54 protein-coding genes and 1 riboswitch (1 of these 55 only partly in view) are annotated in these 56,550 nt (G+C 70.6%); of the genes, 30 read left to right on the top strand and 24 right to left on the bottom strand.

What is annotated here, in order from left to right; genetic code table 11:
• Window positions 1-2,307, bottom strand: partial view of a sacsin N-terminal ATP-binding-like domain-containing protein gene (locus ACWEVS_RS23660; RefSeq protein ID WP_452553424.1) — the 5' portion only. The gene continues 651 nt to the left of window position 1, outside the view; 2,307 of the gene's 2,958 nt are visible here — the first part of the coding sequence; the start codon lies at window positions 2,305-2,307; its stop codon lies off the left edge, out of view.
• Window positions 2,308-2,396: 89 nt separating this feature from the next.
• Entirely contained in the window at window positions 2,397-3,197 is an 801-nt protein-coding gene (locus ACWEVS_RS23655; RefSeq protein WP_449918532.1) for a DUF3027 domain-containing protein, read from the bottom strand.
• 94 nt (window positions 3,198-3,291) lie between these two features.
• Between ACWEVS_RS23655 and ACWEVS_RS23650 the strand changes: the two genes are divergently transcribed.
• Complete coding sequence (locus ACWEVS_RS23650; protein ID WP_452553298.1) at window positions 3,292-4,887, top strand: MFS transporter; 1,596 nt, start codon at window positions 3,292-3,294, stop codon at window positions 4,885-4,887.
• 125 nt (window positions 4,888-5,012) lie between these two features.
• Here the strand turns inward: ACWEVS_RS23650 and ACWEVS_RS23645 are convergent, their stop codons facing one another.
• Both ACWEVS_RS23645 and ACWEVS_RS23640 read right to left on the bottom strand, forming a co-directional pair.
• A complete protein-coding gene (locus ACWEVS_RS23645) occupies window positions 5,013-5,405 on the bottom strand; it encodes a cold-shock protein (RefSeq protein ID WP_354914504.1) in 393 nt (130 codons plus the stop codon).
• Window positions 5,406-5,492: 87 nt separating this feature from the next.
• Window positions 5,493-6,083, bottom strand: a complete 591-nt coding sequence (locus ACWEVS_RS23640) for an HAD family hydrolase (protein ID WP_452418459.1) — start codon at window positions 6,081-6,083, stop codon at window positions 5,493-5,495.
• Window positions 6,084-6,247: 164 nt separating this feature from the next.
• Here ACWEVS_RS23640 and ACWEVS_RS23635 point away from each other — a divergent pair, with 164 nt between their 5' ends.
• Both ACWEVS_RS23635 and ACWEVS_RS23630 read left to right on the top strand, forming a co-directional pair.
• Window positions 6,248-6,526, top strand: coding sequence for a hypothetical protein (locus ACWEVS_RS23635; protein ID WP_449918542.1), 279 nt, complete (start codon window positions 6,248-6,250; stop codon window positions 6,524-6,526).
• A gap of 100 nt (window positions 6,527-6,626) precedes the next feature.
• Window positions 6,627-7,244, top strand: coding sequence for a TetR/AcrR family transcriptional regulator (locus ACWEVS_RS23630; protein WP_354914284.1), 618 nt, complete (start codon window positions 6,627-6,629; stop codon window positions 7,242-7,244).
• On the opposite strand, the gene ACWEVS_RS23625 is transcribed toward ACWEVS_RS23630, so the two are convergent.
• On the bottom strand, window positions 7,237-8,109 hold the full coding sequence (locus ACWEVS_RS23625) for a hypothetical protein (RefSeq protein WP_452553296.1): 873 nt from the start codon (window positions 8,107-8,109) through the stop codon (window positions 7,237-7,239). The genes ACWEVS_RS23630 and ACWEVS_RS23625 overlap by 8 nt on opposite strands.
• A 44-nt stretch (window positions 8,110-8,153) precedes the next feature.
• Here ACWEVS_RS23625 and ACWEVS_RS23620 point away from each other — a divergent pair, with 44 nt between their 5' ends.
• The 4 genes from ACWEVS_RS23620 to ACWEVS_RS23605 all read left to right on the top strand — a co-directional run bounded on the left by ACWEVS_RS23620 (window position 8,154) and on the right by ACWEVS_RS23605 (window position 14,163).
• On the top strand, window positions 8,154-10,466 hold the full coding sequence (locus ACWEVS_RS23620; protein WP_452553422.1) for a helicase-associated domain-containing protein: 2,313 nt from the start codon (window positions 8,154-8,156) through the stop codon (window positions 10,464-10,466).
• A gap of 61 nt (window positions 10,467-10,527) precedes the next feature.
• Complete coding sequence (locus ACWEVS_RS23615) at window positions 10,528-11,991, top strand: AMP-binding protein (RefSeq protein ID WP_452418352.1); 1,464 nt, start codon at window positions 10,528-10,530, stop codon at window positions 11,989-11,991.
• Between the two features lie 57 nt (window positions 11,992-12,048).
• Window positions 12,049-12,465, top strand: a complete 417-nt coding sequence (locus tag ACWEVS_RS23610) for a hypothetical protein (protein WP_449918549.1) — start codon at window positions 12,049-12,051, stop codon at window positions 12,463-12,465.
• A gap of 51 nt (window positions 12,466-12,516) precedes the next feature.
• Window positions 12,517-14,163 carry a DNA repair helicase XPB gene (locus ACWEVS_RS23605; protein ID WP_452553294.1) on the top strand — a complete coding sequence of 549 codons (1,647 nt, stop codon included), beginning with the start codon at window positions 12,517-12,519 and terminating at the stop codon, window positions 14,161-14,163.
• Between the two features lie 196 nt (window positions 14,164-14,359).
• Here ACWEVS_RS23605 and ACWEVS_RS23600 read toward each other — a convergent pair whose 3' ends face one another.
• Window positions 14,360-14,662 (bottom strand): hypothetical protein, encoded by a 303-nt coding sequence (locus ACWEVS_RS23600; protein WP_354914272.1) that lies wholly within the window; start codon window positions 14,660-14,662, stop codon window positions 14,360-14,362.
• 105 nt (window positions 14,663-14,767) lie between these two features.
• On the opposite strand from ACWEVS_RS23600, the gene ACWEVS_RS23595 reads away from it, so the two are divergent.
• Window positions 14,768-16,771 (top strand): HelD family protein, encoded by a 2,004-nt coding sequence (locus ACWEVS_RS23595; protein WP_452553292.1) that lies wholly within the window; start codon window positions 14,768-14,770, stop codon window positions 16,769-16,771.
• A 28-nt stretch (window positions 16,772-16,799) separates the two neighbouring features.
• Here the strand turns inward: ACWEVS_RS23595 and ACWEVS_RS23590 are convergent, their stop codons facing one another.
• The 6 genes from ACWEVS_RS23590 to ACWEVS_RS23565 form a co-directional block, all read right to left on the bottom strand.
• Entirely contained in the window at window positions 16,800-17,012 is a 213-nt protein-coding gene (locus ACWEVS_RS23590; protein WP_452418456.1) for a hypothetical protein, read from the bottom strand.
• Between the two features lie 99 nt (window positions 17,013-17,111).
• The gene (groL, locus tag ACWEVS_RS23585; protein ID WP_354914264.1) at window positions 17,112-18,740 is read right to left on the bottom strand and encodes a chaperonin GroEL; all 1,629 of its coding nucleotides are present in this window, start codon (window positions 18,738-18,740) and stop codon (window positions 17,112-17,114) included.
• Between the two features lie 415 nt (window positions 18,741-19,155).
• Window positions 19,156-19,356 carry a cold-shock protein gene (locus tag ACWEVS_RS23580; RefSeq protein ID WP_055507665.1) on the bottom strand — a complete coding sequence of 67 codons (201 nt, stop codon included), beginning with the start codon at window positions 19,354-19,356 and terminating at the stop codon, window positions 19,156-19,158.
• 412 nt (window positions 19,357-19,768) lie between these two features.
• Window positions 19,769-20,044, bottom strand: a complete 276-nt coding sequence (locus ACWEVS_RS23575) for a MoaD/ThiS family protein (RefSeq protein WP_354914261.1) — start codon at window positions 20,042-20,044, stop codon at window positions 19,769-19,771.
• Window positions 20,045-20,110: 66 nt separating this feature from the next.
• Window positions 20,111-21,343, bottom strand: a complete 1,233-nt coding sequence (gene thrC, locus ACWEVS_RS23570) for a threonine synthase (protein WP_452553290.1) — start codon at window positions 21,341-21,343, stop codon at window positions 20,111-20,113.
• 13 nt (window positions 21,344-21,356) lie between these two features.
• Window positions 21,357-21,496, bottom strand: a riboswitch (SAM riboswitch).
• A gap of 59 nt (window positions 21,497-21,555) precedes the next feature.
• A complete protein-coding gene (locus tag ACWEVS_RS23565; protein WP_354914257.1) occupies window positions 21,556-22,116 on the bottom strand; it encodes an RNA polymerase sigma factor in 561 nt (186 codons plus the stop codon).
• Between the two features lie 23 nt (window positions 22,117-22,139).
• Here ACWEVS_RS23565 and ACWEVS_RS23560 point away from each other — a divergent pair, with 23 nt between their 5' ends.
• Together ACWEVS_RS23560 and ACWEVS_RS23555 are read left to right on the top strand one after the other, a co-directional pair.
• Window positions 22,140-23,567: an alpha,alpha-trehalose-phosphate synthase (UDP-forming) gene (locus ACWEVS_RS23560; protein WP_452553289.1), complete on the top strand. Its 1,428-nt coding sequence runs from the start codon at window positions 22,140-22,142 to the stop codon at window positions 23,565-23,567.
• 4 nt (window positions 23,568-23,571) lie between these two features.
• Complete coding sequence (locus tag ACWEVS_RS23555) at window positions 23,572-24,699, top strand: MFS transporter (protein WP_452553287.1); 1,128 nt, start codon at window positions 23,572-23,574, stop codon at window positions 24,697-24,699.
• On the opposite strand, the gene ACWEVS_RS23550 is transcribed toward ACWEVS_RS23555, so the two are convergent.
• Genes ACWEVS_RS23550 through ACWEVS_RS23540 form a run of 3 tightly spaced genes read right to left on the bottom strand, consistent with a single transcriptional unit; the run spans window position 24,677 to window position 26,397 of the window.
• Window positions 24,677-25,264: a hypothetical protein gene (locus ACWEVS_RS23550; protein ID WP_449918571.1), complete on the bottom strand. Its 588-nt coding sequence runs from the start codon at window positions 25,262-25,264 to the stop codon at window positions 24,677-24,679. The genes ACWEVS_RS23555 and ACWEVS_RS23550 overlap by 23 nt on opposite strands.
• Before the next feature lie 10 nt (window positions 25,265-25,274).
• Window positions 25,275-26,072, bottom strand: coding sequence for a trehalose-phosphatase (gene otsB, locus ACWEVS_RS23545; RefSeq protein ID WP_452418347.1), 798 nt, complete (start codon window positions 26,070-26,072; stop codon window positions 25,275-25,277).
• 25 nt (window positions 26,073-26,097) lie between these two features.
• Complete coding sequence (locus ACWEVS_RS23540) at window positions 26,098-26,397, bottom strand: DUF3263 domain-containing protein (protein WP_452418345.1); 300 nt, start codon at window positions 26,395-26,397, stop codon at window positions 26,098-26,100.
• A gap of 92 nt (window positions 26,398-26,489) precedes the next feature.
• On the opposite strand from ACWEVS_RS23540, the gene ACWEVS_RS23535 reads away from it, so the two are divergent.
• From ACWEVS_RS23535 to ACWEVS_RS23510, 6 genes are all read left to right on the top strand, one after another.
• A complete protein-coding gene (locus tag ACWEVS_RS23535) occupies window positions 26,490-27,296 on the top strand; it encodes an SAM hydrolase/SAM-dependent halogenase family protein (RefSeq protein WP_354914245.1) in 807 nt (268 codons plus the stop codon).
• A gap of 110 nt (window positions 27,297-27,406) precedes the next feature.
• On the top strand, window positions 27,407-28,021 hold the full coding sequence (locus tag ACWEVS_RS23530) for a hypothetical protein (protein WP_452553285.1): 615 nt from the start codon (window positions 27,407-27,409) through the stop codon (window positions 28,019-28,021).
• Complete coding sequence (locus ACWEVS_RS23525) at window positions 28,018-29,154, top strand: S8 family serine peptidase (RefSeq protein WP_452418342.1); 1,137 nt, start codon at window positions 28,018-28,020, stop codon at window positions 29,152-29,154. The genes ACWEVS_RS23530 and ACWEVS_RS23525 overlap by 4 nt, the downstream gene beginning before the upstream one ends.
• Window positions 29,155-29,187: 33 nt before the next feature.
• Window positions 29,188-29,565, top strand: a complete 378-nt coding sequence (locus ACWEVS_RS23520) for a Zn-ribbon domain-containing OB-fold protein (RefSeq protein WP_354914239.1) — start codon at window positions 29,188-29,190, stop codon at window positions 29,563-29,565.
• Complete coding sequence (locus tag ACWEVS_RS23515; RefSeq protein WP_452553284.1) at window positions 29,562-30,737, top strand: lipid-transfer protein; 1,176 nt, start codon at window positions 29,562-29,564, stop codon at window positions 30,735-30,737. The genes ACWEVS_RS23520 and ACWEVS_RS23515 overlap by 4 nt, the downstream gene beginning before the upstream one ends.
• Before the next feature lie 94 nt (window positions 30,738-30,831).
• Window positions 30,832-31,326, top strand: a complete 495-nt coding sequence (locus tag ACWEVS_RS23510) for a hypothetical protein (protein ID WP_452553282.1) — start codon at window positions 30,832-30,834, stop codon at window positions 31,324-31,326.
• Window positions 31,327-31,422: 96 nt separating this feature from the next.
• Here ACWEVS_RS23510 and ACWEVS_RS23505 read toward each other — a convergent pair whose 3' ends face one another.
• The 5 genes from ACWEVS_RS23505 to ACWEVS_RS23485 all read right to left on the bottom strand — a co-directional run bounded on the left by ACWEVS_RS23505 (window position 31,423) and on the right by ACWEVS_RS23485 (window position 37,111).
• Window positions 31,423-32,439 carry an ABC transporter ATP-binding protein gene (locus ACWEVS_RS23505; protein WP_449918590.1) on the bottom strand — a complete coding sequence of 339 codons (1,017 nt, stop codon included), beginning with the start codon at window positions 32,437-32,439 and terminating at the stop codon, window positions 31,423-31,425.
• The gene (locus ACWEVS_RS23500) at window positions 32,423-33,463 is read right to left on the bottom strand and encodes an ABC transporter ATP-binding protein (protein WP_354914231.1); all 1,041 of its coding nucleotides are present in this window, start codon (window positions 33,461-33,463) and stop codon (window positions 32,423-32,425) included. Before ACWEVS_RS23500 ends, ACWEVS_RS23505 begins: the two co-directional genes overlap by 17 nt.
• Window positions 33,464-33,479: 16 nt before the next feature.
• A complete protein-coding gene (locus tag ACWEVS_RS23495; RefSeq protein ID WP_449918594.1) occupies window positions 33,480-34,394 on the bottom strand; it encodes an ABC transporter permease in 915 nt (304 codons plus the stop codon).
• Entirely contained in the window at window positions 34,387-35,328 is a 942-nt protein-coding gene (locus tag ACWEVS_RS23490) for an ABC transporter permease (protein ID WP_449918596.1), read from the bottom strand. The genes ACWEVS_RS23495 and ACWEVS_RS23490 overlap by 8 nt, the downstream gene beginning before the upstream one ends.
• A gap of 115 nt (window positions 35,329-35,443) precedes the next feature.
• Entirely contained in the window at window positions 35,444-37,111 is a 1,668-nt protein-coding gene (locus ACWEVS_RS23485; protein WP_449918597.1) for a peptide ABC transporter substrate-binding protein, read from the bottom strand.
• A 480-nt stretch (window positions 37,112-37,591) separates the two neighbouring features.
• Here ACWEVS_RS23485 and ACWEVS_RS23480 point away from each other — a divergent pair, with 480 nt between their 5' ends.
• From ACWEVS_RS23480 to ACWEVS_RS23465, 4 genes are all read left to right on the top strand, one after another.
• Entirely contained in the window at window positions 37,592-38,512 is a 921-nt protein-coding gene (locus ACWEVS_RS23480) for an ABC transporter permease (protein WP_449918600.1), read from the top strand.
• A complete protein-coding gene (locus ACWEVS_RS23475; protein WP_452418335.1) occupies window positions 38,505-39,356 on the top strand; it encodes an ABC transporter ATP-binding protein in 852 nt (283 codons plus the stop codon). The genes ACWEVS_RS23480 and ACWEVS_RS23475 overlap by 8 nt, the downstream gene beginning before the upstream one ends.
• Window positions 39,357-39,468: 112 nt before the next feature.
• Complete coding sequence (locus ACWEVS_RS23470; RefSeq protein WP_354914219.1) at window positions 39,469-39,990, top strand: YbhB/YbcL family Raf kinase inhibitor-like protein; 522 nt, start codon at window positions 39,469-39,471, stop codon at window positions 39,988-39,990.
• 96 nt (window positions 39,991-40,086) lie between these two features.
• Window positions 40,087-40,242 carry a hypothetical protein gene (locus ACWEVS_RS23465; protein WP_192781480.1) on the top strand — a complete coding sequence of 52 codons (156 nt, stop codon included), beginning with the start codon at window positions 40,087-40,089 and terminating at the stop codon, window positions 40,240-40,242.
• Window positions 40,243-41,385: 1,143 nt separating this feature from the next.
• On the opposite strand, the gene ACWEVS_RS23460 is transcribed toward ACWEVS_RS23465, so the two are convergent.
• Together ACWEVS_RS23460 and ACWEVS_RS23455 are read right to left on the bottom strand one after the other, a co-directional pair.
• Window positions 41,386-42,132 carry a hypothetical protein gene (locus tag ACWEVS_RS23460; RefSeq protein ID WP_449918604.1) on the bottom strand — a complete coding sequence of 249 codons (747 nt, stop codon included), beginning with the start codon at window positions 42,130-42,132 and terminating at the stop codon, window positions 41,386-41,388.
• Between the two features lie 377 nt (window positions 42,133-42,509).
• Entirely contained in the window at window positions 42,510-43,832 is a 1,323-nt protein-coding gene (locus ACWEVS_RS23455) for a KamA family radical SAM protein (RefSeq protein WP_449918606.1), read from the bottom strand.
• A gap of 176 nt (window positions 43,833-44,008) precedes the next feature.
• On the opposite strand from ACWEVS_RS23455, the gene ACWEVS_RS23450 reads away from it, so the two are divergent.
• The 7 genes from ACWEVS_RS23450 to ACWEVS_RS23420 all read left to right on the top strand — a co-directional run bounded on the left by ACWEVS_RS23450 (window position 44,009) and on the right by ACWEVS_RS23420 (window position 51,671).
• Entirely contained in the window at window positions 44,009-44,566 is a 558-nt protein-coding gene (locus tag ACWEVS_RS23450; RefSeq protein ID WP_449918608.1) for a DUF1707 SHOCT-like domain-containing protein, read from the top strand.
• The gene (plsX, locus tag ACWEVS_RS23445; protein ID WP_449918668.1) at window positions 44,547-45,608 is read left to right on the top strand and encodes a phosphate acyltransferase PlsX; all 1,062 of its coding nucleotides are present in this window, start codon (window positions 44,547-44,549) and stop codon (window positions 45,606-45,608) included. Before ACWEVS_RS23450 ends, plsX begins: the two co-directional genes overlap by 20 nt.
• A gap of 61 nt (window positions 45,609-45,669) precedes the next feature.
• On the top strand, window positions 45,670-47,874 hold the full coding sequence (locus ACWEVS_RS23440; RefSeq protein ID WP_452553279.1) for an HAD-IC family P-type ATPase: 2,205 nt from the start codon (window positions 45,670-45,672) through the stop codon (window positions 47,872-47,874).
• Complete coding sequence (gene argS / locus ACWEVS_RS23435; protein ID WP_449918612.1) at window positions 47,871-49,598, top strand: arginine--tRNA ligase; 1,728 nt, start codon at window positions 47,871-47,873, stop codon at window positions 49,596-49,598. The genes ACWEVS_RS23440 and argS overlap by 4 nt, the downstream gene beginning before the upstream one ends.
• A 91-nt stretch (window positions 49,599-49,689) precedes the next feature.
• On the top strand, window positions 49,690-51,021 hold the full coding sequence (locus ACWEVS_RS23430; RefSeq protein WP_452553278.1) for a hypothetical protein: 1,332 nt from the start codon (window positions 49,690-49,692) through the stop codon (window positions 51,019-51,021).
• A 270-nt stretch (window positions 51,022-51,291) separates the two neighbouring features.
• Window positions 51,292-51,477, top strand: a complete 186-nt coding sequence (locus ACWEVS_RS23425; RefSeq protein ID WP_449918617.1) for a sigma factor-like helix-turn-helix DNA-binding protein — start codon at window positions 51,292-51,294, stop codon at window positions 51,475-51,477.
• On the top strand, window positions 51,474-51,671 hold the full coding sequence (locus tag ACWEVS_RS23420; protein ID WP_452553276.1) for a hypothetical protein: 198 nt from the start codon (window positions 51,474-51,476) through the stop codon (window positions 51,669-51,671). The genes ACWEVS_RS23425 and ACWEVS_RS23420 overlap by 4 nt, the downstream gene beginning before the upstream one ends.
• Before the next feature lie 277 nt (window positions 51,672-51,948).
• Here the strand turns inward: ACWEVS_RS23420 and ACWEVS_RS23415 are convergent, their stop codons facing one another.
• Entirely contained in the window at window positions 51,949-52,329 is a 381-nt protein-coding gene (locus tag ACWEVS_RS23415) for a cell division protein SepF (protein ID WP_354914201.1), read from the bottom strand.
• Window positions 52,330-52,495: 166 nt separating this feature from the next.
• Here ACWEVS_RS23415 and ACWEVS_RS23410 point away from each other — a divergent pair, with 166 nt between their 5' ends.
• On the top strand, window positions 52,496-53,329 hold the full coding sequence (locus tag ACWEVS_RS23410; protein ID WP_452553274.1) for a PhzF family phenazine biosynthesis protein: 834 nt from the start codon (window positions 52,496-52,498) through the stop codon (window positions 53,327-53,329).
• A gap of 364 nt (window positions 53,330-53,693) precedes the next feature.
• On the opposite strand, the gene ACWEVS_RS23405 is transcribed toward ACWEVS_RS23410, so the two are convergent.
• The gene (locus ACWEVS_RS23405; RefSeq protein WP_452553272.1) at window positions 53,694-54,377 is read right to left on the bottom strand and encodes a maleylpyruvate isomerase family mycothiol-dependent enzyme; all 684 of its coding nucleotides are present in this window, start codon (window positions 54,375-54,377) and stop codon (window positions 53,694-53,696) included.
• 134 nt (window positions 54,378-54,511) lie between these two features.
• Between ACWEVS_RS23405 and ACWEVS_RS23400 the strand changes: the two genes are divergently transcribed.
• Both ACWEVS_RS23400 and ACWEVS_RS23395 read left to right on the top strand, forming a co-directional pair.
• The gene (locus ACWEVS_RS23400; protein ID WP_452553270.1) at window positions 54,512-54,973 is read left to right on the top strand and encodes a helix-turn-helix domain-containing protein; all 462 of its coding nucleotides are present in this window, start codon (window positions 54,512-54,514) and stop codon (window positions 54,971-54,973) included.
• A gap of 186 nt (window positions 54,974-55,159) precedes the next feature.
• On the top strand, window positions 55,160-55,810 hold the full coding sequence (locus ACWEVS_RS23395) for a formylglycine-generating enzyme family protein (RefSeq protein ID WP_452553420.1): 651 nt from the start codon (window positions 55,160-55,162) through the stop codon (window positions 55,808-55,810).
• Window positions 55,811-56,550 lie beyond the last annotated feature (740 nt).

The raw sequence follows: 56,550 nt of genomic DNA, 5'->3' as shown, positions 1-56,550 counted from the left end.
GAGCCCTGAGGGGGCCTCGTCGTACAGCCCGGTGAGCAGCGGGTCGGCTCCCGGCAGGCGCAGCTCGACCGGCCGCCGCCCGTCGAGGACCCGGTGGGTGGACAGCCACCAGGCGGTGTAGGACGGCACCTCGACGCCCTCGATCCGCAGCGGCATCAGCGCCCCCCGCAGCGGCGGCCTGGTGAGCAGCGCCAGCGCGGCCGGCCATTCGGCCACCAGCTCCAGGTCGCGGATCGCGGTGAACTCCGGCACCACCGGCGGCACGTCGAGCGAGGGCAGCAGGTCGAGCACGTGGTCGAGCCAGGCGTCCTCCTCGTCGAGGTCGTGGTCGCACGAGTCGACGTCGAGCAGCACGTCGGCGTCGTTGACGACGGCGAACCCGTCGAGCACGCCGACGGCGGTGAGCACCCGCGCGTCGTAGGTGTCGGCGGCCACGCCGAAGCCGGCGTCCTCGACCAGCAGCCCCGCCAGCGCTCCTGACGACAGGAGCAGCTCCCCCGCCGGGTACAGCGAGCCGTCGGCACCGCGCAGGGCCAGCTCCGACAGCCACGGCTCCTCGCCGGCCGTCACCCCCGCCGCGTCGACCAGCGACAGGACGGCCCTGGCCACCGCGTCGGGGTCGTCGCTCTCGAGCGACTGCGCCACCGCCGTCCTGGTCAGCGGGTCGTCGAGGACCGTGCGCGGCGTGGCCTCGAAGGCGCCCAGGCGCAGCAGCAGCGGATGCGCCGCGTCGGAGTGCACGATGCGCAGGCCGAGCGGCGCGAGGTCGAGCGGCGTGCTGAGGATGAGCGTGCCGCGCGGACCGCGCACCAGGCGGCCGTCGGCCAGCGGCACGGGCAGCGCCCCGAGGGCCTCGGGGTCGTCGCCCGGCAGCACGTCGTACAGGGAACGCCACCACGACGGGTCGCGCCCCTCGATCGCCTCACCCGACAGCTGGTCGACCACGTCGGCCAGCTCCACCCTGCGCACCCCGAGCGCCGACAGCGCCGGATGCCGCGCGGGCCAGCCGGCCGGCAGCAGGCCGGGCACGATCTCGGCGAGCACCTCCAGCAGCTCCCCCGGACCGTGGACGGCGGACGCCTCCCTGCCGGAGACCACCCACCCGTCACCGGACGGCTCGCGCACCGGGTGCTCGACCTGCCAGGTGGCGTCGGGGTCGTAGAGCGCGGCGTCGTCGAAGGAGGGCGAGGTCACCACCGGCGCGGGCGCCGACAGCGCGGGCAGCAGCGGCACGTCGGGCAGCAGGCGCAGGATCGCGCGCCTGATGCGGGCGTCGAGCTCGCCCTTGCCCATCAGCGCGGGCACCAGGTCGAGCAGCCGGGGCGTGCGCGGCAGCTGTTCGAGCAGCTTGACGTAGGTCTCGGCGACGCGCTCGACCAGGAAGTCGGTCAGCGGCCCTGGGGCGACGTGGCGCCGGTCGGTGGCCATCGGGAAGGAGGCGATGAGCAGCGCGGGCAGGTCGAGCGGCTCGTCGGAAGGCGTCGGCGCGTGGACGACCTGCGGCACGGGCAGCGGGCCCGCCTCCAGCGGCACGGCCCAGCGCACCGACCAGTAAGGCCTGGCCCGCTCCTCCGTCGGCCGGTCGGCGAAGTAGGTCGCGACCTCCTCGGGGGCGAACTCGCCCGAGGCCGACACGACGTGCCAGCCGGACGGCTCCACCGTGCGGGTGACCCCGTCGACGGTGATCTCGATCGCGGTCAGCGCCGGCATGCCGAGCAGCAGGGCGGGGCTCGTCTCGTCGAGCATCTGGCGCACCGCCGCCTCGGCCGAGGGGCGCAGCGGCAGCCGTACGGACGTCTCGAACCCGTCGGGCACCTCGACGGTGGCCGGGAACGGCAGCCGCAGCAGCGGCACGTGGCCCTCGCGGGAGGTCAGCTCGGCGGCCAGCGCCGGCTCGGCCGCCACCAGCGCGGCCGTCTCCTCGCGCGACCAGCGGACCGCGCCCGTCGACCGTGAGCCGATCGACGGCTCGTCGCAGACGGACACGATCGCGGCGAAGCCGACGCCGAAGCGCCCCGCCGCGCCCACGTGGTCACGCTTGGCCGACACCCGCAGCGTCGAAAGGCCCTCGACCCCGTCCGCGTCGAGCGGCGCGCCCGTGTTGGCGGCGGTGAGCACGCCGTCGCGCAGCTCCAGCCGCAGCACGCCGGGCACGCCGTCGCGCAGGGCGGCGTCGGCCGCGTTCTGCGCCAGCTCGACGATCAGGCGGTCGCGGTAGCCGCCGAGGGCGAAGTCCTCCTCGGCGTTGGCGTCCTCCCGGAACCGCGCGGGCGAGGCCCGCCAGGCCGTGAGGACGGCGGCGCGCATCCGATCAGTGCCGAAGGTGTCCACGGGGCTAACTCCTAAGGATCAGAGAGGGGCCACCGAAGGCTAGCGGTCGGCGCCGACAAAGCCGATCAGGAGTGACCGAGCTCCTCTGAGGCGGCCTCGTCGACGGAGCCCGACTCGACCTCGATCAGGTCGTAGCCCAGGTCGTCGAGGATCGGCGAGCTCTGCTCGACCGGCGGCGGCACGACCGCGGCCTCGGAGTGGGCACCGCAGCCGTGGTCGGCGGCGACGACCTTTCCGTCGTCGGGCGCGTACTCGTTGGCGCACACCCCGAACTCGCCCCGCAGACCGCCCGCGAGCGGCCAGAAGAAGCCGCAGGTGGAGCACTGCGCGGGCGCGGCGTGGGCGATCGGTGTGTGCGGCCCGGGGGCGCCGGAGTGCCAGCGCTTGGCGGCGCGGTCCCTGCCGATGGCCGACAGGACCCTGGCCCTGCCGAGGCCGTACTCGAAGATCATCTGGTGGTCGAGCTCTTCGTCGTCGCCGGTGAAGCCCGGCACGAGCCTGTCGTCGTCCTCCGCGGTGGGCAGCAGGTCGCCGACGCCGAGATCGCCGGGCAGCAGCCGCTCACTCCACGGCAGCCACGGGGGCGCCAGCAGCGCGCCCGTGCCGGGCGTCAGCACGGCCTCGCTGACCGTGACCTTCTTCGCGCGGGAGGCGCGCGTCACGGTGATGGCCCATCGCCAGCCCCGGTACGCCCGGTCGAGGCAGGCGAAGTAATGCGTAACGATCCGGTCGCCCTCGCCCTCGTAGCCAAGGTGCTCGCCCGGCTCTCCTGGTCCGGCGAGCTCCCGCGCTGCCTCAAGCGCGAGCTCGACGGCGGCGACACAGGCCTGATCAGGCGGGGAAACGCGGGTCCTGGTCCTGGTCAACGGCCCGCTCCCGCCGCAAGGTGCTGTTCGCTCACACTCCATTCTCACCCATGGACGGACGTGCGAGCACCCACGTCGGGTAAGACTGGTAAACGTGGATCGCGTGCTGTCGTGGGTGAAACGGGTGACTCTCGCGCTGGCGCGGGCCGGCCGGTCGACCGCCAGCGGCACCAAGCGGGCGGGAATGGCCACCGCGCGCGGCGGCAAACGGTTCGGGCTGGCCACCGCGAGCGGCGCCCAGCGGGTCGGCCACGCGACACGGCGGCTGACGCACGCCCAGGGCGCGGGCCGTACCGGCCTCGGCCGCCTCATCGAGCTGACGGCGGTCAACAGCGTCGGCGACTCGCTCATCACGCTGGCCCTCGCCGGCACCATCTTCTTCGGCCTGCCCGTCAACGAGGCGCGCGGCCAGGTGGCGCTCTACCTGATGATCACGATGATCCCGTTCGCGGTGGTCGCGCCGTTCGTCGGGCCGGTGCTCGACCGGTTCAGGTCGGGCCGCCGCTACGTGATGGCGGGCACGCTGTTCGCCCGCGGCCTGCTCTGCTTCGCCATGGCCGCCGCCGTGGGCCCCGGTGACGTGCTGACGCTGTTCGCCGGCGCGCTCGGGGTGCTGGTGCTGTCCAAGGCGTACCACGTCTCCCGCGCCGCGATCATGCCAAGCGTGCTGCCCGCCGACATCACGCTGGTCAGCGCCAACGCGAGGGTCGCGCTGTTCTCGCTGGTGGCCGCCGGCGTCGCGGTGCCGATCGCCGCGGGCCTCACCGCCTGGCTGGGAGCCGCCTGGGTGCTGCGCATCGCGATGGTCGTCTTCCTGCTGCTGGGGGTCGTCGCCGTACGGCTGCCGCGCCACGTCGACTCCCCCGACCTGGAGGAGGAGGAACAGGAGCGACCCGGCCGGCGGGCGCGATGGCGGACCCTGCTCGACGTCGGCCCCGCCGTGACCGAGGCCGTACGGGCCAACGCCGCCATCCGCTTCTTCTCCGGCTTCCTGCTGTTCTTCCTGCTCTTCCTGGTGCAGGACGGGCACCTGAAGGACCTGCCCGCGACCACCACGATCGCCGTGCTGGCCGCGGCGGCCGGTCTCGGCGGCCTGGTGGGCGCCGCGACCGCCAACTGGGCGCGCAACCACTCGCCCCAGCTCATCGTGCTGCTCACGCTGGCCGTGACGCTGGTGACGGCGGGCGTCACCGCCTACCTGTTCGGCCTGTGGGCCGCCGTCGCCGTGGCGCTGGTCGCCGCGTTCGCGCAGGAGCTGGGCAAGCTGGCCCTCGACGCGATCGTGCAGCGCGAGATCGGCGAGAAGGTGCGCTCGTCCACGTTCGGCGTGGTCGAGGCCCTGCTCCAGCTCGCCTGGGTGTTCGGCGGGCTGGTCGGGCTGCTGGTGTCGGACTGGTCGGTGGGCCCCGGCGGGCTCGCGTCGGTGGCCGTCGTGCTCGCCGTCACCCTCGGCTGGCTCCTGGTACTCCGGAGGGCGAGGGTGAAGGCCCGCGACGCCAAGCTCCACGCCGCCCAGGCGAGCCGGCCTGAGGAACCGCAGGACCCGCAGGACCCGCAGGACATGCGGCAGGACCCGCACCAGGACTCGCGGCACGACCAGGCGAGCCGGCCGCGCAAGCCGCACGAGCCGCAGCAGGCCCAGCCGCCCGCGCCGGCCACCACCAAGCCGCTGACCAACCCGCACGGCTGAGCAACCCGCGCAGCGGAGCGGCCCGCACGGCTGAGCGGCCCGAGCACGGACCGGCCGGGAAACCGTCAGCCGGGCTCGTCCATGACCCCGGCCCCCGCGGGGCGGTCAGTCGCGGTCAGTCGCGGTCAGTCGAGGTCGTCGGCGACCGCGCGCAGCACCGTGGCGACCTTCTTGGCGTGGGCCGCGTCGGGGTGCTTGCCCCGCTGGTAGGACTCGGAGACGGCGTCGAGCAGCTTGATCAGGTCTTCCACGATCACGACCATCTCGTCCGGCTTCTTCCGCTTGCCCTTCGGCTTCGACTTGGCCAGCGTCGGCGGCTGCTCGAGGATCCGCACCGACAGCGCCTGCTGCCCCCTGCGTCCCTCGGCCACGCCGAACTCGACCTTCTGACCGGGCTTGAGCGGCTCCCCGCCGGCCGGCAGCGCGGAGGAATGCACGAAGACCTCACCGCCGTCGTCGCGGGTGAGGAAGCCGAAACCCTTGTCGGCGTCATACCACTTGACCTTGCCAGTCGGCACAGGGGGGACCTCGTTCATGCTGTCGGAAAAGATGAATGGAAGTAGGTTATGCCCAGCTGGGCCGGAGAGCGACCGGGTAAATTCGCATCAGTTCCAGGCACCGAACCAGGCGGAGAACTCCGTCAGGTCCGCCAGCGCCACATCGGCTCCGTGATCACGCAGCTCTCCCACCGTGTAAGGGCCAGTGGCGACCGTCACGCTGACGGCGCCGCCCGCTCGCGCCGCCTCGATGTCCGCGACGTGATCTCCAACATAGGCGGCCGCGCCGAAACGCGCGAGAGCCGATCCCTTTTCCGCGCCGAACACCGATCCGACGATCTCGTCCACCTCGAAGCCGAGCAGTTCGACCGTGCTCGTGGCGTCGCGCAGGTTCTTGCCGGTGACCACGATCACCCGCCCGCCCGCCTCCCTGACGGCCCGCACGGCGTCGTACGCGCCGGTCATGGCGGTGTGCACCGGGACGGCGACCTCCGGGTAGAGCTGCCTGAACAGCGTGGCCGCCGCGGGCACGTCGTGCGGCGGCAGCCAGTTGGCCAGTTCGTGCTCCAGCGGCGGGCCGAGGCGGGTGATGACGGTCGCGCTGTCGATGGCGACGCCGAGCCGTTCGGCGAGCTGGTCGTAGACGGCCGCGATTCCCGAACGCGTGTCCGCCAGAGTCATATCGAGGTCGAATCCCACTGATTTCCCCACCCGTGCAGGGTAACGGGCGCCGGTATGGGACCGTTGAAGTGGGCAGAAAGGAATTACTTATCGAAGGAGCGGCCATGGCGGAAAGTCAGGAGACCAGGCCCCATCGCCCGGCGCGCCCGACCGTCCGGAAATCGGTGAGCGTTGGGCGCCGCATGGCCGACATCGCCGTGTGGACGGTGAGGGTGGTCTCGCGGACGGCCGCCCTCATTTGTGTTCTCGCGATCGTTTTCGCGATCTTTCCCGCCAATCCCGCCAACGCGCTCGTCCGGTTCGTCGAGTCCTTCGCCACGTCGCTGTCGCTCGGCCTGCACGACCTGTTCAGGCTGCCGGACGCGCACTGGCAGGTCCTGGTCAACTACGGCCTGGCCGCTCTGGTCTGGCTGGTCATCGGGTCGGCCGCGGCGAGCCTGATCCGGCGCGTCACGCCGTAGCGACGCCGATCGGACCACCACAGGGTCCCTAGACTGGCACGAAGGTGGTGCGACGGTCTGATGAGGACGTTTCTCATTGGGTGGAGGTACTAGGAACGACATGACCAGATCGACGCGCGAGCGGATCGTCGACGAGGCCCTGCGGCTGTTCGCCGAGCGGGGCTACTCCGCCACCTCGGTGGCCGAGATCGAGGCCGCCGCCGGGCTCTCCCCTGGCGCGGGAGGCCTCTACCGCCACTTCAAGTCCAAGTACGAGGTGCTCGCCGCCGCGATGCACGAGCACGCCGCGCGCACGCGCACCCAGGTGGCCGACAGCCTGGCCACGCTCAACAGCATGGAGTCCTCGGCCGACCTGGAGCAGCGCCTGTCCCACCTGTGCCGGGCGGGCCTGGCGAAGGTGCGCGAGGAGAGCGAGCTGACCAGGGTGTTCTTCCGCGACCTGAGCCAGTTCCCCGAGCTGGTCGCGGTCGTGCGCGAGGGGCTGCTGCAGCCGATGTTCGACGCGATCACCTCGTGGTTCCGCGCGCAGCCGGAGTACGCGGAGGTCGAGGTCGACTGGACCGGCATCGGCGCGGTGCTCGGCGGCGCGGTCGTCCACTACCGGCTCTTCCAGGAGACGGTGGGCGAGTCGCCGGGTCACGCGGAGAAGGACCAGTTCGTCGCCGCCTGGGTACGGCTGGCCGTGGGCCTGCTGCCCGCGCCCGCACCGGTCAGCTGACGCCCAACAGCCGGACGGCGAGCCACACCACGCCCAGCCCCGCGAAGATCATGAACATGGTCCCGCTGACCGCGAAGAACTGCTCGAGGAAGGCGTTGAAGCCGCCGGCGCCGTCGGCCCGCAGGGCGCCGATCACCACTCCGCCCACCGCGTAACCGAAGATCGGCGCGCCGAGCCCGATCATCCGATCCTTGAAGGAGAGCTTGTCGCTCGCCAGCACCGCCACCGCGCCCGCCGCCCACACGATCGCGGGCACCTGGAAGATCGCGATCGCGGGCAGGCCGAACGGCACGAGCAGCGCGGCGAGCACGAGCAGTCCCATGCCGAGCAGCTCGCGCGGGTGCTCCTTGACGAGGGTCCCGGCGTCCCCGCCGCCGGCCCCGGTCGCCCTCCGCGACCCGGCGAACGGCAGGCCGCGTCCGGCCTTCCCGGCCGGCCGTCGCCGCGCCTGCCGCCGGAAGCGCGCGACGCCAGGCGGCACGTCGTCCACGATCCGGGGGAAGACGGCCGTGTCCTTCCCGGCGGGCCGTACCTCTGGTCCGGCCTGGCCCGCAGCGCGCTCCCAAGATCCGGCCTGGCCCTGGAGCCCGGCCGGCCGTACCTGGGGTGCGGCCTGGATCCGGGGGGCGTCGGCCGCGCCGCTGAGGCGGCGCGCCTCCCGCTCGACGAGCGCGACCGGGTCACCGAACCTGGCCAGCACCCTGGCCACCGCCTTCGGGTCGGCGCTGCCGCCGCGCTCGGCCTCGATACGGGCCCTGAGCCGCTTGACGAAGTCGAGCCGCTGATCCTGGCGCAACACGCCGTGAGCGGCGTCGGCCGCCTTGCTGACGTAGTCCAGGACGAGCTGGTCGGCCCGTTCGATCACGCAAGCCATGCTGCCCCAAACCGCCGGAACATACCATTGCCATGATGGAGTTCACCCAGTGGATCAGGGAGCGCACCGACGAGCAGCTGGGTGCGCTCGTCGCGGCGCGCCCTGAGCTGATCACCCCGGTCCCCGCCCACCTGGAGGGGCTCGCCACGCGCGCGGGCAGCCCCTCGGCGATCGGGCGCGCGCTCGACCGGCTCGACAGGTTCGCGCTGGCGGTCGTCGAGACGCTGGCCGTGACCGACTCCGCGGACCGGGCGGCGCTGCGCCGCCTGCTGGAGCGGGCCGCGGGCGGCGAGGTCCCGTTCGACGACGCGCTCGAGCGGCTGCGCACGCTCGCCCTGGTCTACGGGCCGGACGAGGCGCCGCGGCTGGCCCCCGGCGTCCGCAAGGTGCTGGACGACCCCGCGGGCCTCGGCCCGCCCGTCGTCGAGGTGTTCCGGCACCACCCGCCCGAGCAGCTGGAGGAGATCGCCGACGACATCGCCCCCGGCACCGAGGGCACGGGCAAGGAACGTCTGGCCGCGGCGCTGGCCGAGCCGGGCAAGCTGGTCGAGGAGGTCTCCCCGCCGGCCAGGCAGGCGCTCGACGAGCTGGCGTGGGGCCCGCCCAGCGGCCGGGTGCCCAACGCCCGCCGCGCCGTCCGCGTCGCCACTGCCCGCTCCCCGATCGAGGAGCTGCTGGCCCGCGGCCTGCTGGCGGCCACCGGCGAGGAGAGCGTGTCCCTGCCCCGCGAGGTCGGCCTGTACCTGCGCGAGGGACGGGTGCACCGCGACCTGTCCCCCGTGCCGCCGCCGCTGGAGGGCGCCGAGCGCTCCCGGCAGCTCGCCGACAGGACCGCCGCCGGCCAGGCGTTCACGTTCGTCAGGGCGGTGGAGGAGCTGTGCGAGCGCTGGAGCCTCGACGCTCCCGGCGTGCTGCGCACCGGCGGCCTCGGCGTACGCGACCTCAAGCGCACCGCGACCCAGCTCGACCTGCCCGAGTGGGCCGCCGCGCTGGTGATCGAGGTCGCCCACGCCGCCGGGCTGCTGGGCGCGGGCGGCAGCGTCGACGGCGAGTGGCTGCCCACCCCCTCCTACGACACCTGGCGCGTCAAGTCCACCGAGGACCGCTGGGCGTCGCTGGCGGCCACCTGGCTGCACACCGACCGCGTGCCCGGCATCGTGGGCGAGCGCGACGAGCGCGACCGGCTGCTCAACGCCCTCCACCCCGACCTGCGCCGCTCCTCGGCTCCCGAGGTACGGCAGGCCACGCTGCGCGTGCTCGGCGCCGCCCCCGGCCTCGCGCCGTCCCGCGAGTCCGTGCTGCGGCGCCTGGCATGGGAGCAGCCAAGGCGCCGGGGGCCGCTGCGGGAGCAGCTGACCGACTTCACGCTGCGCGAGGCCGAGCAGATCGGCTTCACCGGTCTCGGCGCCCTGTCCACGCACGGCCGGGCCGTGCTCACGGGCTCGCCGGAGGCGGCCGCCCTCCTCGCCCCGCTGCTGCCCGAACCGGTCGACCACGTCCTGCTCCAGGCCGACCTGACGGCCGTCGCCCCCGGCCCGCTCACCAGCGAGCTGGCGCGCTGGCTGACGCTCGCCGCCGACGTGGAGTCGACGGGCGGGGCGACCGTCTACCGGTTCGGCGAGTCGTCCATCAGGCGCGCGCTCGACGCGGGGCAGGGGGCCGACGAGCTGCTGTCCATGCTGACCCGCCACTCGGCCACGCCCGTGCCGCAGCCGCTGACCTACCTGGTGACCGACGTGGCGCGGCGGCACGGCCGGATGCGCGTCGGCACGGCCAGCGCCTACATCCGCAGCGACGACCCGTCCATGCTCGACCAGCTCATCGCCGACCGGCGGTCGGCGCCGCTGCGGCTGCGGCGGCTGGCGCCCACGGTCATCGCCTCGCGCACCTCGAGGGCCGCGCTGGTCGACTCGCTGCGGGCGATGGGGTTCGCGCCCGTCGCCGAGTCCCTGGAGGGCGACGTCATCGTCACCCAGCTCGAGGCCAGGCGCACCGAGGGGCTGCCGGTCGCCAGGGCGCACTCGTCGTTCAACGGGCTCGACCCCGACGTGGTGGCGGCCGCCGTCCGCGCCATGCGGGCCGGTGACGCCCGCCGCGCCCCGCTCGACGCGCCCGACGGCGCGATCCCCCGCGGGCCGGCCACCGCCACCATCTCGACGCTGCAGGACGCCATCCGCCAGGGCGTGCGGGTGTGGATCGGCTACCTCGATTCCCAGGGCAACGCGACCAGCCGCATCCTGGAGCCGGCGCGGATGGAGGGCGGGTACCTGACGGCCTACGACGAGACGCGGGCGGCGGTGCACCGCTTCGCCCTGCACCGCATCACCGGCGTCGCCCCCGTCACCTGAGGCCCGCCAGGCGTCCACCGGCCGCTTGACTCCGCCTGGAGGGCGGATCACCGTGTTAGGCGTGACCAACCACACGCTGGGCCGCCTGGCGGAGGACTCGTGGGCCCGCTTCGACGACCACGACGCCGTCTTCTACGAGGGGTTCTGGCATCGCAGTCACACGCTCGCCGCGCGCGCCAGGCGCGTCACCGGCGGCCTGGTCGAGGCGGGCGTCCGTCCCGGTGACCGCGTGGTCGTGATGATGGCGACCAGCCCCGACGTCCCTGTCGTCTACCAGGCCGTGTGGGCGGCGGGCGCGGTGGTGACCCCCGTGGTGTTCCTGGTCGGCGCGCAGGAGCTGCGGCACATCGTCACCGACAGCGGCGCCGTGGCGATCGTGACCTCGCCCGAGCTGCTGGACACGGTGGAGGCGGCCGAGCCAGCGGTGCCGGTGTTCGTGGACGCCGAGATGCTGGCCGGCGGCGCCGAGCACGGGCCGCTCGCCAGGGATCCGGGCGACCTGGCCGCCGTGATGTACACGGGCGGCACCACCGGCAGGGCCAAGGGCGTGATGCTCAGCCACGGCGGCCTGTGGCAGGTCGCGAAGGACGCCTTCGACCTGGCCTACCAGCCGGGCCTCACCCGGGCGATCGTGCCGGTCCCGCTGTCCCACGCCTACGGCCTGATCGTCTCGATCGCGGGCATGCACGCCAGGGAGCCGCAGCAGACGGTTCTCATGCGATGGTTCGACCCCAAGGTGTTCCTGCGGCTGGCGGCCGAGCAGCGCGTGCAGTACGGCACCGTCGTCCCCTCGATGCTGCAGATGCTGCTCGCCGAGCCGCTCGAGGACACCGCGCTGCCCGATCTGCGCCATCTCACCTGTGGCGCGGCCCCGCTGAGCCGCGCGGTGCTGGAGGAGTTCGAGCGCCGGGTGCCCCGCGTGCGGATCCTGGAGGGGTACGGCCTGACGGAGACGAGCGCCGTCACCACCTTCAACCCGCCGGGCAGGCGCAAGCCGGGCAGCGTCGGCCTGCCTCTCCCCGGCTACACGATCAGGATCAGGGACGACGACGGGGAGGAGGTGGAGGCGGGCGACATCGGCGAGATCTGCGTCGCCGGCGAGTCGCTGATGCTCGGCTACTGGGGCGGCCTCGACTCCCCGGTCGTCGACGGCGAGCTGCGCACGGGCGACGTCGGCTGCCTCGACGACGACGGCTACCTGTACGTCGTGGACCGGAAGAAGGACCTCGTCATCAGGGGCGGCTTCAACGTCTTCCCCCGCGACGTGGAGGACGCGCTGAACGCCCATCCGTCGGTCGCGATATCGGGTGTGGTGGGCCGTCCCGACCCCGTGCACGGCGAGGAGGTCGTGGCCTTCGTCCAGCTGGTGCCGGGCGCCACGGCCACCGCGGAGGAGCTGATCGCGTGGGCGAGGGAGCGCGTCGGCAGGGTGAAGTACCCCCGCGAGATCCATTTCACCGACCACGTTCCCATGACCAGTGTGCTGAAACTTGACCGGAAAGCCTTGCGTGCCCGTCTACCCTGAATGTCACTACATTTCGTGATATCTGTTGACCTTGCCGGTGAGCGAGAAGGTGACACAGTGAGCAGCGGTTACGACAGTTCGGGCGAGCAGGGTCCCTACGGCCAGGAGCAGCCCTACGGCCAGCAGCAGCCGTACGGCTCGCCCTACAACAGCCAGCAGAACCCCTACGGCCCGCCGTACGGCCAGCAGCCCGGCTACGGTTACGGCTACCCGCCGCCCCAGCAGGGCCCGCGCACGCACGCGATCGTGGCGCTCGTCATCAGCATCGTGCTCGCGCTCAGCTGCTACATCACCCCCGGCGGCATCGCCGGCGCGATCATGTCGGGCATCGCGCTCGGACAGGTCGACACCATGCCCGACAAGGCACGCAACCTGCTCAAATGGACATGGATCAGCATTGGCATCAACGTCGCGCTGGTCGTCGTGGGATTCGGCGTGATCATCGCGCTGGGAGTATCCGGGAACCTGGACTAACCGCCGGTCTCCGGGTGTTGGATATGCGGTAGCCGTACCGACCCCGGAGAGATGCCTGTGAACGACGGCCCACTGATCGTGCAATCCGACAAGACCCTGCTGCTCGAGGTCGACCACGAGCGGGCCGACGAGTGTCGCAAGGCCATCGCGCCGTTCGCCGAGTTGGAGCGCGCGCCCGAGCACGTCCACACCTACCGCGTCACCCCGCTGGCCCTGTGGAACGCGCGGGCCGCCGGCCACGACGCCGAGCAGGTCATCGACGCCCTCATCGGGTTCAGCCGCTATCCGGTGCCCCACGCGCTGCTGGTCGACGTGGCCGAGACGATGGCCCGCTACGGCAGGCTGCGCCTGGAGAAGGACCCCGCTCACGGCCTGGTGCTGGCCTCGACCGACCGCGCGGTCCTCGAGGAGGTGCTGCGCTCGAAGAAGATCCAGCCGATGCTGGGCGAGCGCATCGGCCAGGACTCGGTCGCCGTCCACCCGAGCGAGCGCGGCAACATCAAGCAGGCGCTGCTCAAGCTCGGCTGGCCGGCCGAGGACCTGGCCGGCTACGTCGACGGCGAGAGCCACCCGATCAAGCTGCGGCAGGACGGCTGGGCGCTGCGCCCCTACCAGCAGGAGGCCGCCGACGCGTTCTGGCACGGCGGCTCGGGCGTGGTCGTGCTGCCCTGCGGCGCCGGCAAGACGATCGTCGGCGCGGCCGCGATGGCCCACGCCGAGGCCACGACGCTGATCCTGGTCACCAACACCGTCTCGGCCCACCAGTGGAAGCAGGAGCTGCTGCGGCGCACCTCGCTGACCGAGGACGAGATCGGCGAGTACTCCGGCAGCAAGAAGGAGATCCGCCCGGTCACCATCGCCACCTACCAGGTGATGACAACCAGGCGGAAGGGCGTCTACGCCCACCTGGAGCTGTTCGACGCGCGCGACTGGGGCCTGATCGTCTACGACGAGGTGCACCTGCTGCCGGCGCCGATCTTCAGGATGACCGCCGACCTTCAGGCCCGGCGCCGCGTCGGGCTCACCGCGACGCTGGTGCGCGAGGACGGCAGGGAGGGCGACGTGTTCTCCCTCATCGGTCCCAAGCGCTACGACGCGCCGTGGAAGGAGATGGAGAACCAGGGCTGGATCGCGCCCGCCGACTGCGTCGAGGTCCGGGTCACGCTGTCGGACGAGGAACGCCTGGCCTACGCGATGGCGGAGGCCGAGGAGCGTTACCGGTTCGCCGCGACCACGCCGTCCAAGACGCGGGTGACCGAGGCGCTGGTCCGCCGCCACCTCGGCGAGCAGGTGCTGGTCATCGGGCAATACATCGACCAGCTCGACGAGCTCGCCGAGCACCTCGGCGCGCCGGTCATCAAGGGCGAGACGCCGATCAAGGAGCGGGAGCGGCTGTTCCAGGCCTTCCGCGACAAGGAGCTCCAGGTGCTGGTGGTCTCCAAGGTGGCCAACTTCTCCATCGACCTGCCGGAGGCGGCCGTCGCCATCCAGGTGTCGGGCACCTTCGGGTCACGGCAGGAGGAGGCGCAGCGGCTCGGCAGGGTGCTGCGGCCGAAGGCCGACGGCGGCGGCGCGCGCTTTTACACGGTGGTCAGCCGCGACACGGTCGACCAGGAGTTCGCCGCGCATCGCCAGCGCTTCCTGGCCGAGCAGGGCTACGCCTACCAGATCATCGACGCCGACGACGTCCACCAGTAAAGGTCTCCACCAGTGAAAAGGCTCGCGCGATGACCGTCGCGCGAGCCGTCCACACCTGGAGCTAGGTCCACGAAACCCCGCGGGCCTTCAACATCGGGCCACCCCCTCACCGGCGACTGCTATCGCGATGCGACATACCCCCATGATCCGTCGAATCCACCGCAGATGCCCGGATTTTTCGGTTTTTGGGGAGGGATTACCGGGCCAGCATCCCGCCGACGAAGAGCACACCCTCGGCGACCACCCAGGCGAGCAGCGCGCCGCCGATCAGTACGGCGAAACGCGCGGGGAACAGCCACGCGCCGACGGTCATGACCGCCGCGACCACCGCGAACAGCCCCGACAGCATCGAGGCGCTGTCGAGACGGTCGGCACACGCCGCGGAGGTCTCACCGTCGGTGCAGAACGCCTCCAGCCCCCACCCGGCATACACCGACAATCCCCACAACGCCGCCAGCAGGAGGCTGGCGACCGTCGGAATGACTGGGGAGATCCTCACGCTGCCTCCTGATTAATCGATTGGAAGCTCCCGAGCCCGGGGGTAAGCTCAACGGTTCGCTGCCTTGTCTACCACCTCCGTTATCGAATGGGGAGGCGCTTTCGCATGCCCGGAAACCAGTTGGCTCCCGACATACCCACCGACGTGCTCGCCGCCGAGCGCGCCCATCTGGCCGAGTCCCGCGCGGCGCTGCGGGCGATGCGCGAGCACGCCCAGTCGCTGTCCGCCGACGCGGCGGGCGACTGGGTCTCGCAGCAGATCCTGCAGTCCCTGCTCGACCAGCGCGTCGCGGCGCTCGCCGACCATCCGGACACCCCCCTGTTCTTCGGCAGGCTCGACCGGGAGGACCACGACGACCTTCCCGGCGTCATCTACGTCGGCCGCCGCCACGTCCACGACGGCACCAGCCGCCCCCTGGTGATCGACTGGCGCGCCCCCGTCTCGGGCGCCTTCTACCAGGCCAGCCCCGCCGACCCGATGGGCGTCGTACGGCGCCGCCGCTTCGGCTACCACGGCGGCGACCTGACCGCCTTCGAGGACGAGCACCTCGAAGACGGCGCCGAGCTCGGCACCTCGAAGATCCTCACCGAGGAGATCGAGCGCCCGCGCACCGGCCCCATGCGCGACATCGTGGCCACCATCCAGCCCGACCAGGACGAGATCGTCCGCGCCGCGCTGACCCAGACCGTCTGCGTCCAGGGCGCCCCCGGCACCGGCAAGACCGCCGTCGGCCTGCACCGCGCCGCCTACCTGCTGTTCACCCACCGCGAGAAGCTCGGCAGGGCCGGCGTCATGATCGTCGGCCCGAACAAGGCCTTCCTGTCCTACATCTCCTCGGTGCTGCCCGCCCTCGGCGAGGTCAAGGTCGACCAGACCACGGTCGCCGAGCTCCTCGGCGACCACGACACCCCCGAAGACCCGCTCGTGGCCGCAGTCAAGGGCGACGCCCGCATGGCCAAGGTGCTCGAGCGCGCGCTCTGGCTGCACATCGTCAAGCCCACCGAGGGCCTCGTCTACACCAGGGGCGCCTACCGCTTCCGCGTCGCCGACCACGAGGTGCGCGAGATGGTGGCCTCGCTGCGCGGCACCACCAGGTACGGCCCCGGCCGCGCCGCCCTCGCCCAGCGGCTGGCACACCAGGTGCTGGTGCGCATGGAGCAGCGCGGCGACTCCCCCGACGACAGGGTCCAGGACGCGGTGGCCCGCTCCAAGCCGGTCAGGCAGCTGGTCGAGGCAGTATGGCCCAAGGTGACGCCCGCCCAGGTGCTCTTCCGCCTGCTGTCCGACGCCGACTTCCTGGCCGCCGCCGCGCGCTCCGACCTGACGGCCGAGGAGCAGCGGACGCTGCTGTGGGGCAAGCCGTACCGGTCGTGGAAGTCGGCCAGGTGGTCGGCCGCCGACGCCGCGCTGCTCGACGAGCTCGCCGACCTCGTCGAACGCACCCCCTCCCTCGGCCATCTGGTCGTCGACGAGGCGCAGGACCTGTCGGAGATGCAGCTGCGGGCGCTCGGGCGGCGCTGCCGTACGGGATCGGCCACGGTCCTCGGCGACCTCGCCCAGGGCACCACGCCGTGGTCGACCCGTTCGTGGAGCAGCGTGCTGCGACACCTCGGCCAGGACTCCGGCGAGGTCACCGAGCTCACCCTCGGCTTCCGCGTGCCCCGCGAGGTGCTCGACTACGCCGCCCGGTTGCTGCCCTCCATCGCCCCCGACCTGGCCGCCCCCCGCTCCCTCCGCCCCGGCCAGGGCTCGCTGACGGTACGGCAGAGCGGCGAGGTGGTCGAAGCCGTCCGTGACGCGCTCGCCAAGGAGGGCTCGATCGGCGTCATCGTCCCGGACGCCATGGCCGAGGCGGTGTCGCGCTCCCTCGACGGCGTCCCGCACGCCCTGCTCGGGCCCGACTCGACCGAGGAGCACCGGCTCCTGGTCATCCCCGCCACGCTGGCCAAGGGCCTGGAGTACGACCACGTCATCGTCGTGGAGCCGGCGGACATCGTCGAGGCCGAGCCACGCGGCCTGGCCCGGCTGTACGTGGTGCTCACCCGCGCGGTCACCTCGCTGACGGTGCTGCACGCCAAGCCGCTCCCGGCGCAGCTCGCCACCGCCTGACGCGCCACCCGACCAGCCCCGGCCGCCCTCACGCCCTCTCCGCCACGTCCCGGAGAGGGCACCCTGAGGACCCGCGGAACGCCTCAGCAGGCGATGAGCCGCACCCGGTCACCACACAGGCGTCGACATGATCGGGCATCTGGCGGGCCACCGCTTCGGCCACATAGCCGGAGACGTTGTCGGTGAGCTTCTTCAGTTCGGCCATCTGCTCCGACGGCAGGGTGACGGTGATACGAGTCATGTCGTCCACGTAGTCAGCATGCTGAAAAGCATGCGGCTACGCATGCGAAAAGGGGCGCCACCCGCGAACGGGTGCCGCCCCTTTCAGCTTGGGCAGGACTTAGAAGTCCATGTCCCCGCCGCCGGGCATGCCCGCCGGAGCAGCCGGGGTCTTCTCCGGCTTCTCGGCGATGACCGCCTCGGTGGTCAGGAACAGCGCCGCGATGGAAGCGGCGTTCTGCAGCGCCGACCGCGTCACCTTGGCCGGGTCGAGGATGCCCGCCTCGAACATGTTGACGTACTCGCCGGACGCGGCGTTGAGGCCCTCACCCGGGGTGAGGTTGCGCACGCGCTCGACCACGACGCCGCCCTCGAGGCCGGCGTTGACCGCGATCTGCTTCAGCGGCTCCTCCAGCGCCTTGCGGACGATCGCCGCACCGGTGGCCTCGTCACCCTGGAGCTCGAGCTTGTCGAACGCCTTGGTGCCGGCCTGCAGCAGGGCCACGCCACCGCCGGGGACGATGCCCTCCTCGACGGCCGCCTTCGCGTTGCGGACGGCGTCCTCGATGCGGTGCTTGCGCTCCTTGAGCTCGACCTCGGTCGCGGCACCGGCCTTGATGACGGCGACACCACCGGCGAGCTTGGCCAGGCGCTCCTGGAGCTTCTCGCGGTCGTAGTCGGAGTCGGTGCGCTCGATCTCGGCGCGGATCTCGTTGACCCGGCCGGCGATCTGCTCGGGGTCACCGGCGCCGTCGACGATGGTGGTCTCGTCCTTGGTGACGACGACCTTGCGGGCGCGGCCGAGCAGGTCGAGGGTGGCGGACTCGAGCTTGAGGCCGACCTCCTCGGAGACGACCTGGCCACCGGTCAGGGTGGCGATGTCGCCCAGCATGGCCTTGCGGCGGTCACCGAAGCCGGGAGCCTTGACGGCGACCGACTTGAACAGGCCGCGGATCTTGTTGACGACCAGGGTGGCCAGAGCCTCGCCCTCGATGTCCTCAGCGATGATCAGCAGCGGCTTGCCGGCCTGCACGACCTTGTCGAGCAGCGGCAGCAGGTCCTTGTTGGCCGAGACCTTGGAGTTGACGATGAGGATGTAGGGGTCCTCGAGGACCGCCTCCATGCGCTCGGGGTCGGTCACGAAGTAACCGGAGACGTAGCCCTTGTCGAAGCGCATACCCTCGGTGAGCTCGAGCTCGAGGCCGAAGGTGTTGCTCTCCTCGACGGTGATGACGCCTTCCTTGCCGACCTTGTCCATCGCCTCGGCGATGAGGTTGCCGATCTCGGCGTCGCCGGCGGAGATGGAGGCGGTGGAGGCGATCTGCTCCTTGGTCTCCACGTCCTTGGCCAGCTTGGAGAGCTCCTCGCTGACGCGCTCGACGGCGGCCTCGATGCCCTTCTTCAGGGACATCGGGTTGGCGCCGGCGGCGACGTTGCGCAGGCCCTCGCGTACCAGCGCCTGGGCGAGCACGGTGGCGGTGGTGGTGCCGTCACCCGCGACGTCGTCCGTCTTCTTGGCGACTTCCTTGACCAGCTCGGCGCCGATCTTCTCCCACGGGTCCTCGAGCTCGATCTCCTTGGCGATGGAGACACCATCGTTGGTGATCGTGGGAGCGCCCCACTTCTTCTCCAGCACGACGTTGCGGCCCTTGGGGCCGAGGGTCACCTTGACGGCGTCGGCGAGCTGGTTCATACCGCGCTCGAGACCGCGCCGGGCGTCCTCGTCAAACGCGATCATCTTGGCTGCCATAAGGCTAGACCTCCCAGATGCAGGGTGGCTTGCAGCGGACCGAGCCGACGCCCGCGACGGCATGGGCCCGACTCCATTCGGCGGACCCCATCGTCTCGATCCCAGTGTCTGGCACTCTCATAACCAGAGTGCCAACGAACTGTTTAGCACTCTACCCTGCCGAGTGCAAGCGAGGCGCGCTTTCGCCCAGGTCAACCCCGCACGCGGGTCGTCGCGGAGAACGCTTCGCGATCATCGCCGCTTTCGTCACGCGGCCACGCGGAGCCGTCCGCCCCCTGCCCCATGGCTCCAGAGTACGACGGGCAGGCCCGATCGGCTGACGCGGACCGGACCTGCCCGGATCGACGAAAAGGACATGACAGATCCGCACGGACTGCGCCGCCGTGTGAGCTGCCGGTGCCTTGATGGTTCTGGTTCAGACAGTCCTGACGGATTCCGCCTGGGGACCCTTCTGGCCCTGGGTTATCTCGAACTCGACCCGCTGGCCCTGCTCGAGTGCCCGATAGCCGTCCATCAAGATCGCTGAGTAATGGACGAATACATCCTTACCACCGTCTACCGCGATGAAGCCGTAGCCCTTGTCCGCGTTGAACCACTTGACGGTGCCCTGCGCCACTTCCGACTCCTCTTACTGGGCTCCGGACCCCGCCCATTCACTCGCGGGATCCGCGATCGCCACGACTTATGGGGAAATCAGCCGGACGATCGCCCTCGACCATACCTGTGGCATGCCGTAGAACAACAGAGTCAATCGCCAAACTCGTTCTCGGTGTTCGTGACGGGCATTCTTGTAGTGGCCTAAAGGTTAGTCAAATATTCCATCTTCCGATGAAGAAACCCTCTCACCTGGCATGGACAACCTGCGACTTTCGGCCAGGACACCGCCACGGAAGGGTGTCCGCGCCGCCACACCGGGCCACTCCCGAGTCAGGGCCCGCGATTGCCGCCACACCACTCAGAAAACGGTCAAAAGTCACGAAAACGCCCGCGAGGCAATCCTCGCGGGCGTCCGTGAAGCCGGAATACGGTCAGCCGCCGGCCACGGCCGGGATGATGGAGATCTGCACTCCCTCGGGAGTGGCGCTCTCGAGGCCGTCGACAAAACGGACGTCCTCTTCGCCGACATAAACGTTGACAAAACGGCGAATCTTGCCCGATTCATCCAAAATGCGCGCGCCGATACCCGGGTAGTCGGCGTCGAGCTTCTGCAGCACCTCGCGAAGGGTGGCGCCCTCGCCGCTCACCTCGGAGCTACCGCCGGTGTACGTGCGCAGAATGGTGGGGATCCGCACCGAAACGCTCATGACTAGTACCTTTCCTTTCAGACAGCCCAGACAGCCCAGACAGCCCAGACAGCCCAGACAGACAGCTCAGACAGCCGCGCGGAACGCGTCGAGGGACGGCCTGATCACGGCCGTGGGCGTGGCGTCGTCCGCGATCGCGTCGAGCGTCTTGAGCCCGTCACCGGTGTTGAGCACCACGGTGGTCAGCGAGGGGTCGAGCTGGCCCGTCTCGACGAGCTTCTTCAGCACGCCCACCGTCACGCCGCCCGCGGTCTCGGCGAAGACGCCCTCCGTGGAGGCCAGCAGCTTGATGGCCGACACCACCTCGGCGTCGGTGACGTCCTCGACCGCCCCGCCGGTACGGCGCGCGATGTCGAGCACGTACGGCCCGTCGGCCGGGTTGCCGATGGCCAGCGACTTGGCGATGGTGTCCGGCTTGACCGGCTGGACCACGTCGTGGCCCGCCTTGAAGGCCGTGGACACCGGCGAGCAGCCGAGCGCCTGGGCCCCGAAGATCTTGTAAGGGGTGTCCTCGACCAGGCCGAGCGCGATCAGCTCCTTGAAGCCCTTGTCGATCTTGGTGAGCTGCGACCCGGAGGCCACCGGGATGACGATCTGGTCGGGCAGCCGCCACCCGAGCTGCTCGGCGATCTCGTAGGCCAGGGTCTTGGAGCCCTCGGCGTAGTAGGGCCGCAGGTTGACGTTGACGAAGCCCCACTTGTCGCCGAGCGGGTCGCCGATGAGCTCGGAGCAGAAGCGGTTGACCTCGTCGTAGGTGCCCTGGATGCCGACCAGCTTGCCGCCGAAGACCCGGGCCATGGCGATCTTCGCCTGCTCCAGGTCCGCGGGGATGAAGACGCACGCCTCGAACCCGGCCCTGGCGGCGGCCGCGGTCACCGCGCCCGCCAGGTTGCCGGTGGAGGAGCACGACAGCGTGTGGAAGCCGAAGTTGCGCGCCGCCTCGACGGCGATGGCGACCACCCGGTCCTTGAAGGAGTGGGTGGGGTTGCCCGAGTCGTCCTTCACGTACAGGTCGCGCAGGCCCAGGACCTTGCCGAGGTTGGTGGCCTGGACGAGCTTCGTCCAGCCGGGGTTCATGTTCTGCTTGCCGGCCACGTCGACGGGGACCGGCAGCAGCGAGCGGTAGCGCCAGATGTTCGCGGGTCCTGCCTCGATGTCGGCGCGGGAGACCGACCCGAAGGAGTAGGCCACCTCGAGCGGGCCGAAACACTCCAGACACGCGAAGCTGGGGCCGAGGTCGTAGCGTGCGCCGCACTCGCGGCAGGACAGAGCGACAGCAGGACCGAAGTCAAGCGACATGAAGCGAGGCCTTCCCTCATCTTCGTCTGCGACCACCTTGGCCACAGACCGGAATTGGCACCTGTCCCGGCCGGCCTCGTCACTTCACGAGCTCAGTCCGGGAGGGTTGCCGGGGCTTCGCAGGGCCGGTCCCTCCACCCCTCTGGATGAGCAATATGGAGTTATGCGAATCACCATACCCGGCCATGCTCACGACATGACCGACCGTCTCACTAACTGAGACGATACGTATCACCCAGGGCGGCCTGGACGTACTTGCGCGCCTGGTGGATCCGCGACTTGGCGGTGCCGAGCGGGATGCCGAGCTGCTCGGCCACCTCGTTGTAGTCGAGCTGGACGATGTCGCGCAGCACCAGCGCCTGGGCCAGGTCGGGCTTGTCGGCCTCCAGCGCCTCCATGGCGTCGAGCAGGTCGAGCCGCGAACCCGCGATGACGCTCACCCGGCGCACGTCGGGCTTCTGGACAGGCAGTTCGTCCGAGGTCTGCTCGGCGGCCCTGCGCTTCAGCGACCGGTAGGTGGTGCGCGCGCAGTTGGCCGTCACGATGTGCAGCCAGGTGCTGAACCTGGCCCTGCCCTCGAAACGCCCGATGTTGCGGGCCACCGCGAGCAGGGTGTCCTGGCACGCCTCCTCGGCGTCCTGGTGGTAGGGCAGGATGCGGGCGCAGTGGCGCAGCACGTCGGGCTCGATCCGCTTCAGGAGCTCGCCAAGCGCGCGATGGTCGCCGCCCGCGGCGGAACGGGCCAGTTCCTCGGTTAGCTCATCTAGGGCCATAGCGAGATCCTATGTTCGGGGTCATGGTGGATGTTGTGAACAGCGTTCTTGTGGCTTCCAACCGTGGGCCTGTCTCCTTCACCCTCTCCGACGACGGCGAGCTGACCATGAAGCGTGGCGGCGGCGGCCTGGTGTCGGGGCTTTCCGGAGCCGTCAGGGACGAGGGCGTGCTCTGGGTGTGCGCCGCGCTGTCCGACGGCGACCGCAGCGCCGTACGGCTGGCTCCCGGCGGCCGACTCGACCATGCCGGCTATGACACCGGCAAGCTGCGCATGCTGGACATCCCGCCCGCCACCTTCCACCGCGCGTACAACGCGGTGGCCAACTCGACCCTCTGGTTCGTCAACCACCTGCTGTACGACACCCCCAACGCCCCCCACTTCGGCACGAGGTTCACCCGGGAGTGGGACTCCTACCGCGACTACAACGGCGCGTTCGCGATGGCGCTGGCCGAGGAGGCGAGTCACGGGGCCAAGGTGATGGTGCAGGACTACCACCTGACGCTCACCCCCGCGATGCTCCGCGCCGAGCGGCCCGACCTGCGCATCGCCCATTTCAGCCACACGCCGTGGGCGCCGCCGGAGTACTTCTCGCTGCTGCCCGACGACGTCGGGCGCGAGGTGCTCGAGGGCATCCTCGGCGCCGACCACGCCGGATTCCTGACCGAGCGATGGGCCGAGGCGTTCATGGACTGCTGCAGGAGCCTGCTGGGCGCCAAGGTCGCCGACCGGTCGGTCACCCACGACGGCCGCACCACCCGCATCGGCGTGCACGGTCTCGGCGTCGACGGCGAGTCGCTGTGGAGGCGGGCCTGCGAGCCCGACGTCGAGTCGCACATGGCCGCGCTGCGCGAGCAGGTCGGCGACCGGCGGCTGATCGTCCGCATCGACCGCACGGAGCTGTCGAAGAACATCGTCCGCGGCCTGCTGGCCTACAGGGAGTTCCTGGACGCCCACCCCGAGTGGCACGGACGGGTCGTGCATCTCGCCTTCGCCTACCCATCCCGCCACGACCTGCCTGAATACCGCGAATACACTGCCGCTGTGCAACGCTGCGCCAAGGAGATCGAGGACGAGTACGCCACCGAGGACTGGGACCCCCTGATCCTCAACGTCAACGACGACTACCCCCGCTCGCTGGCCGCCTACCGGCTCGCCGACGTGCTGCTGGTCAACCCCATCCGCGACGGCATGAACCTGGTCGCCAAGGAGGGCCCCATCCTGTCCCCGCGCTGCGCGCTGGTGCTCTCACGCGAGGCGGGCGCCGCCGCCGAGCTCGGCGCGCACGCGCTCGTGATCAACCCCTACGACGTCTGCGAGACCGCCGAGGCACTGCGCGCGGGCCTGGAGATGCCGGAGGAGGAGCGGGTACGGCGCGGCGCGCGGCTCAAGGCCGCCGCCACCGCGCTGCCACCGCGACGATGGCTCGGCGAACAACTTGCCTGCCTCTGACCGCTTGACCAGAGACCGGATCACCTGGCTCGTCTACCTCCAGCTCGCCGTCTTCGCGACGTTCATGTACGGCCTCAGCGCCGCCCTGCCCCTGCTGCGCGCCGACCTCGGTGTCTCCGCCACGGTCGGCGCCCTGCACGGCACCGCCATGGCCGCCGCCACCATCGCGGCGGGGGCGGCGATCCCCCTCCTCACCCGCAGGTACGGCAGGCGCGCCACGGTCTGGATCGGCCTGGCGGGCATGAACGCGGGCGTCGTCACCGTCGTGGCGGTCCCCGCGTTACCCGGCACCCTCACGGGCTTCGCGCTGGCGGGCGGCTTCGGCTCGGTCATGCTCTACACCGCGATGGCCGTCCTCGGCGATCATCAGGGGCCGGCCGGCCCGGCGGCCATCAGCGAGGCCAACGCGATCGCCGTCGTCGTCGGCATGGCGGCCACCCTGCTGGTCAGCCTGGCGGCGCAGTCGGTCCTCGGCTGGCGGGCGGCCCTGCTGCTCACCCCACTCCTGTCCGGGCTGCTGGCGCTCACCATGGGCGGGACCAGGCTGGGGGCGGCGCAGGAGCGCACGGCCAGGGTCACCGGCCGGCCCAGCTGGCGCTTCCACGTGGCCTGCGCGGTGCTGTTCTGCTGCGTGGCCATCGAGTTCTCCTTCAACCTGTTCGGCGCCGAGCTGCTGGCCGGCCGTACGGGGCTGAGCGCGGCGACCGCGGCCACGGGGCTGACCGCCTTCATCGGCGGCCTCGCGGCCGGCAGGTTCGCGGGCGCGCGGCTGGCGCTGCTGCTGCCGTCCGCGACCCTGCTGGTGTGCGCGCTGGCCGTGACCGGAGCCGGCTGGCTGCTGTTCTGGCTCGGCACCAGGCCGCTCGTGGCCTACACCGGCCTGGTGATCAGCGGTCTGGGCGCCGCCATGCACTTCCCGCTGGCGATGGCCGGGGTGATCGCCGCCTCCGGCGACCGCCCCGGTCTGGCCGCGGCGGCCGCCCCCGTCTGGGCGGGGCTGGCCATGGGCGCCGGGCCCTTCGCGCTCGGCGCCCTCGCCGACGGGTACGGCACGCACACCGCGTTCCTCATGGTGCCCGTACTGGCCGCTCTGGCCGCGGCCGGCGTGCTCAGCGCCAGACGGCCCGCGTGAGAGCGGCGTTCAGCCCCGGCGTCGACCACTGGTCCACGACGAGGATCTTCGACGCGGGCAGGTACCAGATCCGCTGCGGGTAGGTCACGCTGGTCGGCTTGCCGCTCGGGGTGTGGCAGGTGATCTTCCACTGCCGGTAGTACGCCTTGTGCCCGGCACCGACCGGCCTGAGCTCCGACACCTGCGGCTTGACCGGCATGGGCGAGGAGTAGTAGCGCCTGTCGCGCACGCACTCCATCACGCCGCTGCTCGGGTGGTACGGCTCGTCGACCCGGAACGGGTTTCCCTCGGTGGCGTACCGGATGTACTGCGGGCCCATCAGCCAGAACCCCTGGCACTCGGTGGCGCGCCTGGAGCAGGACCCGGTGATCACGTGGACGGCGCCGGAGTCGGCCTTCTCGACCTTCCACGAGGCGGGCAGCGTGATCGTGGCGCCCCGGTAGGTCACCGACTGCGTGGCGCCGGCGGGGGCTCCGGCAAGGGCGCCGGCAGGGGCTCCGGCAGAGGCTCCGGCGGGGGCTCCGGACAGGGCGAGGGAGGCCGTCACGGCCAGTGTCATCAGCATGATCGCGAAGCTAGTCCGCCCCGGTTGCAGCGGAATGGCGGATGGCTTTCACCAGGTCGGCCAGCAGCGCGACGACGCCGTCGGGCCCGTCGACGACCAGGTCGGCGCGCTCGGCGAGCTCGGTCACCTCGGCCGAGCCGCTGCACACCGTCACCCCCGGCAGGCCGGAGCCCCGCACCGCGCCGAACGCCGCCAGGTCGCCCAGGTCGTCACCGGCGAACAGCACCGCACGCGCCACCCGCTCGGCCAGGAACAGGTCGAGCGCGTGGCCCTTGTCCATGCCGGGTGGCCGCAGCTCGAGCACCATCCGGCCGGGCTCGACCACGAGGGAGTGCGCCGCCGCCAGCTTCGCGAGCGGGTCGCGCAGCAGCTCCAGCGCCCTGGCCGGATCGGGGGCGCGCCTGGTGTGCACGGCCACCGCCCGCTGCTTGTCCTCGATCGTGACGCCCTCGACGCGGTCGACGATGCGGGGCAGCTCCGCCTTCGCCCGCATGACACCGGGCGGTGGCGGCGGGGCGCTCACCCTGCCGCCCTCCCACCGCTCGAACCCGTAGTGACCGAGCACGACCAGCCCTGGGACCTTCTCCAGCCCCGGGCCGTACTCGAGGACGGTGGCGGCGGGCCGGCCGGTCACGATGACCACCGCCCCCACCAGACCGCCCAGCTCGACCAGGACGGCCGGAGCGTCGGGATGGATCCTGGCGTCACGGGGGTCGGGCACGATCGGCGCGAGGGTGCCGTCGAAGTCGAGCCCGATCACCGCGCCGTCCGGATCACGCACAATGGCTTGGATTCCTGGATTGCTCATCACGCGGCTCGCCGTACCCAGGCAGTCAGGGGCGCATTCCAAGCCGGCGGGCCGCGCGCTCCTTCTGGCGGGCGGCGCGCAGCCGCCTCAGGCGCTTGACCAGCATCGGGTCGTGCTCCATGGCCTCCGGCCTGTCGATGAGATCGCCCAGCAATTGGTAGTAGCGGGTGGCGGAGAAGCCGAAGGCGTCGCGGATCGCGTGCTCCTTGGCACCCGCGTGGCGCCACCACTGGCGCTCGAAGGCCAGGATCTGCAGGTCGCGCTCGGACAGGGGGCGTGGCGGTTTCCTGGCAGCACCGTCGCCGGCGACCGGTGCAGTGTCCATGGTCTCCTCCTCGGTCGGCGCGGCCCGTGGCCCATCGTAATGTGCGGAGTGCGGCTGTTCACGGCGGTTGGGGAGACGTACAGTCGCGAAGTGTGAGCCCAGTCATCACGCTTCTCACCGACTACGGACTCGAGGACGGATACGTGGCCGCCTGTCACGGGGTGATAGCGGGGATCGCTCCGCAGGCCCGCGTGATCGACGTGTGCCACCTCGTGCCTTCGGGGGACGTCCGCAGAGGTGCCGCGATCCTCGCCCAGACCATCCCGTACCTGCCCACGGGCATCCACGTCGGGACCGTCGATCCCGGCACGGGCGGCGCGCGCCGCGCCGTGGCCGTCGAGGCGGGCGCGCGCGTCTTCGTCGGCCCTGACAACGGGCTGCTGTCCTGGGCGATCACCGCCAGCGGAGGTGCCACGGCCGCCTACGAGGTCGCCAACGCCGAGCTGTTCCTCAGCCCCGTCTCGCCGACCTTCCACGGGCGCGACGTGTACTCGCCCGTGTCGGCGCACCTGTGCGCGGGACGCAAGCTGCCGGAGGTCGGCCCCGAGCTCCCGCTGGACCGGCTGGTGTCGCTGCCGTCGCCCGTCACGTACGTCCGCGAGGGCGCGGTGGAGGGCGAGGTCGTCTCCGTGGACAGGTTCGGCAACACCCAGCTGTCGATCGCGGCCGACGACCTGGCGGCGGTCGGGGTGCTGGTGGGCGACACGCTGTCGGTGTGGCTGGGGCGGCGGCAGGTGTCGCTGCCCTACCGGGAGTCGTTCGCGGCGGTGCCGCCGGGAGAGCTGGTGGCGTTCACGGACTCGGCGGGGTTGATCGCGCTCGCCGTCAACTCGGGTGACGCGGCGCAGCGGCTCGGACTCCCGCCGGGGGCCCATGTCCGGCTGTGCGCGCTCCACTGACTCCTGCGACAAAACCGGTCTCATGTGGTTGAAGAGTAAGAAGAGGTAGTTACACCGCGTATCGGGCTGTTTACCGAACCGTCGGATTGCACCATCGTGCGCGTGCCAGAATGCACGGCACCGAAGCGTCCCCCTCCTCCCGGTTCGAGGCCGACGTGATCCGACTGTCCATCGCCCTCATCCCCATCATCGCCATGACCTGGGCGCCGGCGGAGCCGCCGGTGGCCGAGCGATGGCGGGCATGGCCGGCCTCCGAGGTCTTCCCCGCGAGGCTGCCCGGCACCACCCCCTCAGGCGCCAGCACCGCCTACGTCCTGGCCGGCATCGCGCCCGAAGCCCCGTGCGCCCGCGCCTTCCATCCCGGCGCCCGGCCGCGCGGCTGCCTCACCGCCCTTCGCGCCACCTACGTCGACACCACCCAGACCTTCGTCGCCACCGCCGGCGTCGCCGTGCTCACCGGCGCTCCCCCGCCGCCCGCCGAGCGGGGAGATCCCCGGCCCGCGACCGTCACGCCGTACACGGTGCCCGGCGGGCCCGCCGAACTGTTCGGGACCCGCCAGTACATCACCGGCGCCCGGAGCGGCTCAGGCCCGCGCTACGTGGTCATGAGCGCCGCCGGATACACCGACGGCCGGCCGTACACGAAGGGCCAGGGCGCGCCGCCGCGGCTGCGCGGCATGGCGCGGGAACTGGCGACGGCGCTCCACCGGCGGCTCACCGGATGAGGCGGGCCTTCGCCGCCGCCCTGCTGGCGGCCCTGCTCACCATCGGCACGCCCACGGTCGCCGACGAGGTCGGCGCCACGGCGCGCGAACGGCAGTGGCAGCTCGCGCCGCTGCGCATGGCGGAGGCCTGGCGTGTCACCAGGGGTGGCGGCGTCACGGTGGCCGTGCTGGACACCGGCGTCGACGCCCGCCATCCCGACCTCGCGGGCGCGGTGATCAAGGGCCCGGACCTCACCGGACAGGCCGCGAGCGGGGCCCGCTGGGGCCACCACGGGACCGCGATGGCCAGCCTCATCGCCGGCCGCGGCCACGGCGAGGGCCGGGACGCCGGGGTGATCGGCATCGCGCCCGAGGCGACCGTGCTGTCGGTGCGGGTCACGCTGGAGAACGACGATCCGCGCCGCGAGTTCCAGCGCACCAGGGCCCGCGGCCAGGACGCGCTGGCCAGAGGCATCCGCTACGCGGCCGACCAGGGCGCGCAGGTGATCAGCATGTCGCTCGGCGGGGGCAGCGGCACGTGGGAGGGTTCGGCCGCCGAGGAGGAGGCGGTGCAGTACGCGCTGGCGCGTGGCGCGGTGCTCGTCGCGTCGGCCGGCAACGACGGCGACGGCCCCAACAGGAAGAACTTCCCCGCCGCCTACCCCGGGGTGATCGCGGTCGGCGCGGTCGACAGGAAGCTGCGGGTGACGCCCTTCTCCAACCGCCGGCCCTACCTGTCGGTGGTCGCGCCCGGCAAGCAGATCGTCAGCGCCGACGGCCCCCGCTCCTACGTGATCGGCGACGGCACCAGTTCGGCCGCCGCGATGGTGGCGGGCATCGCGGCGCTGATCAGATCCGCCTACCCGCGGCTCACGCCGCTGCAGGTACGGCGGGCCATCGAGAGCGGCGCGGGCGGGCGGGGGCACAGCAGCGCCTACGGCCACGGCGTGGTCGACGCGGCACGGGCGCTGGCCGAGGCGCGCCGCCTGAGCGATCGGGAGCCGCCGGCCGCACCCAGGGCGCTGCCCTACTTCGGCGGCGGCCCCGCGGCTCCCGTTCCCGACTCCAGGCCGCTGGTGATCGCCGCGCTCGTGCTGGCGGCCGCCGCGATGGCGGTCAGGACAGTGGCGCGCAGCAGGCGGCGGCACCGCTAGTACCGAGCAAGCGCTTGTGTGATACTGCTCCACATGACGTGGTTCGACGGCACCGCCCTGCTCGGCACCCGGTGCACGACCTGCCAGGCCGTCTTCTTCCCCCCGCACCACGGCTTCTGCCGCGATCCGTGGTGCGAGGGCGAGGAGCTCGTGGAGCACCGGCTGTCCCGGCGCGGCACCGTGTGGTCCTACACCAACGCCTGCTACCCGCCGCCGCCGCCGTTCGTGACGGCCGAGCCGTACGAGCCGGTGACGCTCGCGGCGGTGGAGCTCGACGAGGAGCGCATCGTCGTCCTCGGCCAGGTGAAGGACCTGACGGTCGACGACCTCAGCGTCGGCATGGCGCTGGAGCTGACCGCGGGCACGCTCGCCGACGGCGCCCCGGTGTGGATGTGGGGGTCGCCTCGATGAGCGTCGTCGTGATCGGCGCGGGCATGCACCCGTGGGGCAAGCAGGGCAGGCCCTTCCACGAGTACGGCGTGGCCGCCGCCAGAGCCGCCCTGGCCGACGCCGGTGTCGCGTGGCGTGACGTGCAGTACGTCGTGGGCGCGGACACCATCAGGAACGGCTACCCCGGCTTCGTCGCGGGCGCCACCTACGCCCGCGCGCTCGGCTGGTCGGGCGCCCGCATCGCCTCCTGCTACGCCGCCTGCGCCTCCGGCGCCCAGGCGCTCGACCTGGCCCGCACAGCCATCCTGGCGGGCCGCTGCGAGGTCGCCATGGTCATCGGCGCCGACGCCGCCCCCAAGGGCTTCTTCGCCCCCGTCGGCGGCGACCGCCCCGACGACCCCGACTGGCTGCGCTTCCGGCTCCTCGGCGCCACCAATCCCGCCTACTTCGCCCTGTCCGCCCGCCGCCGCATGGCCCTGTACGGCTCGACGCCGGCCGACTTCGCCGCGGTGAAGGTCAAGAACGCCCTGGCCGGCTCACTGAACCCGTACGCCCGCTACCGCAAGCAGGTCACGGCCGAAGAGGTCCTCGCCTCCCCCATGGTCGCCGACCCGCTGCGGCTGATGGACATCTGCGCCACCTCCGACGGCGGCGCGGCGCTCGTGCTCGCCTCAGCCGCCTACGCGCGCAGGATCGGCGCCGCGCGTCCGGTGACGCTGGCCGCGGTCTCGACCGTCACGCCCGCCTACCCCAAGACCGTCCTGGACCTGCCCGACTTCGCCACCGACCCGCCCGTCCGCGACAGCGTCCCGTTCCGCGCCGCTCTCGCAGGGGCCGCCTACGAGGAGGCCGGACTCGGCCCGCGCGACCTGTCCTTCGCCGAGGTCTACGACCTGTCCACCGCGCTCGAACTCGACTGGATGGAGGACCTCGGCCTGTGCGCCCCCGGCGAGGCCGACAAACTGCTGCGCGCGGGCGACACCGCGCTCGGCGGCCGCGTCCCGGTGAACCCCTCGGGGGGGTTGGCCTCCTTCGGCGAGGCGATCCCCGCGCAGGCCATCGCCCAGGTCTGCGAGCTGACCTGGCAGCTGCGCCGTACGGCGGGCCCGCGGCAGGTCGAGGACGCCCAGGTGGGCATGGCGGTGAACCAAGGACTGTTTGGTCATGGTTCAGCGGTTATCGCTATGAGGTGACCCGGATTGAACCCTTCGCCCCTGGCATGTTCTACTTGAACACGGAAAGTAACAACGTGACTACGGAGCGTCACGGATCCGGCGCTCTGGCACCTTGCTTCAGGGGGAAATACCAATGATCCGTTCCATTATCGTCGCTGCCGCTCTGGCTGGACTCGCGGTGACCGGGCCTGTGTGCTCCGCTTCGGCGGAGGTCTTCTACGGACCCGATCCCGCCAGCGACAGCGTCAGCAGCGAGAGCACCGAAACCACCAGCACCTCCAGCAACACCTCGACCGACAGCAACAGCGACAGCAGCACCGACGCCGACACCGCCGGCGTCACGGATGCCGACACCGACAGGGACGCCGCCACCGACGCCGACACCAACACCGACGCCGCCACCGACGCCGACACCAACACCGACGCCGCCACCGACGCCGAAACCGATTCCGCCTCGGGCGCCGGTTCCTCCTCGGGCGCCGATGCCGGCACCGACGCCGACGCCGCCACGGCCACCGACGCCGACGCCGATGCCGCCACCGATGCCGCCACCGATGCCGACAGCGACGCCGAGACCGACGTGACAGAAGCCGAGACCGACGCCTGAACCGACACGGACACCGCGGCACCCGCCGCCATGAAGTAGGCGGGAGCAGCAGAAGCCCCCCACCCGAAGACGGGTGGGGGGCTTCTCACGCGCGGCTCAGCTCGCGTGCACCACGTCGTGCGTCTCGGCGAAGTGGCACGCGCTCTCGTGGCTCGTGCCCGGCCAGATCTGCAGCGGCGGCTCCTGCTCGGCGCAGATCTCCTGCGCCTTCCAGCAGCGGGTGCGGAAGCGGCAGCCCGACGGCGGGTTGGCCGGCGAGGGCGGGTCACCCTGCAGGATGATCCGCTCGCGCTGCTCCCTGCCCTCGGGGTCGGGCACCGGCACGGCCGACAGCAGCGCCTGCGTGTAGGGGTGCGCGGGCCGGTCGTAGATCTCGCTGTCCTTGCCGAGCTCGACGAACTTGCCCAGGTACATCACCCCGACCCGGTCGGAGATGTGGCGCACCACCGACAGGTCGTGGGCGATGAAGATGTAGGCCAGGTCGAACTCGTTCTGCAGCCGCTCCAGCAGGTTGATGACCTGCGCCTGGATCGACACGTCCAGCGCCGACACCGGCTCGTCGCAGACGATGACCTCCGGCTGGAGCGCCAGGCCCCGGGCGATGCCGATGCGCTGCCGCTGGCCGCCGGAGAACTGGTGCGGGTAGCGGTTGACGTGGTCGGGGTTGAGGCCGACCACCTCGAGCAGTTCCTGCACCTTCCTGCGGCGGTCACCCTTCGGCGCGACCTCGGTGTGGATGTCGAACGGCTCGCCGATGATGTCGCCGACGGTCATCCGGGGATTCAGCGAGGTGTACGGGTCCTGCATCACCATCTGGATGTTGCGGCGCATCCGCTTGAGCTCGGCGCCCCTGGCGGTGGCGATGTCCCTGCCGTTCACCCTGACCGAGCCCGACGTCGGCCGCTCCAGCGCCATCAGGAGCTTGGCCAGCGTCGACTTGCCGCAGCCCGACTCGCCGACGATGCCGAGGGTCTCGCCCTTGTGCAGGTCGAAGGAGACGCCGTCGACGGCCTTGATCGCGCCGATCTGCCGCTTGAGGACGATGCCCTGGGTCAGCGGGAAGTGCTTGACCAGGTCGCGGACCTCGAGGATCGGCTCACCCACGGCTGCCATCGAGGACCTCCCTCCAGTAGTGGCAGGCGCTGCCGCGCACGCCGCTGATCTCGTAGAGCGGGGGGGCGTCGGTCACGCAGTTGTCCTGCCGGTAGGGGCACCGGGGGTGGAACGCGCAGCCCGACGGCATGTCGAGCAGGTTGGGCGGCAGGCCCTTGATCGCGTACAGCTCCTGGCCCTTCATGTCGACCCTGGGGATCGAGTCGAGCAGGCCCTTGGAGTAGGGGTGCGCGGGAGCCTTGTAGATGTCGTAGACCGGGGCGTTCTCGACGATCCGCCCGCCGTACATGACCGAGATCTTGTCCGCGACGTCGGCGACCACGCCGAGGTCGTGGGTGATCAGGATCAGGCCCATGTTGCTCTCGCGCTGGAGCTCCGCCAGGAGCTCCATGATCTGGGCCTGCACGGTGACGTCGAGCGCGGTGGTCGGCTCGTCGGCGATCAGCACCTCGGGGTCGAGCGCGATCGACATCGCGATCATGATGCGCTGGCGCATACCGCCGGAGAACTGGTGCGGGTAGTCGTTCACCCGCTGCCTCGCCGCCGGGATGCGCACCCGGTCCATCAGCTCGACGGCCTTCTTCATGCCGTCGCGCTTGCTCATCCCGCGGTGCACGCGGAACATCTCGCTGATCTGCCAGCCCACGGTGAAGACCGGGTTGAGCGCCGAGAGCGCATCCTGGAAGATCATGGCGATGCGCTCGCCGCGGATCTGGCTCCTGGCCTCCTCCGACAGCTTCAGCAGGTCGGTGCCGTGGAAGCGGATCTCCCCCTGGGGGATCTTCGCCGGCGGCATGTCGAGGATGCCCATGATCGCCTGTGCGGTCACGGACTTGCCCGACCCCGACTCTCCGAGGACGGCCAGCGTCTCGCCGGCGCTCAGCGAGTAGCTGACGCCGTTGACCGCCCTGACGACGCCCGCCCTGGTGTGGAACTCCACGTGGAGGTTGTCCACAGCCAGCAGCGGCTCGTTGCCCAGCCCTCCCTCGGCTGGCAACACGTCGATTGCCGACTTCTTCTTCATCGCGAATCCCCCCTCTCTATCGCAGCTTCGGGTCGAGTGCGTCGCGTACGGCGTCGCCGATCATGACGAAGCTCAGGACCGTGATGCTCAGGAAGACCGCCGGGAAGATCAGCGGCTCCGGAGCCATGAGGAACCTGTTGCGCGCGTCGGCGATCATCAGACCCCACGAGATGTTGGGCGACTGGATGCCGACCCCGAGGAACGACAGCGCCGCCTCGCCCGCGATGAACACGCCCAGGTTCATCGTGCAGACCACGATGACCGGTGCCAGCGCGTTGGGCAGGATGTGCCGGACCGAGATGCGCCACGGGCTCGCGCCCAGCGCCCGCGCCGCGGTGACGTAGTCCTGGTTCTTGGCGGTGATGACGGCCGCGCGCATGATGCGCAGCACCATCGGCCAGGCCAGGATCGCCAGCGCGATCACGACGGTCCAGACGCCCGCCTTGTCCCTGCCGACGACCGACAGCAGCAGCAGCGCGCCGAGGATCGAGGGGATGGCGAAGAAGATCTCGGCCACGCGGGAGAGGATCACGTCCACGTAGCGGCCGTAGAACCCGGCGATCAGGCCGAGCGTGCCGCCCACCAGGCCGGTCACGAGCGAGGTCAGCACACCGACGAGGATCGAGACCCTCGCGCCGTGGATGACGCGCGCGTAGGTGTCGCACCCCTGGTTGTCGAGGCCGAACCAGTGGGCCGAGCTGATGCCCTGGCGTGCGTCGGCCAGGTTGCAGGCGCTGGGGTTCTGCGGCGCGAAGACGCTGGGGAAGAGCGCCATCAGGACCAGCACGATCGCGATGAGCGAGCCGGCCACGAAGACCTTGTTCCTGCGCAGGTCGTACCAGGCGTCCGACCAGAGACTGGCCGGCTTCCTCTCCTTCGGCTTCCTGCGCGAGGGCGCCTTGGGCGCCGTGACGGTGTTCGTGTCACTCATAGCGGATCCTGGGGTCTAGGACGGCGTACAGCAGGTCGACGATGAGGTTCGCGAGCAGGTACACGAGAACGAGAACCGTGACGATGCCGACGACGACGGCGTTCTCGCGCCTTGCGACCGACTGGAAGAGCTGCTGCCCGATCCCGTTCAGGTTGAAGATGGCCTCGGTGATGACCGCGCCGCCCATCAGCGAGCCGAGGTCGGCGCCCAGATAGGTGATCAACGGGATGAGCGAGTTGCGCAGCGCGTGCCTGCCGAGAACCCTCCGGCGGGGCATGCCCTTGGCGACCGCCGTACGGATGTAGTCGGCCCTCAGGGTCTCCATGAGACTGGTCCTGGTGAGCCGGACCAGGTAGGCGATCGACGTGCCGGCCAGCACGAAGCCCGGCACGAGGAAGCTGCGCCACCCCGCGTCGGTGCCGGAGATGGGGAAGAAGTCGATGCCCGCCGAGGTCTTGAGCTTGACGCCCAGGATGAGCTGCAGGACGAAGCCGCTCACCAGCGTGGGGACCGACACCAGCAGCAGCGTGAGGGCCAGGATGGCGTGGTCCTCCCAGCGGCCGCGGCGGAGGGCGGCGAGCAGGCCCAGACCCAGGCCGACGATCGCCTCGATGACGAGGGCGGTGACCGCGAGCTGGATGGTGACCTGGAACTTTCCGGCGAACAGGTCGGAGACCTGCACGCCCTGGAACGTCTCGCCGAAGTCGCCGACGAAGATTCCCGAGATGTAGTGCCAGTACTGGACGATCAGCGGATCGTTGAGCCCGTACTGCTCGCGCAGCTGCGCCGCGAGCACGGGGTCGATGCGGCGTTCACCGCCCAGGATGGCCACGGGATCGCCGGGCAGGGCATAGACGGTGCAGAAGATGAGGAATGTGGAACCCAGTAGAACAGGGATCGCCTGGAGCAGGCGCCTGATCACGTAGCGGCCCATGATGTCTCCCGATCATTGCGAAGGGCAGCCCGGCAACCTCCGGGCTGCCCTTCAGTTGTTCAGGGCCCCTCGGAACGGCATCTGGTGGACGCCCGCCCGAGAGTGCGGGTCATGGTCAGGAGGCCCGCTCGACCTTGGCCAGGTCGATCCGCTCGAACGGGTCGATGGTCACGTTCTTGACGTTCTGCGAGTAACCAGCGTTGGTCTGGTAGAAGTACACCGGCACGTACGGCATGTCCTTCACCAGCAGGTCGGCCGCCTGCTGGTAGAACGTGATGCCCTCCTGGTCGGTCTTGGCGGAGTCGCCCTTGACCAGCAGGTCGTCGAAGTCCTTGTTCGAGTAGCGGCCGTGGTTGGAGCTGCCGCCGGTGCCGTAGATCGGACGCAGGTAGTTCTCCATGGACGGGTAGTCCATGATCCAGGCCATGCGGAAGGCGCCGCCGACCTTGCCCTTGTCCAGCTCGTCGAGGATGGAGGCGAAGGACTCGTAGGACTCGGCCTTCACGTCGACGCCCAGGTTCTGGCGCAGGTTGTTGGCAGCGGCCTCGATCCACTCCTTGTGGCCGCCGTCACCGTTGTAGGCCAGGGTGACGGGGCCCTTGCCGCCACCGTTCTTGTCCCACAGCTCCTTGGCCTTGGCGGGGTCGTAGACGCACGCGGTGCAGGCGCCCTTGCGGTAGCCGGCCACGATGGGGCTGACGAAGTCGTCGGCGGGCACGCGGGTGCCGGAGAAGACCTGCTCGGTGATGGTCTTCCGGTCGATCGCCATCGAGAGGGCCTTGCGCAGCTCGACGTTCTTGGCCCACGCCTCGCCGTTTTTGGTGTTGAAGCCGAAGTAGCCCACACCGGAGGACGGCTGCTCGATGTAGCGGTCGCCCAGCTCCTGCTTGGCGGTGGCGATGGCCTCGGGCGGCAGCTGGTCCATGATGTCCAGGTTGCCGGCCCGCAGCTCGTTCCACGCGGTGCCGAGGTCGCTGAAGATCTTGAAGTCGACCGCGTCGACCTTCGCCTTGCCCTCGACGAACTCGTCGTAGCGCACGAGCGAGATGGTGGTGTCGGTCGCGGGCTTGAACGGCTTGGCCATCTTGAAGGGGCCGTTGCCGATCGGGTTCTCGCCGAACTCCTTCTTGATGCCGCCGTTGCCGTCGAAGGCCACGCTCGGCATCGGCATGAAGGTGGTGTAGCCCAGCATCGTCTTGAAGCCCGAGTAGGGGTGGGCCAGCGTGACGGTGAAGGTCTTGTCGTCGACGAGCTTGAGGCCCGCGAGGGTCTTGGCCTTGGGCTCGGGGGCCTTCTGCGGGCCCTCCTCGCCGTCCGGGTCGAGGGGGGCGACGTCGTCGTAGCCCTCGACGGCGGAGAAGAAGTGGCCGCCTTCCTGGACGTTGGGGCCGTAGGCGGCGGCGTTCCAGGCGTCGACGTAGCTCTTGGCGGTGACGGCCTCGCCGTTGTGGAACTTGTAGCCGTCCTTCAGCTTGATCGTCCAGACCTTGGACTCGGCGTCAGGCTCGATCGACTCCGCGCCACGGAGGACGACGTTCTTGTCCTTGTCGTAGTCGACAAGGCCGACGAACAGCGCGTTCAGCACCTCGGCACCACTGGTGTCGTTGGTGTTGGTGGGGCTCAGCTCGTGCTGCGGCTTGGCGATCTCGACCCTGACCGGCTGGGCGGCGGACCCTCCGCTGGAGTTGCCGGTCGTCCCACCGCCGCCCCCGCCGCACGCGGCGACCGCGACGGCCAGAAGCGCGGTACCGGCGACGATCTGTGCGCCCTTAGTAACACGCATTAGTAGATTTTCCTCCCTCTACAGGTGGGCGTAAGCGCTGAGCTGCGAAGTCCTAGGCAGCCTGACGGAGGAGCCTTGTCTGTCCCCCGGGTTTGGCTGACATGGTCAAACCAGCTGACGCCCTGCCAGTCGATCGCGACTATCCCTCACTACTTGCCACCAGCGAGTCTCTGGCACATTGCAGTTCGGTCACACGTCTGCGAGTCCGGCGTCACACTCATCCGCCCACCGGTCGTGGGGGACCCTTCATGAGGACAAACCGGTCATTATGGGATGAGCAAGGCACCTGAATCGTCGAGTCAAAATACACCTCATCGGACAGTGCTCTCACCACAGGCACACCGCGAGCGCTCCTGGGCTACCGTTGACCAAGTCTTGGACCGGACATGGAACCCGACCTCCCCAAGGCGACGTCCAACTCTCTGCGGCAAACCGCCGCGCGAAGCACCCCACCTACCAGGATCCAATAGAGTCCTTGCCATGAGCCAGCCGGAATCCGCGGTCGCGGACGCCCAGGCGGGCGGCCGCAGCGGAGAACCGCTGAGCAAGCTCGCCAAGCGATACGGGCTTCGCCGTGCCATCGCACGGCCGAGGTTCCACGCCTACCTGCGCCAACTCTGGGAGCGCCGACACTTCATCAAGACGTACGCGACCTCGCGCAACGTCTCGAAGTACAGCAGCTCGGCGCTCGGCCAGCTGTGGCAGGTGCTGACGCCGCTGCTGAACGCCGGCATCTACTACCTGATGTTCGGCCTCATCCTCGGCGGCAAGGGCACCATCGAGAACTACACTGCCTTCCTCCTCACGGGGATGTTCGTCTTCACCTATACACAGCGGTCGGTGACGGCGGGCGCCAAGTCGGTCTCGGGCAACCTCTCGCTGATCAGAGCCCTGCACTTCCCGCGCGCGGCGCTGCCCCTGGCGTACACGATCCAGGAGCTCCAGCAGCTCGTCATCTCCATGGGCATCCTGCTGGCGATCGTCGTCGTCACCGGCGAGTTCCCCACCCTGTTCTGGCTGATGATCCCGGTCGCGCTGCTGCTGCAGACGATGTTCAACGTGGGCGCCAGCCTGGTCATGGCCCGCGTCGGCTCCGCCGTGCGCGACATGAACCAGCTGCTGCCCTTCATCATGCGCACCTGGCTGTACGCCTCCGGCGTCTTCTTCTCCATCCAGGAGAAGGTGGTCTCACCCGACGGCGCGGGCCTGCCGCAGTGGGTCGCGGACATCATGTACGCCAACCCCGCGGCCTCGTACATCGAGTTCATGCGCGACATCCTGATCGACGACCACAGCCCCCGTCCGTGGGTCTGGATGAGCTGCGTATTCTGGGCAGTGTTCGCACTCGCCTTCGGCTTCTGGTACTTCTGGCGCGCCGAGGAGAGGTACGGCCGTGGCTGAGTTGACGGAGGAGCTGTCCCAAGTGAAGGCTGAGGAGCCCGGCGTCCCCAACAAGGACGTCAGGGTCCACCCCAACCCGGAGCCCCCCGCTCCCACGACGGGTACTCCCACCGTCATCGTCGACGACCTCCACATCGTCTACCGCGTCTACGGCGCCACCTCCGACCACGAGAAGGGCAACGCGGTCAACGCCCTCATGCGCATGGTCAAGCGCCAGGGGCGGCCGCAGATGAAGGAGGTCCACGCGGTCAAGGGCGTCACGTTCGTGGCCTACCACGGCGACGCCATCGGCATCGTGGGCCGTAACGGCTCGGGCAAGTCCACGCTCCTGCGGGCCATCGCCGGCCTGCTGCCGCCCCACTCGGGCGCGGTCTACACCGACGGCCAGCCGTCCCTGCTCGGCGTCAACGCCGCGCTGATGCGCGAGCTGACCGGCGAGCGCAACATCGTGCTGGGCTGCTACGCCATGGGCATGACCCCCGCGCAGGTCAAGGAGAAGTACGACGAGATCGTCGACTTCTCCGGCATCGGTGACTTCGTGCAGCTGCCGATGTCCACCTACTCCTCCGGCATGGGCGCCCGCCTGCGCTTCGCCATCTCCTCGGCCAAGACGCACGACGTGCTGCTGATCGACGAGGCCCTGGCCACCGGCGACCGGGAGTTCCGCAAGAAGAGCGAGAAGCGGATCAAGCAGATCCGCGAGTCGGCCGGCACGGTGTTCCTCGTGGCCCACGACCTCAAGGTGATCGAGGAGACCTGCAACAGGGTCATCTGGCTGCACAAGGGCAAGATCAGGATGGACGGTGACCCCAAGGAGGTCATCGCCGCCTACAACAAGGGCTGAGCCGGGGCCTCCCGGCAAAGACCCGCCGGGTACCGGGAAGCCGATCACCATCGCCGCCCTTCCGGGTGGAAGATGGGAGACGGTAAGCCCGCGTACTCACCGGAGGTGCATCTTGCCCGCACAGCCGCCCATTCCTTACGACTTCCTGCCCGAGGTCCCCGCCCTGACCGTCGAGAGCGACGACGTCCGCGACGGGGAGCGCCTGCCCGACGCCCACGTGTTCGACGACTGGGGCATGACAGGCCAGAACCTCTCGCCCCACCTGCGCTGGTCGGGCGCCCCCGAGGGCACCAGGAGCTTCGCGGTCACCTGCTTCGACCCCGACGCCCCCACCGGCAGCGGCTTCTGGCACTGGCTGCTGTACGACATCCCCGCCGACGTCACCGAACTGCCCACCGGCGCCGGCACCGCCGACTCCAAGACCGGCGTCCATGCGCGCAACGACTACAACACCAAGGCGTACGGCGGAGCCGCCCCGCCGCCCGGCCACCCGCACCGGTACCTGTTCGCCGTCCACGCGCTGAGCGTCGATTCGCTCGGCATCGACCCCGACAGTCCCGCCGCCGTGGTCGGCTTCAACATCACCGCGAACACGCTGGCCAGAGGCTTTATCGCACCTGTGTACGAAACCTGAGCGACGCCCCGGGAAAGGCCTGACACCGCCCTCGCCGTTCCGATATGATTCGAACGCTGTTTCGAGCTGAGGAACATGATGGAGTGGGGGCGCGCGATGCGAGAGCTGTCGACCGCGATTGACCACCTGGCCATCGAGGATCCGTCCGAGATCCCCAGGGCCGAGCTCGCCGAGCAACTGATCGAGCTGCACTGGCAGATGGCCAGGCTCCAGGCCCAGATCGCCCGGCGTACGGGCGTCCGCATCACCTGACCCGTATCCGTCCTCTCCCGCCGCCGCGACCGCCCTGAAGCGCTGTCGCGGCCGCTGAGGGCGACCCGCCGTCCTACCGTCCAGCCCCGCCGGACTCTCGGTCGCCGCGACCGGCGCGGCTCACCCCCGTCCACGCGCCACGGCCATCTCCCGCGGGTGGCCGGGCCGTACGCCCCGCCACCACCACGGCGACCTGGCCCACAAACGACCCGCACCGGCATTCCCGCCCGCTCACCGGAGCGGGAGTCCCAGAGACCGGTCTGCGCCCCTCGGCTCCTGCCGGAAGTCGGGGTTGCGCCGCTCCCCCACCGCTTGCCGGAAGGCCACGGTCCGTCGAAAGCCGCGGTTCTTGATGCCGCTCCACCCTGTCCGAACGGGCGAGGTTCCTGATACCGCTCCGTCCCCGTCCCGACGGGCGGGGTTCCTGATACCGCTCCGTCCCCGTCCCGACGGGCGGGGTTCCTGATACCGCTCCGTCCCCGTCCCGACGGGCGGGGTTCCTGATACCGCTTCATCGCCCGCCGGACGGCGAGGTTTCCTGATGTCGCTCGGCTGCCGGCTGGGCGGCGAGGTTTCCTGATGTCGCTCGGCTGCCGGCTGGGCGGGCGGGCTCTCCCGTCGCTCCGCCGGTGAACGGGTGGTGGCGGACATGGCGAAACCGGTGGCCTGACCCAGGGCCACCGGTTTCGTGGAGCCAGCCGTGCCGGCCCGCGTCATGGAGGAGGAGTGGCGGTCGACCTGTGAGCCGACCGGCGGGCGGTCCGTCCCGTGAGCCCGTGGCTCACGCCCGCCGGCCGAGTCGGCGCCAGGTGCCGCCGGCTCTCCCTCCGGCTCCCGATCACCGCCGCCCGTTCGACGTTCCGTCCCAACGTCGTCGAACGGTCGTGGTTCACGGGCGCCGTCGCGGCGCGTAAGGAGCGCTCCCGGGAGCGGCCCTCCGGCTGGCCCCGGCCATGCGCCTGCGCAAACGCGCTCGGCCGGGCTTGCCGTACGGTGTCACGCCCGCCAGCACCGGTGATGACGCGCGGTTGCGGCCCTACCGGCACCTGGGAGGACGTGCCCGCGGTCAAGAAGTGTGTGCTGGGGTGCGACCCCCGTCAGGTGAGGTGTCGCGCGGCCGTGAGGCCGCCGCGTGTCCTCGGCTCAGTTCTCGGCGTGGAGGTCGGTCGTCTGGGCGACCGACTCGGCGACCCCACCCTGGGTCTCGCCGGCCGAGCTGACGACCCTGTTGGTGTTGTTGTCGACGACGTCGGTGGAGGCATCGACGAGCGGGGCGATCTCGTCGAGCGAAACGGCGTTCACCAGGCCGGGCAGCGTGTCGGCGATCGGCGCGGCCTCGACGGGCGCCACCTCGCGGACCACGGGCGCCAGCCTGGGACCCGTGCGGCCCTCCTCGGCGGCGTCCTTGCGGCTCCTCATCCCCTCGCGGGAGGCCTCGGCCGTGTCGCTGTCGCTGTCGGCGTCGATGAGGTCGGCCACGTCGATGATCGGGTTGTCGGTGGGGTACTCCTCGCCCGTGGTGGCCTCGTAGACCTCCTTGGGGGAGATCCCCAGCACCCACTTGACGAAGCGGTCGACCTCCTCGTAGGGGCCGCCGGCCTCGGTGGACTGCGTCACCGTCGCGAGGTCCTGGCCGTTGAGCAGGGAGCCGCCCGTGGCCGAGGCGGCCGGGCCCAGCGTCCTGTCGGCGAGCTCGTTGTCCGTCCGCAGCGAGACGCGCTCGGCGAACGGCGGGAGGTTGTTCAGGCCTGCCGCCTGCTTGACGCCGAAGGACTCGACGATGCCGCTCCCGTCGACGCGGACGGAGGTGTCGGCCTGCGCGGGCACCGCCACAGCCGCGGCGAGTCCGCAGACGGCGACGGCTACCGCTGCCTTGATAATTCGCTTCATGATTGCCTTCCCGGCTCTTTTTCGATTCGCGTCGTTCGATATTCGAATCGCGATTCGAAGTCCCCGAAAGCCGGCGTGCACGCTATGGGCGCCACAGGGAGCGCGCGCCGTCCGGCTGAGCTACCGACGCAGTTCTATCACCACCGCGAACGGCCGGGAGCCCCGGGAAACACGGGCCCCACCGCAGTCGGAGCCCCAGCATGGGATCAAGAGGGAGGTCGACAAGTCCGGACATAGGGAGGGTGGATTTCGGATATTCCCCCGACGCCCAACCAGTCGATCAAGGGAGTGCCACCGGCCCGTTACAACGGCACGGGAAACAAATGCCACGGGCCGGGGGCTCAGATTTTTCCGTAGCGGGATATCCGCTTGACCGCTCAGGCCGGCAGGAGAGCTTCCTCCGTGACCGCCTCCCACGGGAATCGATCGGCGAAGGCGGGCCGCAGATCAGTCAGCCACACGGCCGTCGGGTCGTAGCGGGCGAAGAACGGCCTGGCGACCAAGGAGGGGTCGCGCGACTGGATGAGATGGAGGACGAAGACCTTCTGCCCCGCGATCTCGGTGACGCCGTCGACGCAGACCTTTCCCGGCGTCGCCGACATCGAAGGCCCCCGCACCGTACGGCAGAGCCCCGACACCGACGCGTACGCGTCCCTGAAGACCTCGTAGGCCCTGGCGAGGGGCACGGCGAAGTAGTCCTGCGGTCCCGTGTCCCGCTCGACGAACATGTAGTAGGGGATCATCCCCATGCCGAGCTGCCGCCGCCACATCGACGACCACACCTCGGGATCGTCGTTGATGGACCTGATCAGCGGCGCCTGCGTGCGGATGGTCGCCCCCGAGGCGAGGATGCGCGAGACCGCCTGCCCCACCAGCGGTGAGTCCAGCTCGCGCGGATGGGAGAAGTGGGCCATGAACGCGAGGTTCTTGCCCGCCGCGGTGACGCTCTCGAACAGGCGCAGCGTGTCGTCGGCGTCGGGGTCGGTGGTGAAGCGCTGCGGCCAGTAGGCCAGGGACTTGGTGCCGATGCGGATCGACTCCAGCTGCTCGATCTCCAGCAGCGGCTCGACGTAGCGCCTGAGCACGGGCTCGCCCATGATCATGGGGTCGCCACCCGTCAGCAGCACGCTGGTGACCTCGGGGTGCGCGCCGAGGTAGGACACGAGCTGGTCGACGTCGTCGGAGGCGAACTTGAGGTCCGCGTCGCCGACGAACTGCGCCCACCTGAAGCAGTAGGTGCAGTAGGCGTGACACGTCTGCCCCTGTTTGGGGAAGAAGAGCACCGTCTCCGGATACTTGTGCTGCATGCCGGGCACGGGTTCCGTGCCGATGCGCGGCACGTTGAGCGAGAGCTGCCCCGCCGGGTGCGGGTTGAGTTTCATCCGGACCCTGTTGGCCTCCGCCTGGATCTCCGCGTTCGGCGCCTCGGCCTTCAGGAGGTCGGCGAGCCTGTCCACATCGGGGCTCGGCAGCATGTCCGCCTGGGGGAAGACCAGGCGGTAGAGGGGATCGTCGGGTGCGGCCGACCAGTCGACGAGTTCGTCGACGACGTACGCGTTCGTCCGAAACGGCAGAACTGTGGCCACTGCCCTGACCTTCAGGCGCTCCGTCTCGTCGAGGCCCGCTCGCAGAAGGAGCTCGTCGAGATGCTTGGAGGTGTAGGCCTTGAAGCGTCGCGTTCCCGCTTGATTCAAGATCACTAGGCCTTTCCCATCTTTTTTGTTCGATCGGAGGTAAACCTGTGAGCCCCCTCGCGCGTCTAGGGGCTCTTATTACCGGACGCGGCGGCGGCGCCTTCTGGTTCCACTGAAACCCAAGTTTCCGGCGAGCTTTGACCACTCGCGACATATCGCGAATGGACATACACTGGCGGACTGTGACCGACGACGCAGCAATGCGAGCCTCCGACGCCGACCGCGACCGCGTCGCGGCAGTCCTCGGGGAGGCCCTCGCCACCGGCAGACTCACCAGCGTCGAGCACGCCGACCGGCTCGAGGCCGCCTACACGGCCAAGACCGTCGGCGAGCTCGTCCCCATCACCCGCGACCTGCCCGACATCGCGGCCGGCGCCAGGCCCGCGCTGGTCGAGCAGCAGACCGTGAACGCGGTCTTCAGCAAGGTCATCCGCAAGGGCCGCTGGGTCGCCTCCCGGCACACCAGGCTGAGCGCCACCTTCGGCGCGCTGATCATGGATCTGTCCGACGCCGTCCTGCCCGGAAGGGAGATCACGATCCAGGCCGACGCCCGCTTCAGCAAGATGATCATCCGGGTTCCCGAGAACGCCCACGTCATCGACGAGGGCGCATCGATGTTCGGCAAGCGCAACGTGTCGGGCGGCTCGGGCGGTGACGGGCCGCTGATCCGCGTCACGGGGCGATCGATGTTCGCCAAGCTCATCGTGGCCCGCGGGGTCACTGACTGGAACCTGGCATAACAACCATACGATTCGAACTGTGCCAGAGTCCGAACCGCCGATCGCGCTCGACGCCATGGGCGGCGACCACGCGCCGCACGAGATCGTGGCCGGCGCCGTGCACGCGGTCAGGACGCGCGGCCTGCCGATCGTCCTGGTCGGCTCGCCGCGGGTGCTCTACGAGTCGCTGGCCGACCACGACGCCACCTCCGAGATCCCGATCGTGCGGGCGGAAGAGGCGCTCGCCATGGACGAGGGCGCGCTCGCCAGCCTGCGCCGCCCTCGCTCCAGCATCGCCGTCGCCTGCCACCTGCTCAGGCGGGGCGACGCCTCGGCCGTGGTGTCCGCGGGCTCGACCGGCGGCATCGTCGCCACCGGCAAGCTCCGGCTGAAGGCGCAGCAGTCGGTCATCAGGCCCGCCCTCGCCGTCACCCTGCCCACCAGGCCCACGCCCACGATCCTGCTCGACGCCGGCGCCAACGCCGAGGTCAAGCCGGAGATGCTGGTGCAGTTCGCGCACCTGGGCTCCGCCTACGCCGAGACCGCGCACGACATCCGCAACGCCCGCGTCGGCCTGCTCACGATCGGCTCCGAACCCGAGAAGGGCGACAAGCTCGTCAGGCGCGCGCACGAGCTGCTGCGGGCCGTACCCGGCATCCACTTCCTGGGCAACGTCGAGGGCCACGAGCTGCTGACGGGCGCGGTCGACGTCATCGTGACCGACGGCTTCACCGGCAACGTCGCGCTCAAGACCATGGAGGGCGCGGTCCGCTACGCCCTCACCGAGCTGCGGGCGTCGGTCAACGAGAGCACGCTGGCCAGGATGGGCGCGCTCATGCAGCGGGCCCGCCTCAGGGACCTGTCGGCCAGGCTCGACTCCGAGGCGTACGGCGGCGCCGCCCTCCTCGGCCTGAACGGCACGGTCGTCATCGCCCACGGCGCCGCCAAGGCCGCCGGCGTCAGCGCCGCCTGCCAGCTCGCCGCGACGCTCTCCCGCAGGGGCATCGTCACGCGCATCGGCGAGCGTCTCGGGACCGGCCATCGCCCCCACCGGCTATGGTGATCGATACCGCGATTTCGGGGGAATTCGGGGGGAACGCGTGGAAGGTCTGACATCTGCCCAAGTGGCGGTCGCCAAGAAGAACACCGTCCCACGCCGGACGAGCAGGTCGCTGTCGGCGATCATCCGGGCCAACGTCCTCACGCTCTTCAACCTGGTCATCGGCGTCCTGTTCGCTCTCATCCTCATCTTCGGCGCCTGGCAGGACAGCCTGTTCGGCCTGGTGATCGTGGCCAACGCGATGATCGGCATCGTCCAGGAACTGCGCGCCAAACGCACGCTCGACCGCCTCGCCGTGGTCAACGAGGCACCCGTCACCGTCCGGAGAGACGGCGCCGACCAGCGCATCCACCCCGGCCAGATCGTGCTGGGCGACCTGGTCCTGCTCGGCCCCGGCGACCGGGTGCTGGTCGACGGGGAGGTCGTCGCGGCCGAAGGGCTGGAGATCGACGAGTCGCTGCTCACCGGCGAGGCCGACCCCGTCCACAAGCGGCCCGGCGACGAGGTCCTGTCCGGCAGCTTCGTCGTCGCCGGCTCGGGCGCCTTCACCGCGACGAAGGTCGGCGAGGACGCCTACGCCGCCAGGCTCACCGAGCAGGCCAGCAGGTTCCACCTGGCTCACTCCGAGCTGCGCGACGGCGTCGCCCGGTTCATCAGGTACATCACCTGGCTGGTCATCCCGATCGGCGCCCTGCTCATCTACAGCCAGGTGCGCAACCACGAGGACTTCGGGTCGGCCATCACCGGCGCGGTCGCCGGCATCGTCACCATGATCCCCGAGGGCCTGGTGCTCATGACCAGCATCGCCTTCGCCGTCGGCGTCGTCCGGCTCGGCCAGCGCGACGCCCTGGTCCAGGAGCTGCCCGCCATCGAGGGCCTCGCGCGGACGGACATCCTGTGCCTCGACAAGACCGGCACCCTCACGGCAGGCGGCATGGACCTCGACGAGGTCGTCCCGCTCAAGGAGGACGCCCCCGTCGACGCCGCCCTCGCCGCCCTGGCACACGTCGACCCGCGCCCCAACGCCACCGCCCAGGCCATCCAGGCCGGCTACCCCGAGGCGCCCGGCTGGACCAGCACCGACATCGTGCCGTTCTCGTCGGCCCGCAAGTGGAGCGCCGCCACCTTCGACGGGCACGGCACCTGGTCGCTCGGCGCCCCCGACGTGCTGCTGACCCCCGGCACCACCGCGTACGGCACCGCCGCCGAGCTGGCCGCGACCGGCGCCCGCGTCGTGGCGCTCTGCCGTACCGACGGCAGGGAGCCCGTCGCGCTGGTGACGTTCAAGCAGCGGATCAGGCCCGACGCCCGCCAGACGCTGCGGTACTTCGCCGAGCAGGGCGTCGCCGTCAAGGTCATCTCCGGCGACCACCCCGACGCGGTCGCGGCCATCGCCACCGCGCTCGACATCCCCGGCGGCGACCGCGCCGTCGACGCCAGGACGCTCCCCGACGACGAGGACAAGCTCGCCGAGATCCTGGAGGGCAACACCGTCTTCGGCAGGGTCAGCCCGCAGCAGAAGCGGCAGTTCGTCACCGCGCTGCAGTCGCGCGGCCACACGGTGGCGATGACCGGCGACGGCGTCAACGACGTGCTCGCGCTCAAGGACGCCGACCTCGGCATCGCGATGGGCGCGGGCAGCCCCGCCACCAAGGCGGTCGCGCAGGTCGTGCTGCTGGACAACAGGTTCGCCTCGCTCCCGGAGGTGGTGGCCGAGGGGCGCAAGGTGCTGGCCAACATCGAACGCGTCTCCAACCTGTTCCTCACCAAGACCTTCTACGCGCTCGCGCTGTCGCTCGTGGTCGGCCTGCTCGGCGTCATGTTCCCGTTCGCGCCCCGGCACTCGACCCTGGTCAACGCGCTGACCATCGGCGTGCCCGCCTTCTTCCTCGCGCTCGCGCCGACGGCCGAGCGGTCCCTGCCGGGGTTCGTGCCGCGCGTGCTCCGCTTCGCCGTACCGGCCGGGCTGATCACCGGGGCCGCGGTGATGCTCTCCTTCACGCTCGCCGGCGGCGACCGCACGCCCGCGGTCATCACGCTCTTCCTGGTCACCTGGTGGGTGCTGGTGCTCGTCGCCCGGCCGCTCAACGCCTGGAAGGCCGTGCTCGTCGGGGCGATGGCGGTGCTGTTCGCCGTCGCGCTCGCCGTCCCCGCCACCCGCGTGTTCTTCGAGCTCGGCACGGGTGGCTGGGAGGCCGTCGCCATCTCCGTCGTGGGCGCGGCGTGCATCAGCGTCTCGGTCAGGCTCACCGGTACCCTTGGAACATGACCGACCCGCAGATAGTGCTCACCGAGCGCGTCCAGCGTGCGCTGGCCACCGCGTTCGGCCCCGAGTACGCCGACGCAGACCCGCTGATCCGGCCCTCCCAGTTCGCCGACTTCCAGGCGAACGTCGCGATGAGCCTGGCCAAGCGCCTGCGACGAGCCCCGCGGGAGGTCGCCCAGGAGATCGCTGACCAGCTCTCCGACTTCCCCGGCACGATCGAGGTCAGCGGTCCCGGTTTCCTCAACATCGCCCTGTCCGACGGCTGGGTCACCGGCCAGGCCAACGAGATGCTCGCCGACCCGCGCGCCGGCGTCGGCACGGCCATGCCGCCGCAGCGCATCGTGATCGACTACTCCGCGCCCAACGCGGCCAAGGAGATGCACGTCGGCCACCTGCGCACCACGATCGTGGGCGACGCGATGGCCCGCGTCTACGAGCACCTCGGCAGCACCGTCGTGCGGCAGAACCACCTCGGCGACTGGGGCACGCCGTTCGGCATGCTCATCGAGCACCTGCTCGACATCGGCGAGGCGGCCGCCGTCGCCCAGCTCGAGGCCGGCCAGGGCACCGAGTACTACCAGGCCGCCCGCGTCAAGTTCGACAGCGACGAGTCGTTCAAGGCCCGCTCCCGCCGGCGGGTCACCACGCTCCAGTCGGGCGACCCCGAGACCATGCGGCTCTGGCACGTCTTCATGGACGCCACCATCCGCTACTTCGACAAGGTCTACGACATGCTCGGCGTCACGCTCACCGACGCTGACATCGCCGGCGAGAGCATGTACAACCCGATGCTCGAGAAGACCTGCGACGACCTCCAGGCCATGGGCGTGGCGACCATGAGCGAAGGCGCGCTCTGCCTGTTCCCGCCCGGGTTCACCGGCTCCGACGACAAGCCGCTCCCGCTGATCATCCGCAAGAGCGACGGCGGTTACGGCTACGCCTCCACCGACATGGCCGCGATCCGCTACCGGGTCGAGGACCTCAAGGCCGACCGCGTCCTCTACGTCGTCGGCGCGGACCAGGCGCTCCACTTCCGCATGGTCTTCGCCGCCGCCAAGCAGGCCGGTTGGCTGCCCGACACCGTCTCCGCCGAGCACGTCCAGATCGGCATGATGCTCGGCAAGGACGGCCGCCGCTTCAAGACCCGCTCCGGCGAGTCGGTCAAGCTCACCGACCTGCTCCAGGAAGCCGTCGACCGCGCGTCGGCGGCCATCGCCGAGCGCGGCTACGACGAGGAGACCAAGGCCGAGATCGCCCACGCCGTCGGCATGGGCGCGGTCAAGTACGCCGACCTGTCGATCAGCCACGACAGCGAGTACGTCTTCGACTTCGACCGGATGCTGAGCTTCTCCGGCAACACCGGCCCGTACATGCAGTACGCCACGGCCCGGATCCGCTCCATCTTCCGCAAGGCCGGGGTCGATCCGGCCGACGCGCGCGGCCCGATCGTCCTCGGCGTACCGGCCGAGCGCGCCCTGGCCCTGCACCTGCTCGGCTTCGGCGCGGTCGTCGACCAGGTCGCCACCCTGGTCGAGCCGCACCGGCTCGGTTCGTTCCTGTTCGAGACGGCCAGCCTCTTCAGCACCTTCTACGAGGAGTGCCCCGTCCTGCGCGACGACGTCGACGCCGACACCCGCGCCTCCCGGCTCGCCCTGTGCGCGCTGACCCTGCGGGTGCTCGAAACCGGCCTCGACCTCCTGGGCGTCCCCGTACCCGAGCGCATGTGAGTCGTGGGCGCGCCTCCGCAAGGTTGGCGCGCCCCCCGGCTAGGCTTTACGCGGTCATGGAATGAGGCCGATATTGGGGGAGTTCTCTGCCTTGGCAACGGATCTGACCGCGAGCCCCCAGGCCACCACGGAGCTCCACCGATACGTCGAAGCCCTGCTGGCCAGCCTCGCCGCCGACAGCTCCACGCCACCGGCCGCGCCCACCTTCCAGGACGACCCGGGCTCCTGGCTGCCGCCCGCCGTACAGGCGCTGGCCGCCATCCTCGCCGGCGACGACCCGCTCGAACCGCTGACCAGGGCGGCGGGCCGCGACCAGCAGAACACCGCGCTCTTCCTCTGCCTCGCCCTGGCGGTGGCCGGCCACGGCGACCGCATCCACGCCTCGTGGCTCGGCACCGCCTTCGGCGAGCTGTCCCTCGACCTGCCCCTCCCCCACGGCCAGCGCGCGCTGTGGCTGGCCGCCGCCAGAGGCGCGTACGGCCCGGCCGGCAAGATCTTCGTCCTCCGCAGGCTCGACGCGCTCGCCATCCCCGGCCACACCGAGGCGAACGCGTGGGTGCAGGCCCTGGCCCCGGGCGAGCCCGCGGTCGTCATACCGGCCGCGCTCGTCGACTTCCCCGAGCTGGCCGAGATCCCCGAACTGGCCACGCCCGTCCAGGCCGCGGCCAGGCTGGCCAGGCTCCGCGCCCGCTGCACCGAGATCACCTCGACCCGGCAGGCCGACTCCGAGTCGCGCACCTCGCTCACGAACGCGACCGCCGCCCCCGCCACCGCGTGGGCGGAGGAGGAGCCGCTCGCCGTCCTCCGCACGATGGCCGGGCTCGGCGGCCCTCCCGGACCGATGGGCTCGCTCGTCAGCCACCTGCTCGACGACCTTCGCCCCGGCGCCGACCCCTTCCTGTCCGCCATCGCGCTGCACGTGGCCGCGCCGATCCTGCGCGACGTCGCCGCGAAGCTGGCCGCCGACACCGAACTCCCGCCTCCCGACGCGATCACCGTGCCCGTGCTCGGCCACCGCCTGGAGCTCCGCCCCGAGGGCCCCGACGCGACCTCCATGGCCGCCGCCGAACGCGAGATCGTCGCGGACGGCATGCCCGACCGCGGGCTGCCGTGGCTGCCGCACCTGGCGCTGGCGCTGGCCGTCACGCTCTTCGTCGCCGCCGGGGTCATGTGGTGGCCGCTCGCGCTGCTCGGCGCCGTCCTGGCCGGCGTGGGTGGATGGCGGCTCTGGCGGCTGCGGCAGGCCCGGCTGTCCGACGCCGCCTACGTCGAAAGGCGCCTGGCCGAGCTCAAGGACCTCGCCGACGGCGCGGTCTGGGCACTGCACGCGTATGCCCGCGAGGCGGAGGAGCGCGCCAAGCAGGCGGCCGAGGACGCCGCCGAGCTCACCCGCCTCCTGCGCCGCGGCCCCCGCGCCGCCTAGCACCGAGCCGCTCGCTCCCGCGCCGCCTGGCACCCAGCCGCTTCCCCCCTCGCGCCGCCCCTCGCCCCCTCGCGCCGCCTGGCACCCAGCCGTTCGCCCCTGCCCCTTTCCTCGGGCCGGCGTGCCGACGCTCCCGCACCGCCGCCGCCCCCCGGGTCCGGTTCTTGCAGGTCGAGGCCCGCTTACCACTACTCGGCGCGCGTCCGGCGAGAGGAGTATGCCGGGCAGTGGTTCCCCGAGCCGCTGCTGGCCGACCCGTACGAGGATCCGGTGCGCTCGGCGGAGCTGGCCGACTCGGTGTCGATGGCGGCGCTGTTGCTGCTGGAACGGCTCAGCCCGCTCGAGCGGGCGGTGTTCGTGCTGCGGGCGGTGTTCGGGTTCGGCTTCGGGGAGGTCGCCTCGCGTTCGTCGCGCCGTTCGTCCGGATCGGCGGTGTCGTGGAGCCGCATGAGGTGAACGGCCAGCCGGGCGCGATCTTCCGCGACCGGGACGGCAAGGTCGTCAACACCTTGGCGCTCGACATCCTCGACGGACAGATCCAGGCGACCCGCGCGGTGATCAACCCCGACAAGCTGCGGCACCTGGGCCCGGTGGCGGACGCCTGGGCGGTCGTTCGCGAGACGAACCAGGCCCGCCGGCCCAAGGACTGACCGCAAGAGCCGACCACGCTCCGGGTACGCCCGTACGCCGGCCGGCACCGCTACACCCTGGCCGCCTCGACCAGGCGAACGGCAGATCCAACCGGCCGTTGAACGCCATCGACGTGCGGTCCGACGCCGACACGCGGGCAGCCGCCGCACGGAGCAGCGGGCCGGGATGCACGGACCAACGGCCGATCGTGGGCATACGGAAAGGACATGTGCCACCTGACGTGGACATCTGCGCCAGACCAGCCTCCCCAGGACCGGCCCGGCGCACAGTCACACGTCAGGTGCTCTCGATCTCCACATGCGCGGGCGCGAGCAGGAACACCCGGTCCGCGATGCGCTCGATCCGACCGTCGCACCCGTAGGCCAGCCCGGCCGCGAAGTCGACCATCCTGGTGGCCTCCGGCATAGGCATGCCGGTGACGTCCATGATGACCGTCTGCCCCTCGCGGAAATGCTGCCCGATCAACGGTGCGTCGTTGTATTTCAGCGGCTGGACCATCACGATCCGTGACGACTCGACGGTGGACCGCCACCGCTTCGCGGCACGCTCCGACGCCGGCATGTACTCGTCTTCGTACTGCTCGTCGTCGTATCCGTCATCGTATTGGTCGATCCCGCCCAGGCCAAGGTAGCTCACCACCTTGCGCACTGCCCCCATCGGCTTGTCCTTTCCTCAGGAACTCACCGTAATCGGCACGTCCCTACACATTGGACGGTAACCGACGATTCGACGTTCGCCATGCGACACGCCCAACACATATTCCATTTTGTACGGCAAGCGTCCCGGTTTCGACTGGATATCGGCCACCTATAGCATCGAGCTCATGCGCCTGTTCACCGTCGACGCCTTCACTGACACAGCATTCCACGGTAATCCTGCCGCTGTCTGCCTCCTGGAGTCAGCCGCTTCCGACACTTGGATGCAGTCCGTGGCCGCCGAGATGCGGCTCTCCGAGACGGCGTTCCTGCTGGGTAATTCGTTGCGGTGGTTCACTCCGGCGGTCGAGGTATCGCTGTGCGGTCACGCGACGCTGGCCACCGCCCATGTGCTCTATTCCACAGGAGCGGCCAACGGAGAGATCCAATTCGCGACGAAGGGTGGAATCCTCACCGTCAATCGCTCCACCGACGGACTGATCTCGATGGATTTCCCCGCCAAAGAAGTGACGCCGGCCACTGTTCCCGACGGGCTGGAAAAGGCGCTCGGAGCTGCGGTAGCAGGTGCCGGACGCAGCGAGCTCGACCTCCTCGTCGAGCTGGAGTCGGAAGAAGCGGTCCGCTCGCTCGACCCCGACATCACCGCCCTCGAGACCGTCGACGCGCGCGGCATCATCGTCACCGCCCAGGCCGCCGTTCCAGCCACTGAATCGCCTGCGGCACCAGCCGACGCCACCTCCGCCGCTCCGGACACCGTCCGCTACGACTACGTGTCGCGATTCTTCGCCCCACGCGTCGGCGTCCCCGAGGATCCGGTCACGGGCTCGGCTCATTGTGCCCTCGCCCCCTTCTGGGCGGCTCGCCTCGGCCGGGCCTCGCTGGTCGGCGCCCAGCTGTCGGCCCGCGGCGGCCTCATCCGTACGACCGCGCGGGGCGACCGCGTGGACCTGGCAGGCCGAGCGGTCACCGTCATCTCCGGAGAGCTCCTGGTCAACCCGTAGGCACCTCGCCGGCGGCCGGCGACAGGCACGTACCCGCGCACGCCCGCCGCCGGCGCAGACACCCTCACGCCACCCACCGTCAGGACCCGCACCCACACGCCCCCACCGTCCGGCCGGGCACCACGCGCCGCCGACCGCCCGGACCGACACCCACACGCCACCACCGTCAGGACCGGCACCCACACGCCCCCCTCCGTCCGGACGGGCACCACGCGCTGCCGACCGCCCGGACCGGCACCCACGCGCTGCCAACCGTCGGAACGAACACCCGCGCGCCGCGGGCCATCGGGACGGACGCCCAGGCGCCGCAGGTCACCCTCACTTCCGCACACATCGACCACTTCCGCACACATCGACCAACCGATCAGGCGGTCAGCGGACCGGTTAGGACGCGCCGCCCCGCTGACCGATCCCCCGCCCAGCCGAACACCTCGTCGTCACTCGGCATGCGGCCCCACACCATCAACACCAGGTCCTCAGCCCTGCCGGACAGCTCGGCCACCGGGGCGCCCGGCCCGTACGTCCACGAACGACCGATGTCAGAGGCAACCAGCCGCAGCGCGTGATCGGGCGCTTGAGCCCGCCCCCGCACGATCTGGCGCGGCGCCATCACCTCGAACACCTCGGCCACCCCTTCACCCGCCAACTCCGGATCGAGGGGACGGGCCGTACCCGTCGCCCGCTCGGCGTCCCACCGGTGCAGCAGAGCCTCCACACACCGGCGCCGCTGCCAGAATCCGACCGTCGCCGGCGGGTGGAACGTCCACGCCTCGGCCGCCGGGTCGACGTCCAGCGCCGCCAGCAACGTTTGCGACGCCGCGTCGAACCACTCCCTCAACCCGGCGGGATCCAGCGGCGCGGCCGGTGGCACGAAGTCGCCCCGCTTCTCCGTCACTGCCTTGGCGGCCCAGAGGTTCGATCCGCCGAGGTGTTCGGCGAGGTCGCGCAACGTCCAGTCGCCGCAGGACTCGATGGGCGCGGACAGATCACCGTCAAGGCAGGCGCGGAAGGCGTCCAGCTCACGCCGGAGGTGCGGGAGAAAGTCCATGCCAGGCACCGTAGCGGCCGTCTCCGACAATCCGGCGGAGCCAACCACGCGATACGTAGGGGCACCGCCCATGGCATGCGTCGCAGTACTGCAATCTTCCCTATCACTCCCTCAATCCCATAAGTTAGGCACTGATGAAGGAAGAACTGTACTCCGTTGAGCAGGTGGCTCACCGGCTCGGACTGCATGTGCGCACCGTACGCGCCTACATCCGAACCGGCCGCCTCAAAGCGGTACGGATCGGCAAGCAGTATCGGATCGCCCGTGCCGACCTCGAGGCGCTGATCGGGCGGCCGCAGCCGGACCTGGACCAGCCCGCCCGCGTCGCGTCGGCGGAGGTGTCGAGCATCGTACAGATCGACGGCGTCGACCGGGCCGCGGCCGACCGGTTGAGCACGCTCGTCCAGGCCGCGGCGAACACCGGTCACGACCCCGCGCACCCTCTACGCGTCCAGACCGTCCACGACGAGGAACGGGACCGTATGAAGCTCGTGATCCTGGGCGGCACCGCCGCCACCGCCGAGATGCTGCGCCTGCTCGACACCGTCCTCTACGGCGACAGCAGCCTGCTCGGCAGGGAGGACGACCGTGCCTGAGTGGATGGCGAGGCAGTAACAGTAAGGAGTCGCATCGAATCAGTGGCACCGACCACCCACCGGATGGACACCCAGTACCTCAAGCCTGGCCTCGATCGCAGACCGGCGTGTCGACATGTACCGACCATGTGCGGAGGATCCGCGATGATCACTGAACCCAAGCCGCCCCAAGCGATCGCCGCGAACATGGTGGAGATTCCCGCCGGCGAGATCGTCCTGCGGGACGAGGGCACGAAGACGCACTGGACGGTCGAGGTCGGAGCCTTCCGCATGGCGCCGCATCCCGTGACCTGTGAGCAGTACCACGCCATCATCGGCGGGGCGACCACCAGCCCGTCGAGGTCGCGAACGCCGGTGACCGAAGTCTCCTGGATGGACGCCGTTCGGTTCTGCAACCAGCTGTCGGCGGCGACGGGGCTCCAACCGTGCTACTCGATGGGGGAGGACCCCGACGGGCAGGACACGGTCTGCGACTGGGAAGCTGACGGCTACCGCCTCCCGTCCGAGGCGGAGTGGGAGTACGCGTGCCGGGCCGGCACATCCGCCGTCCGCTACGGAGAGCTGGACGAGATCGCCTGGTACCGCGAGAACTCCGGCGGCGAGGTGCACGATGTCGGGACCAAGGCGCCGAACGCGTGGGGCCTGCACGACATGATCGGCAACGTGTGGGAGTGGTGCTGGGATGTCTACGATCCCAGCGTCTACGGCCCGTATCGCGTCTTCCGCGGCGGTGGCGCGCATGATCGCCCTCGTGGCTGCCGAGCGTCGTGCCGCCGCAAGAGCCACCCGAGTTTCCGCATCGACGACCTGGGCTTCCGCCTCGCCCGCGCACGGTGACGGCAACAGGTTGCGGCTTACCCGGCCCCCGCCATACAGCATTCCGTTGGCTGAGGCCCGCCCACCTTCGGCGACGCAGGGTTCTTTGGCTCGGCCTGCCCGCCCTCTCGCGACGCAGGCTTCTGCCCGCTGCGGCTTGCCCGCCCTCTCGCAACGCAGGGTTCTGTCGGCTGCGGCTTGCCAGTCGCGACGCAGGGCTGGTTGTTCTGCTGGCTGAAACTGGCGCCTTCCATGACGCAGGTTTCCGTCCCGCAGATGCATCGTGCCCGCCGGGAGCCCCCCGCTGCCAGGCCGCCGGCGATGGCAGCGCCTCCAAGCTCACCCACTCGACGGGGCGGGAGCGCCGGCAGTCGTCAAGGCCCCCGAACGACACCTGGGGCCCGTTACGGTAGGTCCACAAGCCAGCCGCCGACGTCCCGAGTCATGGGAGCGTCCACGACGCCTGACCACAGACGCCCCTGTCCATGAGGGGAGTCCACGAGACTGCCGTAGACGCAATGGCCCATTACCGTCGCCGGATGCCCGTCCTGTCAACCGGGGCCCCGGCACCCTGCCACTGCCAACGAGGCATCCGCACCATGTCGAAGACCGAGCACACCCAGCAAGCCCCGGCCGCAAAAACGCCGGAAAAGCAGAAAGGGCCACCCCAACCGGGATGGCCCTTACTGTAAAGATTGCGCGGCGGCGACCTACTCTCCCACACCCCTTCGAGTGCAGTACCATCGGCGCAGAGAAGCTTA

This window comes from Nonomuraea sp. NPDC003754, from assembly GCF_053605785.1.
Note: the sequence above shows the minus strand (reverse complement) of the source record. Positions and strands in the feature narration are given on the sequence as shown.

Coding starts and splice junctions, on each gene's coding strand:
- ACWEVS_RS23635 (WP_449918542.1), top strand. CDS start 6,248: ATGGCCGACATCGCCGTGTGGACGGTGAGGGTGGTCTCGCGGACGGCC.
- ACWEVS_RS23630 (WP_354914284.1), top strand. CDS start 6,627: ATGACCAGATCGACGCGCGAGCGGATCGTCGACGAGGCCCTGCGGCTG.
- ACWEVS_RS23620 (WP_452553422.1), top strand. CDS start 8,154: ATGGAGTTCACCCAGTGGATCAGGGAGCGCACCGACGAGCAGCTGGGT.
- ACWEVS_RS23605 (WP_452553294.1), top strand. CDS start 12,517: ATGCCTGTGAACGACGGCCCACTGATCGTGCAATCCGACAAGACCCTG.
- ACWEVS_RS23595 (WP_452553292.1), top strand. CDS start 14,768: ATGCCCGGAAACCAGTTGGCTCCCGACATACCCACCGACGTGCTCGCC.
- ACWEVS_RS23590 (WP_452418456.1), bottom strand. CDS start 17,012: ATGACTCGTATCACCGTCACCCTGCCGTCGGAGCAGATGGCCGAACTG.
- groL (WP_354914264.1), bottom strand. CDS start 18,740: ATGGCAGCCAAGATGATCGCGTTTGACGAGGACGCCCGGCGCGGTCTC.
- ACWEVS_RS23575 (WP_354914261.1), bottom strand. CDS start 20,044: ATGAGCGTTTCGGTGCGGATCCCCACCATTCTGCGCACGTACACCGGC.
- thrC (WP_452553290.1), bottom strand. CDS start 21,343: ATGTCGCTTGACTTCGGTCCTGCTGTCGCTCTGTCCTGCCGCGAGTGC.
- ACWEVS_RS23565 (WP_354914257.1), bottom strand. CDS start 22,116: ATGGCCCTAGATGAGCTAACCGAGGAACTGGCCCGTTCCGCCGCGGGC.
- ACWEVS_RS23560 (WP_452553289.1), top strand. CDS start 22,140: ATGGTGGATGTTGTGAACAGCGTTCTTGTGGCTTCCAACCGTGGGCCT.
- ACWEVS_RS23550 (WP_449918571.1), bottom strand. CDS start 25,264: ATGCTGATGACACTGGCCGTGACGGCCTCCCTCGCCCTGTCCGGAGCC.
- otsB (WP_452418347.1), bottom strand. CDS start 26,072: ATGAGCAATCCAGGAATCCAAGCCATTGTGCGTGATCCGGACGGCGCG.
- ACWEVS_RS23540 (WP_452418345.1), bottom strand. CDS start 26,397: ATGGACACTGCACCGGTCGCCGGCGACGGTGCTGCCAGGAAACCGCCA.
- ACWEVS_RS23530 (WP_452553285.1), top strand. CDS start 27,407: ATGCACGGCACCGAAGCGTCCCCCTCCTCCCGGTTCGAGGCCGACGTG.
- ACWEVS_RS23525 (WP_452418342.1), top strand. CDS start 28,018: ATGAGGCGGGCCTTCGCCGCCGCCCTGCTGGCGGCCCTGCTCACCATC.
- ACWEVS_RS23520 (WP_354914239.1), top strand. CDS start 29,188: ATGACGTGGTTCGACGGCACCGCCCTGCTCGGCACCCGGTGCACGACC.
- ACWEVS_RS23515 (WP_452553284.1), top strand. CDS start 29,562: ATGAGCGTCGTCGTGATCGGCGCGGGCATGCACCCGTGGGGCAAGCAG.
- ACWEVS_RS23505 (WP_449918590.1), bottom strand. CDS start 32,439: ATGGCAGCCGTGGGTGAGCCGATCCTCGAGGTCCGCGACCTGGTCAAG.
- ACWEVS_RS23500 (WP_354914231.1), bottom strand. CDS start 33,463: ATGAAGAAGAAGTCGGCAATCGACGTGTTGCCAGCCGAGGGAGGGCTG.
- ACWEVS_RS23495 (WP_449918594.1), bottom strand. CDS start 34,394: ATGAGTGACACGAACACCGTCACGGCGCCCAAGGCGCCCTCGCGCAGG.
- ACWEVS_RS23490 (WP_449918596.1), bottom strand. CDS start 35,328: ATGGGCCGCTACGTGATCAGGCGCCTGCTCCAGGCGATCCCTGTTCTA.
- ACWEVS_RS23485 (WP_449918597.1), bottom strand. CDS start 37,111: ATGCGTGTTACTAAGGGCGCACAGATCGTCGCCGGTACCGCGCTTCTG.
- ACWEVS_RS23480 (WP_449918600.1), top strand. CDS start 37,592: ATGAGCCAGCCGGAATCCGCGGTCGCGGACGCCCAGGCGGGCGGCCGC.
- ACWEVS_RS23465 (WP_192781480.1), top strand. CDS start 40,087: ATGCGAGAGCTGTCGACCGCGATTGACCACCTGGCCATCGAGGATCCG.
- ACWEVS_RS23460 (WP_449918604.1), bottom strand. CDS start 42,132: ATGAAGCGAATTATCAAGGCAGCGGTAGCCGTCGCCGTCTGCGGACTC.
- argS (WP_449918612.1), top strand. CDS start 47,871: ATGACCGACCCGCAGATAGTGCTCACCGAGCGCGTCCAGCGTGCGCTG.
- ACWEVS_RS23415 (WP_354914201.1), bottom strand. CDS start 52,329: ATGGGGGCAGTGCGCAAGGTGGTGAGCTACCTTGGCCTGGGCGGGATC.
- ACWEVS_RS23410 (WP_452553274.1), top strand. CDS start 52,496: ATGCGCCTGTTCACCGTCGACGCCTTCACTGACACAGCATTCCACGGT.
- ACWEVS_RS23405 (WP_452553272.1), bottom strand. CDS start 54,377: ATGGACTTTCTCCCGCACCTCCGGCGTGAGCTGGACGCCTTCCGCGCC.
- ACWEVS_RS23400 (WP_452553270.1), top strand. CDS start 54,512: ATGAAGGAAGAACTGTACTCCGTTGAGCAGGTGGCTCACCGGCTCGGA.
- ACWEVS_RS23395 (WP_452553420.1), top strand. CDS start 55,160: ATGGTGGAGATTCCCGCCGGCGAGATCGTCCTGCGGGACGAGGGCACG.